This window comes from Micromonospora luteifusca, assembly GCF_016907275.1.
Taxonomy (GTDB): Bacteria; Actinomycetota; Actinomycetes; order Mycobacteriales; family Micromonosporaceae; genus Micromonospora; species Micromonospora luteifusca.
In genome coordinates, this window is sequence record NZ_JAFBBP010000001.1 from 1,496,908 (window position 1) to 1,552,216 (window position 55,309).

The 55,309-nt window shown below is 71.7% G+C and carries 54 protein-coding genes and 1 pseudogene (1 of these 55 cut by a window edge); 27 read left to right on the forward strand and 28 right to left on the reverse strand.

Annotated features, from left to right (window positions below; all coding sequences use genetic code 11):
* The first annotated feature begins 213 nt into the window (after positions 1-213).
* Both JOD64_RS06300 and JOD64_RS06305 read left to right on the forward strand, forming a co-directional pair.
* Entirely contained in the window at positions 214-1,551 is a 1,338-nt protein-coding gene (locus JOD64_RS06300; protein ID WP_204941372.1) for a low temperature requirement protein A, read from the forward strand.
* Positions 1,552-1,642: 91 nt separating this feature from the next.
* On the forward strand, positions 1,643-2,149 hold the full coding sequence (locus JOD64_RS06305; protein WP_307813262.1) for a hemerythrin domain-containing protein: 507 nt from the start codon (positions 1,643-1,645) through the stop codon (positions 2,147-2,149).
* A 57-nt stretch (positions 2,150-2,206) separates the two neighbouring features.
* Here JOD64_RS06305 and JOD64_RS06310 read toward each other — a convergent pair whose 3' ends face one another.
* A complete protein-coding gene (locus tag JOD64_RS06310) occupies positions 2,207-2,617 on the reverse strand; it encodes a MerR family transcriptional regulator (RefSeq protein WP_204941373.1) in 411 nt (136 codons plus the stop codon).
* A gap of 55 nt (positions 2,618-2,672) precedes the next feature.
* Between JOD64_RS06310 and JOD64_RS06315 the strand changes: the two genes are divergently transcribed.
* The 4 genes and pseudogenes from JOD64_RS06315 to JOD64_RS33430 all read left to right on the forward strand — a co-directional run bounded on the left by JOD64_RS06315 (position 2,673) and on the right by JOD64_RS33430 (position 5,510).
* Positions 2,673-3,671: an aldo/keto reductase gene (locus JOD64_RS06315; RefSeq protein ID WP_204941374.1), complete on the forward strand. Its 999-nt coding sequence runs from the start codon at positions 2,673-2,675 to the stop codon at positions 3,669-3,671.
* A 51-nt stretch (positions 3,672-3,722) separates the two neighbouring features.
* Positions 3,723-4,628: a TIGR01777 family oxidoreductase gene (locus JOD64_RS06320; RefSeq protein WP_204941375.1), complete on the forward strand. Its 906-nt coding sequence runs from the start codon at positions 3,723-3,725 to the stop codon at positions 4,626-4,628.
* Positions 4,629-4,780: 152 nt separating this feature from the next.
* Positions 4,781-5,038, forward strand: a pseudogene (locus JOD64_RS33425) (LLM class flavin-dependent oxidoreductase); the annotation flags it as partial.
* Between the two features lie 16 nt (positions 5,039-5,054).
* Entirely contained in the window at positions 5,055-5,510 is a 456-nt protein-coding gene (locus JOD64_RS33430) for an LLM class flavin-dependent oxidoreductase (protein ID WP_307813263.1), read from the forward strand.
* A gap of 110 nt (positions 5,511-5,620) precedes the next feature.
* On the opposite strand, the gene JOD64_RS06330 is transcribed toward JOD64_RS33430, so the two are convergent.
* Positions 5,621-6,844, reverse strand: coding sequence for an extracellular catalytic domain type 1 short-chain-length polyhydroxyalkanoate depolymerase (locus JOD64_RS06330; RefSeq protein ID WP_204941376.1), 1,224 nt, complete (start codon positions 6,842-6,844; stop codon positions 5,621-5,623).
* A gap of 225 nt (positions 6,845-7,069) precedes the next feature.
* Between JOD64_RS06330 and JOD64_RS06335 the strand changes: the two genes are divergently transcribed.
* The 5 genes from JOD64_RS06335 to JOD64_RS06355 all read left to right on the forward strand — a co-directional run bounded on the left by JOD64_RS06335 (position 7,070) and on the right by JOD64_RS06355 (position 12,793).
* On the forward strand, positions 7,070-8,902 hold the full coding sequence (locus tag JOD64_RS06335; protein ID WP_204941377.1) for a DUF6311 domain-containing protein: 1,833 nt from the start codon (positions 7,070-7,072) through the stop codon (positions 8,900-8,902).
* A gap of 57 nt (positions 8,903-8,959) precedes the next feature.
* Positions 8,960-10,234, forward strand: a complete 1,275-nt coding sequence (locus JOD64_RS06340; protein ID WP_204941378.1) for a TolB-like translocation protein — start codon at positions 8,960-8,962, stop codon at positions 10,232-10,234.
* Positions 10,235-10,370: 136 nt separating this feature from the next.
* Positions 10,371-11,012: a lipoyl(octanoyl) transferase LipB gene (gene lipB, locus JOD64_RS06345; protein ID WP_204941379.1), complete on the forward strand. Its 642-nt coding sequence runs from the start codon at positions 10,371-10,373 to the stop codon at positions 11,010-11,012.
* 157 nt (positions 11,013-11,169) lie between these two features.
* Entirely contained in the window at positions 11,170-11,514 is a 345-nt protein-coding gene (locus JOD64_RS06350) for a YciI family protein (protein WP_204941380.1), read from the forward strand.
* A 4-nt stretch (positions 11,515-11,518) separates the two neighbouring features.
* Positions 11,519-12,793 (forward strand): RNA polymerase sigma factor, encoded by a 1,275-nt coding sequence (locus tag JOD64_RS06355; protein WP_204941381.1) that lies wholly within the window; start codon positions 11,519-11,521, stop codon positions 12,791-12,793.
* 39 nt (positions 12,794-12,832) lie between these two features.
* Here JOD64_RS06355 and aspS read toward each other — a convergent pair whose 3' ends face one another.
* Positions 12,833-14,119 (reverse strand): aspartate--tRNA(Asn) ligase, encoded by a 1,287-nt coding sequence (gene aspS / locus JOD64_RS06360; protein WP_204941382.1) that lies wholly within the window; start codon positions 14,117-14,119, stop codon positions 12,833-12,835.
* Positions 14,120-14,570: 451 nt separating this feature from the next.
* Between aspS and lipA the strand changes: the two genes are divergently transcribed.
* Positions 14,571-15,551, forward strand: coding sequence for a lipoyl synthase (lipA, locus tag JOD64_RS06365; protein WP_204941383.1), 981 nt, complete (start codon positions 14,571-14,573; stop codon positions 15,549-15,551).
* A gap of 38 nt (positions 15,552-15,589) precedes the next feature.
* On the forward strand, positions 15,590-17,269 hold the full coding sequence (locus JOD64_RS06370; protein WP_204941384.1) for a hypothetical protein: 1,680 nt from the start codon (positions 15,590-15,592) through the stop codon (positions 17,267-17,269).
* A 55-nt stretch (positions 17,270-17,324) separates the two neighbouring features.
* Here the strand turns inward: JOD64_RS06370 and JOD64_RS06375 are convergent, their stop codons facing one another.
* On the reverse strand, positions 17,325-17,705 hold the full coding sequence (locus JOD64_RS06375) for a hypothetical protein (protein ID WP_204941385.1): 381 nt from the start codon (positions 17,703-17,705) through the stop codon (positions 17,325-17,327).
* Between JOD64_RS06375 and JOD64_RS06380 the strand changes: the two genes are divergently transcribed.
* Positions 17,704-18,390 carry a DUF4191 domain-containing protein gene (locus JOD64_RS06380; RefSeq protein ID WP_204941386.1) on the forward strand — a complete coding sequence of 229 codons (687 nt, stop codon included), beginning with the start codon at positions 17,704-17,706 and terminating at the stop codon, positions 18,388-18,390. The genes JOD64_RS06375 and JOD64_RS06380 overlap by 2 nt on opposite strands.
* A 271-nt stretch (positions 18,391-18,661) precedes the next feature.
* On the opposite strand, the gene JOD64_RS06385 is transcribed toward JOD64_RS06380, so the two are convergent.
* Positions 18,662-19,060 (reverse strand): RDD family protein, encoded by a 399-nt coding sequence (locus JOD64_RS06385; RefSeq protein ID WP_204941387.1) that lies wholly within the window; start codon positions 19,058-19,060, stop codon positions 18,662-18,664.
* A 263-nt stretch (positions 19,061-19,323) separates the two neighbouring features.
* Between JOD64_RS06385 and glnA (JOD64_RS06390) the strand changes: the two genes are divergently transcribed.
* The 3 genes from glnA (JOD64_RS06390) to JOD64_RS06400 all read left to right on the forward strand — a co-directional run bounded on the left by glnA (JOD64_RS06390) (position 19,324) and on the right by JOD64_RS06400 (position 22,196).
* Entirely contained in the window at positions 19,324-20,748 is a 1,425-nt protein-coding gene (gene glnA / locus JOD64_RS06390; RefSeq protein ID WP_112671701.1) for a type I glutamate--ammonia ligase, read from the forward strand.
* 105 nt (positions 20,749-20,853) lie between these two features.
* The gene (locus JOD64_RS06395; protein ID WP_204941388.1) at positions 20,854-21,219 is read left to right on the forward strand and encodes a PadR family transcriptional regulator; all 366 of its coding nucleotides are present in this window, start codon (positions 20,854-20,856) and stop codon (positions 21,217-21,219) included.
* Positions 21,216-22,196, forward strand: coding sequence for a serine/threonine-protein kinase (locus JOD64_RS06400; RefSeq protein WP_204941389.1), 981 nt, complete (start codon positions 21,216-21,218; stop codon positions 22,194-22,196). Before JOD64_RS06395 ends, JOD64_RS06400 begins: the two co-directional genes overlap by 4 nt.
* Before the next feature lie 223 nt (positions 22,197-22,419).
* Here JOD64_RS06400 and mptB (JOD64_RS06405) read toward each other — a convergent pair whose 3' ends face one another.
* From mptB (JOD64_RS06405) to JOD64_RS06425, 5 genes are all read right to left on the reverse strand, one after another.
* Positions 22,420-23,877, reverse strand: coding sequence for a polyprenol phosphomannose-dependent alpha 1,6 mannosyltransferase MptB (gene mptB, locus JOD64_RS06405; protein WP_239559433.1), 1,458 nt, complete (start codon positions 23,875-23,877; stop codon positions 22,420-22,422).
* Positions 23,878-24,011: 134 nt separating this feature from the next.
* Positions 24,012-25,412 carry a polyprenol phosphomannose-dependent alpha 1,6 mannosyltransferase MptB gene (gene mptB, locus JOD64_RS06410; protein WP_204941390.1) on the reverse strand — a complete coding sequence of 467 codons (1,401 nt, stop codon included), beginning with the start codon at positions 25,410-25,412 and terminating at the stop codon, positions 24,012-24,014.
* Between the two features lie 70 nt (positions 25,413-25,482).
* Positions 25,483-27,114, reverse strand: coding sequence for a hypothetical protein (locus tag JOD64_RS06415; protein ID WP_204941391.1), 1,632 nt, complete (start codon positions 27,112-27,114; stop codon positions 25,483-25,485).
* Positions 27,107-30,199: a bifunctional [glutamine synthetase] adenylyltransferase/[glutamine synthetase]-adenylyl-L-tyrosine phosphorylase gene (locus JOD64_RS06420; protein WP_204941392.1), complete on the reverse strand. Its 3,093-nt coding sequence runs from the start codon at positions 30,197-30,199 to the stop codon at positions 27,107-27,109. Before JOD64_RS06420 ends, JOD64_RS06415 begins: the two co-directional genes overlap by 8 nt.
* Positions 30,199-30,966, reverse strand: a complete 768-nt coding sequence (locus tag JOD64_RS06425) for a type 1 glutamine amidotransferase (protein WP_204941393.1) — start codon at positions 30,964-30,966, stop codon at positions 30,199-30,201. Before JOD64_RS06425 ends, JOD64_RS06420 begins: the two co-directional genes overlap by 1 nt.
* Positions 30,967-31,098: 132 nt before the next feature.
* Here JOD64_RS06425 and JOD64_RS06430 point away from each other — a divergent pair, with 132 nt between their 5' ends.
* A complete protein-coding gene (locus JOD64_RS06430; protein WP_204941394.1) occupies positions 31,099-32,034 on the forward strand; it encodes a S66 peptidase family protein in 936 nt (311 codons plus the stop codon).
* Positions 32,035-32,141: 107 nt separating this feature from the next.
* Here JOD64_RS06430 and JOD64_RS06435 read toward each other — a convergent pair whose 3' ends face one another.
* Positions 32,142-33,026 (reverse strand): Vgb family protein, encoded by an 885-nt coding sequence (locus JOD64_RS06435; protein WP_204941395.1) that lies wholly within the window; start codon positions 33,024-33,026, stop codon positions 32,142-32,144.
* Positions 33,027-33,208: 182 nt separating this feature from the next.
* Here JOD64_RS06435 and JOD64_RS06440 point away from each other — a divergent pair, with 182 nt between their 5' ends.
* Positions 33,209-33,721, forward strand: a complete 513-nt coding sequence (locus JOD64_RS06440) for a hypothetical protein (RefSeq protein ID WP_204945934.1) — start codon at positions 33,209-33,211, stop codon at positions 33,719-33,721.
* 313 nt (positions 33,722-34,034) lie between these two features.
* On the opposite strand, the gene JOD64_RS06445 is transcribed toward JOD64_RS06440, so the two are convergent.
* The 3 genes from JOD64_RS06445 to glnA (JOD64_RS06455) all read right to left on the reverse strand — a co-directional run bounded on the left by JOD64_RS06445 (position 34,035) and on the right by glnA (JOD64_RS06455) (position 36,671).
* Positions 34,035-34,412: a VOC family protein gene (locus tag JOD64_RS06445; protein ID WP_204941396.1), complete on the reverse strand. Its 378-nt coding sequence runs from the start codon at positions 34,410-34,412 to the stop codon at positions 34,035-34,037.
* A 151-nt stretch (positions 34,413-34,563) separates the two neighbouring features.
* Positions 34,564-35,256: a helix-turn-helix transcriptional regulator gene (locus tag JOD64_RS06450; RefSeq protein WP_204941397.1), complete on the reverse strand. Its 693-nt coding sequence runs from the start codon at positions 35,254-35,256 to the stop codon at positions 34,564-34,566.
* 65 nt (positions 35,257-35,321) lie between these two features.
* The gene (gene glnA / locus JOD64_RS06455; protein WP_204941398.1) at positions 35,322-36,671 is read right to left on the reverse strand and encodes a type I glutamate--ammonia ligase; all 1,350 of its coding nucleotides are present in this window, start codon (positions 36,669-36,671) and stop codon (positions 35,322-35,324) included.
* Between the two features lie 284 nt (positions 36,672-36,955).
* Between glnA (JOD64_RS06455) and JOD64_RS06460 the strand changes: the two genes are divergently transcribed.
* Positions 36,956-38,713, forward strand: a complete 1,758-nt coding sequence (locus JOD64_RS06460) for an NAD+ synthase (RefSeq protein WP_204941399.1) — start codon at positions 36,956-36,958, stop codon at positions 38,711-38,713.
* Positions 38,714-38,936: 223 nt separating this feature from the next.
* A complete protein-coding gene (panB, locus tag JOD64_RS06465) occupies positions 38,937-39,782 on the forward strand; it encodes a 3-methyl-2-oxobutanoate hydroxymethyltransferase (protein WP_204941400.1) in 846 nt (281 codons plus the stop codon).
* A gap of 115 nt (positions 39,783-39,897) precedes the next feature.
* Here panB and npdG read toward each other — a convergent pair whose 3' ends face one another.
* From npdG to JOD64_RS06485, 4 genes are all read right to left on the reverse strand, one after another.
* Positions 39,898-40,596 carry an NADPH-dependent F420 reductase gene (gene npdG / locus JOD64_RS06470; protein WP_204941401.1) on the reverse strand — a complete coding sequence of 233 codons (699 nt, stop codon included), beginning with the start codon at positions 40,594-40,596 and terminating at the stop codon, positions 39,898-39,900.
* A gap of 158 nt (positions 40,597-40,754) precedes the next feature.
* Positions 40,755-42,185: an RNB domain-containing ribonuclease gene (locus tag JOD64_RS06475; protein WP_204941402.1), complete on the reverse strand. Its 1,431-nt coding sequence runs from the start codon at positions 42,183-42,185 to the stop codon at positions 40,755-40,757.
* A gap of 97 nt (positions 42,186-42,282) precedes the next feature.
* Positions 42,283-43,161 (reverse strand): histone, encoded by an 879-nt coding sequence (locus tag JOD64_RS33435; RefSeq protein WP_204941403.1) that lies wholly within the window; start codon positions 43,159-43,161, stop codon positions 42,283-42,285.
* 82 nt (positions 43,162-43,243) lie between these two features.
* Entirely contained in the window at positions 43,244-43,447 is a 204-nt protein-coding gene (locus JOD64_RS06485; RefSeq protein ID WP_204941404.1) for a hypothetical protein, read from the reverse strand.
* 192 nt (positions 43,448-43,639) lie between these two features.
* On the opposite strand from JOD64_RS06485, the gene JOD64_RS06490 reads away from it, so the two are divergent.
* Positions 43,640-44,137: an NUDIX hydrolase gene (locus tag JOD64_RS06490; RefSeq protein WP_204941405.1), complete on the forward strand. Its 498-nt coding sequence runs from the start codon at positions 43,640-43,642 to the stop codon at positions 44,135-44,137.
* 10 nt (positions 44,138-44,147) lie between these two features.
* Here the strand turns inward: JOD64_RS06490 and JOD64_RS06495 are convergent, their stop codons facing one another.
* Both JOD64_RS06495 and JOD64_RS06500 read right to left on the reverse strand, forming a co-directional pair.
* On the reverse strand, positions 44,148-45,137 hold the full coding sequence (locus JOD64_RS06495; RefSeq protein WP_239559435.1) for a hypothetical protein: 990 nt from the start codon (positions 45,135-45,137) through the stop codon (positions 44,148-44,150).
* Positions 45,131-45,463: a PadR family transcriptional regulator gene (locus JOD64_RS06500; protein WP_204941406.1), complete on the reverse strand. Its 333-nt coding sequence runs from the start codon at positions 45,461-45,463 to the stop codon at positions 45,131-45,133. Before JOD64_RS06500 ends, JOD64_RS06495 begins: the two co-directional genes overlap by 7 nt.
* Before the next feature lie 89 nt (positions 45,464-45,552).
* On the opposite strand from JOD64_RS06500, the gene JOD64_RS06505 reads away from it, so the two are divergent.
* Together JOD64_RS06505 and JOD64_RS06510 are read left to right on the forward strand one after the other, a co-directional pair.
* On the forward strand, positions 45,553-46,200 hold the full coding sequence (locus JOD64_RS06505) for a GrpB family protein (RefSeq protein ID WP_204941407.1): 648 nt from the start codon (positions 45,553-45,555) through the stop codon (positions 46,198-46,200).
* Between the two features lie 34 nt (positions 46,201-46,234).
* Positions 46,235-46,765, forward strand: a complete 531-nt coding sequence (locus tag JOD64_RS06510) for a hypothetical protein (protein ID WP_204941408.1) — start codon at positions 46,235-46,237, stop codon at positions 46,763-46,765.
* Positions 46,766-46,832: 67 nt separating this feature from the next.
* Here JOD64_RS06510 and JOD64_RS06515 read toward each other — a convergent pair whose 3' ends face one another.
* From JOD64_RS06515 to JOD64_RS06530, 4 genes are all read right to left on the reverse strand, one after another.
* Positions 46,833-47,420 carry a GNAT family N-acetyltransferase gene (locus JOD64_RS06515; protein WP_204941409.1) on the reverse strand — a complete coding sequence of 196 codons (588 nt, stop codon included), beginning with the start codon at positions 47,418-47,420 and terminating at the stop codon, positions 46,833-46,835.
* A gap of 36 nt (positions 47,421-47,456) precedes the next feature.
* Positions 47,457-48,398, reverse strand: coding sequence for a redoxin family protein (locus JOD64_RS06520; protein ID WP_204941410.1), 942 nt, complete (start codon positions 48,396-48,398; stop codon positions 47,457-47,459).
* A complete protein-coding gene (locus tag JOD64_RS06525) occupies positions 48,399-49,622 on the reverse strand; it encodes an epoxide hydrolase family protein (protein WP_204941411.1) in 1,224 nt (407 codons plus the stop codon).
* Positions 49,623-49,779: 157 nt separating this feature from the next.
* Positions 49,780-50,643 (reverse strand): SDR family oxidoreductase, encoded by an 864-nt coding sequence (locus JOD64_RS06530; RefSeq protein WP_204941412.1) that lies wholly within the window; start codon positions 50,641-50,643, stop codon positions 49,780-49,782.
* 127 nt (positions 50,644-50,770) lie between these two features.
* Here JOD64_RS06530 and JOD64_RS06535 point away from each other — a divergent pair, with 127 nt between their 5' ends.
* Positions 50,771-51,361: a TetR/AcrR family transcriptional regulator gene (locus JOD64_RS06535; RefSeq protein WP_204941413.1), complete on the forward strand. Its 591-nt coding sequence runs from the start codon at positions 50,771-50,773 to the stop codon at positions 51,359-51,361.
* 18 nt (positions 51,362-51,379) lie between these two features.
* Here JOD64_RS06535 and JOD64_RS06540 read toward each other — a convergent pair whose 3' ends face one another.
* The 3 genes from JOD64_RS06540 to JOD64_RS32880 form a co-directional block, all read right to left on the reverse strand.
* Complete coding sequence (locus tag JOD64_RS06540; protein ID WP_204941414.1) at positions 51,380-51,928, reverse strand: DUF6461 domain-containing protein; 549 nt, start codon at positions 51,926-51,928, stop codon at positions 51,380-51,382.
* Positions 51,929-52,140: 212 nt separating this feature from the next.
* The gene (locus JOD64_RS06545) at positions 52,141-52,335 is read right to left on the reverse strand and encodes a hypothetical protein (protein ID WP_204941415.1); all 195 of its coding nucleotides are present in this window, start codon (positions 52,333-52,335) and stop codon (positions 52,141-52,143) included.
* 10 nt (positions 52,336-52,345) lie between these two features.
* Complete coding sequence (locus JOD64_RS32880; protein ID WP_239559437.1) at positions 52,346-52,936, reverse strand: HNH endonuclease; 591 nt, start codon at positions 52,934-52,936, stop codon at positions 52,346-52,348.
* Between the two features lie 233 nt (positions 52,937-53,169).
* On the opposite strand from JOD64_RS32880, the gene JOD64_RS06555 reads away from it, so the two are divergent.
* Positions 53,170-53,556: a hypothetical protein gene (locus JOD64_RS06555; protein WP_204941416.1), complete on the forward strand. Its 387-nt coding sequence runs from the start codon at positions 53,170-53,172 to the stop codon at positions 53,554-53,556.
* Between the two features lie 10 nt (positions 53,557-53,566).
* Here the strand turns inward: JOD64_RS06555 and JOD64_RS06560 are convergent, their stop codons facing one another.
* Positions 53,567-54,523, reverse strand: coding sequence for a TetR/AcrR family transcriptional regulator C-terminal domain-containing protein (locus JOD64_RS06560; RefSeq protein ID WP_204941417.1), 957 nt, complete (start codon positions 54,521-54,523; stop codon positions 53,567-53,569).
* Between the two features lie 229 nt (positions 54,524-54,752).
* Here JOD64_RS06560 and JOD64_RS06565 point away from each other — a divergent pair, with 229 nt between their 5' ends.
* A protein-coding gene (locus JOD64_RS06565; protein WP_204941418.1) for an FAD-dependent monooxygenase crosses the window boundary here: on the forward strand, positions 54,753-55,309 show its 5' end (the start). Its footprint extends 682 nt past the window's final position; 557 of the gene's 1,239 nt are visible here — the first part of the coding sequence; it begins with the start codon at positions 54,753-54,755; its stop codon lies off the right edge, out of view.

Genomic DNA, 55,309 nt, shown 5'->3' on the forward strand with positions numbered 1-55,309 from the left:
GATCCATCCTTGTCCAGGGTGGGTCGGACCGACCGGCCCTGCTGCCGGAGGCCGCTGGCGGCCATGATTCGGCCTTCGCGCCGACAGACGGCGCTCCGGACCGAATGAAGGCCGGTCCAGGTGTTTTCCCGCCCCGGGCCAGAGGTAACGCCCGACACCGCCGCCATCGCCGTTCGGGCCACCGACCAGACCGGACGCTGCCAGAGTGGGACCGTGGGCGGCTACCGGCGGGGTGGGCAGCTGGGGCCTGCCGTCCCGATCGCCCCCGGTGCCCGGGTGGACAGGTTCGAGGTCTTCTTCGACCTGGTCTTCGTCTTCTCGTTCTTCATCATCACCCGGGCGACCGCCGCGAACATCTCCGGCAAACAGGTGCTGCATGCCGGTCTGGTGCTCGCCGTGCTCTGGTGGTGCTGGGTGGTGCACAGCCTGGTCGCCACCCGGGTCCGGCTCGGCGAGGGCTACGTCCCGGTGCTCATGGTGATCGCGATGGCCGCCCTGTTCGCGTTCGCGCTCGGGCTGCCGCAGGCGTTCAGCGACCCGAAGGGCAGTGCGGCCGGCCCGATGCTGGTGGCCATCAGCTACGTCGTGGTCCGCGGCATCCACTGGATCCTGTATCAGCACGTGGTGCGGGACAGCCCGCAGGAGCGCCGGCAACTGCGGCGGTTCGCGCCGGAGCTGGCGGTGAGCATCGTGCTGCTGCTGGCCGCCGCGCTGATCCCGCCGCAGATCGGCGACCCCGACCAGGCCGCGACGGTCCGCGACAGCCTGTGGATCGCCGTGGTGGTGGTGCAGTACGCCACCGGTTTCATCGTCGGCACCTGGGGTTGGGGGGTGACCAGCGCTGAACACTGGACGGAGCGCTACGACCTCATCCTGATCATCGCGCTGGGTGAGTCCGTGATCTCCACGGGTGTGGGCGGCAACCTGCTCGGCAAGGCGGTCACCTGGCCGGCAGTGGCGGCCGCCGCGCTCGGCATCGTGATCACGGCTGCGCTCTGGTGGGCGCACTTCGACTTCATCGGGCCCGCCGCCCGGATCGCCCTGCACGCGGCGGAGGGTGGCCCGCGGGTGGCGATGGCTCGTGACGCGTACGCGTACATCTACCTGCCGATGATCGCCGGGGTGATCCTTTTCTCCATCGGCAACGAGGAGATCCTCCACAAGATCACCGACCCGGCCGGCGGGGTCGCCGAGAAGATCGAGGGACCGGCCGTACCGATGTTCTTCGGCGGGTTGATCTGCTATTTCGCCGTCAACATGTTGTTTCAACTGCGTACCCTGCACACCATCAGCTGGACCCGTGTCGGCGTCATCCTGGTGCTCACGGTGGCCCTGCCGATCGCCCAGCACCTGCCGGCACTCGGCGCGCTCATCCTCGCGACCGTGATCTGTGTGGGGCTGGTGGCCGTGGAGGTGCTGGTGATGTCGAGTTCCCGGCAGGCGCTGCGGGCCGCCGTCTTCCAGGAGCGCACCAGCCACGAGGCCCATGAGGCTGCCTGGCGTGCACGCTGGCACGACGTCGAGGAGACCGACGAGCCGACCAGGCCATGACCCACTGGGATCAGCTCCGGTGCAGCGTCGCGGTGCACCCGGCACGAAGGCCGTCGTGGGCATGGAGGCGCGGGGACAGCATGGGACAAACGTGCACCCAACCGATTCACCGACCGGCCGGCTCGCTGCCGTCGGCAACCAGATGATCGAGATCCACCTCTGGCTCAGCGCGGAACTGGCCCGTCTCAGCGCAAGCCTCGACACCGCGGGTGATGCCCGCCCGTCCCGGGACCTGCGGGCGCACTGCCTGACGTTCTGCACCGCACTTGGGCGACACCACACCGGTGAGGACGCGGGCGCGTTTCGCCTGCTGGCCGAGCAGGTCCCTGAGCTGCGCCCGGTCATCGCGAACCTGATCACCGATCACGAGGTGGTGGCGGGGGTCCTGGAGCGGGTCGAGGCGTTGCTGGCCGGCGACACGGCGGTGCCGTTCGCCCAGGTGGGCGCCGAGCTGGACGGGTTGGCCGCGCTGCTGGAGTCGCACTTCCGCTACGAGGAGAAGCGGCTCGTCAGCGCGTTGAACTTCCTCACCGGCCGACCCGGTACCGCCGAGGAACTCCTCGGCCTGACCGCGCCGCCGAGGCACTCCTCAGCCTGACCGCGCCGCCGAGGCACTCCTCGGCCTGACCGCGCCGCCGGCTGACGGGTGTCCCGTCTAGACGCGGGAACGGGTGGCTGCCCCGGCCTGCTCGACCTCCGGCACCGGGCCGGGCAGCCGCTCGTAGAAGCGGATCTTCTCCCGAAGGTGGTCGTACTGAAGCTGGAGCAGACGCATCTGCTCCTCGACCTGGGTCGCGTGCCGTTGCAACAGCTCGCGCCGTTCGTCGGCGGTGTGCTCGCCCTCGCGGGCGAGTTGCGCGTAACGGCACATCTGGGCGATCGGCATCCCGGTGTCGCGCAGGCAGCGGAACAGCACCAGCCAGCCGAGGTCGTCATCGGTGAAGACCCGCTGTCCGCCCGCCGTCCGCTCCACGTCGGCGAGCAGGCCGATCTTCTCGTAGTACCGCAGGGTGTCGAGGCTGAAGCCGCTGCGGCGGGCGGCCTCCGAGGGGGCGTAACCGCTCATGGCCCGAGATGCTAGTACTTGACCTGGAGCGCGCTCCAGGTTGGAGGCTGATCACATGACGACGACACGGACGCTGGGACGCAGCGGCATCACGGTGAGCGCGATCGGGATGGGGTGCTGGGCCATCGGTGGCCCGCTCTGGGGTAACGACGGGCAGCCGTTCGGTTGGGGCGAGGTGGACGACGACGAGTCGATCCGCACCATCCACCGCGCGCTCGACCTCGGAGTGACCCTGTTCGACACGGCGAGCAACTATGGCGCCGGGCACAGCGAGCGGATCCTGGGCCAGGCCCTGGCCGGTCGGCGGGACCGCGCGGTGATCGCCACCAAGTTCGGCAACGTCAGCGAGGAGAGCACCCGGCGGGCGCTCGGCACTGACGCCAGCCCGGCGTTCGCGGTCCGCAGCCTGGAAGACTCGCTGCGCCGGCTCGGCACCGATCACGTCGACCTCTACCAACTGCACATCAACGAACTGCCGGTGCCCGCCGCGCTCGACCTGATCGGCACCCTGGAGGCCCTGGTCGACCAGGGCAAGATCCGCGCGTACGGCTGGAGCACCGACGACCCGGCCTCGGCGGAGGCGTTCGCGGCGGCCGGCCCGCACTGCGCCGCCATCCAGCACGACGAGTCGGTGCTGCGCGACAACGCCGCGGTGCTGGCGGTCTGCGACAGTCACGACCTGGCCAGCCTCAACCGTGGGCCGCTGGCGATGGGGCTGCTCACCGGGTCGACCCGGGCTGTCGGGGCGGACGACGTGCGCGGTCGGGCGCCGGAGTGGCTGGAGTGGTTCACCGACGGCCGGCCGACGCCCCGCTGGGCGGCCCGGGTGGAGCAGGTCCGCGCGGCGCTCACCGCCGACGGGCGGACCCTCGCACAGGGCGCGCTGGGCTGGCTGCTCGCACGCAGTCCGCGTACCGTGCCGATCCCCGGCCTGCGCACGGTCGCACAGGCGGACGAGAACCTGGCCACCCTGACGCAAGGCCCCCTGAGCCCCGAGTCCTACGCCGAAGTGGAGCGTCTCCTGGCGGACCTACGCCCAGCCCTCAAGGCCTGACCCATCCGCGGGGGCGCATCCGTGGGCGGTGTTCTGGGCGAAGATGGGGGTATGCGGATCCTTCTGGCCGGCGCGTCCGGCTTTCTCGGCACTCGACTGGCCGACCGGCTCGTCGCCGACGGGCACCAGATCACCCGGTTGGTCCGTCGTGCGCCGCGCGTGCCGCAGGAGCTGCGGTGGGACCCGGCCGCCGGGCAGCTCGACCCGGCCGCCGTCGCCGGGTCGGACGTCGTGGTCAACCTTGCCGGCGCGGGCGTCGGTGACAAGCGCTGGAACGACGACTACCGGCGGTTGATCCGCACCAGCCGAGTGGACAGCACCACCACGCTGGCGACCACGATCGCCGGCCTGCCGGCGGCCGATCGGCCGAAGACGCTGCTCAACTCCTCGGCCGTCGGTTGGTACGGTAACACCGGCGACCGGGTGGTCGAGGAGGACTCGCCGGCTGGCGAGGGCTTTCTGGCCGACGTCTGCCGGGTGTGGGAGGCCGCGACCCGGCCGGCCGAGGACGCCGGGGTACGCGTGGTACGACTGCGGACCGGACTGCCACTGCATCGCGACGGTGGGCTCCTCAAGCCGCAACTGCTGCCGTTCAGGCTGGGCATCGCCGGCCGGCTGGGCAGTGGCCGGCAGTGGTTGCCGTGGATCTCGATGGCCGACTGGTTGGACGCGACCCTCTTCCTGCTCGACCACGATGACATCGCCGGCCCGGTCAACGTGGTGGGCCCGAACCCGGTCACCAACGCCGAATTCACCCGGGAGTTCGCCCGGCAACTGCACCGGCCGGCGATCATCCCGATCCCCGCGTTGGCGCTCAAGGTGGCCCTCGGCGGCTTCGCCCACGAGGCCCTGACCAGCACGAGAGTCGTGCCAACGGTCCTGACCCGAGCCGGGTACCCGTTCCGCCACCCCACCCTTCCCGAAGCCCTGCACGCGGCTCTGAACCCGACGCGGTGAGCTGAGCCGCCGGGCCGAGGCCGGCGGCGTCGCAGAAGGCGGCGTCGGGGGCTCTTCAACGGCTGGGCACGACAACGCCCTGCCTACCCCCGATGGTTCGGCCCTGGGCAGAATCGGCGCTCACCGGCTGGCCGATGGGCCGGCGTGGGCCGATGGCGACCTTCTCCCTGCAAGCCACTCCCACCGACGCGGCGAGCTGGGTCGAGCTGGCCCGCCGGGCCGAGGCCGCCGGCTTCGACGCCCTGCTCGCCGCCGACCACCCCGGCGACGTGACGTCACCGTTCGTGGCGCTGGCCGCCGCCGCGTCAGTGACCTCGACGATCGGGCTCGGCTCGGACGTGTCGAACCTCGGCGTACGGGAGCCGATGCTGCTCGCGACCGACGTGGCCACCCTCGACCTGGTCTCCGGCGGCCGGGCCCGGCTCGGTGTCGGCGCCGGTCACACCCCCGGGCGAGTGGCGCGCGGTGGGCCGGGAACGCCCCGACGTGGCCGGCCGGGTCCGCCGCTGCGTGGCCGTCGCCGAGGCGGTCCGTGCCCTGCTCGTCGGCACCTCGGTCACCGTCGACGCGGCCGAGCTGACGGTGCACGACGCGGTGCTGCGCGCACCTCGGCCGGTGCAGGACCGAATCCCGTTGACGATGGGTACGGCGAACTCGACGCTGCTGCGCTGGGCCGGCGGGCACGCCGACGTGGTCGGGCTGACCGGGTTCGGGCGTACCCTCGCTGACGGCCACCAGCACGAGGCGCGGTGGCGGGCCGACCAGATCGAGGCGCAGCTGGCCTGCGTGGCCGCCGGCGCGGCCGGTCGGACCGACCCGCCGGCTCTGGAGGCGCTGGTGCAGACGGTGGTGGCCACCCCGGACGCGGCTCCCACCGCCTGACGCCCCGTCGATCATGAGGTTGTTGCCATCCGCCTCGGCGTGTCCTGGCAATAACCTCATGATCAACGGGGTCAGTGGGGGGTGGGGGGTGGGGGCGGGGGTGGGGTGGGTTAGCAGCCGATTACCCAGTGGTTGGGGGCGGTTTGCTTTAGGACGCTGGTGTAGAAGGTGTTGTAGAGGCCCATTCGCTGGTTGGAGCCGTTCGCGTAGGCGTAGCCGCCCGACTGGTACGCCCGGCCGGCCGCCACGTGGGCGTAGTTGCTCGCTGTCACGCAGGTCGGCGGCGTGGTCGGGGTGGGGGTCGGGGTTGGGGTGGGGGTCGGCGTGGCCGTGGGGGTCGGGGTCGGGGTACTGCCGCCGCCGTTCAGGCCGAAGAAGAGCGCGTCACGGTACGTCGAGCAGATGGTGTCCAGGAAGTAGGCGCCGGCGGTGCCGCACTGCTCAGCCGCGGAACCCGGGTCGACCGGGGTGCCGTGCCCCATCCCGGAGACCCGGTAGAGCCGTACATCGTCGTTGCCGTACACCTCAAGGCTCGTGTTGCCGGGCAGCGACGAGGTGCTGGTCGGCGTCTGCGAGACGCCGCGCACGTTGGTCCACTGGTCGCGGGACTCGGTGCCGTTGAGCGGGGTGACCGTCGTGTCCGAGGTGCCGTGCCAGATGGCCACCCGGGGCCGCGGGCCGGTGTAGCCGGAGTACGCCCCGCGGACCAGGTCGCCCCAGGCCGCCGGGGTCTTGTCCGCGCCGGGGTTCATGCAGCTGAACGCGTTGACCATGCTGGTGGCGCAGCGGTACGGGATGCCGGCGATGATCGATCCGGCGGCGAAGACGTCCGGGTAGGTGGCGAGCATGACCGCGCTCATCGCCCCGCCCGCGGAGAGCCCGCTGACGAAGATCCGGGATCCGTTCACCCCGAAGTTCGTCTTGGCGTGGTCGACCATCTGCTTGATCGACAGCGCCTCACCCTGACCCCGGGTGGTGTCCCCCGACTCGAAGAAGTTGAAGCAGGAGTTGGCGTTGTTGCCGGCGGGCTGCTGGGCGACGATCAGGGCGAACTTCCACTGGTCGGCGTACTTCTGCCAGCCCGAGTTCGCGAAGTATCCGGAGGCGTTCTGGGTGCAGCCGTGCAGCAGGACGACGGCCGGGGAGTTGGCGGGCAGGTTGTCCGGCCGGTAGGCGTACATGGCGAGGTTGCCCGGGTTGGAGCCGAACCCGGTGACCTGGGTGAGGGTGGCGGCCTGGGCGGGTGCGGCGATGGCGACCGCGCCGGCCACGGCGAGGACGAGCCCGGCGCCGGCACCGATCAGGCGGGTGAGGATGGACGAGGAGCGGCGCACGGCGGCCTCCTGGAAGGGCGGACTGTGAACTGGGTCACGGTCGAATTGCCGTGACGTTACGACGATGTGTCGCCGCCATGACATGGGGCACGCTCACACATTCACGACCGTCGAGGTGTACGCCGAACCGTCGACGCGAGTCCTCCCCAACCCCACGCGACAACAACGGTCCCCTCCTCGCAGGTCTGACCGGCCTGCCCAGGTCCGGTTGGTAACGTCCGCTGCGTGCCGTCCTCCCCGTCGCTGGCCACCGGGCCCGCACCCGCGTCACCGCCGCGCGCCGTCCGGGACCGCCGGGCCGACCTGATCGTCGTGCTGGTGGCGCTCGTCCTCGCCGTCTGGGTGACCAGTGGGCTGTGGCGGGACCCGAACGTCCGCACCATCACCGTCAACTCCAGCGACCAGGCGCTCTTCGAGTGGCTGCTGGCCTTCGGCGGTCACGCGGTCACCCACGGGGACAACCCACTCTTCACGTACCTGATCAACGTCCCGGACGGCGTGAACCTCGCGGTCAACACCTCGATCACGGTGTACGCGGTGGTCTTCGCCCCGCTCACGTACCTGATCGGGCCGCCGGCCACGTTCCTGGTGATCCTCACCCTGAACCTGCTCGCCACCGCGCTGACCTGGTACTGGTTGCTCTCCCGGCACCTGGTCCGCAGCCGGCTGGCCGCCGGGGTCGGTGGCCTGTTCATCGCCTACTCCCCCGGCATGGTCTCGCACGCCAACGCGCACCTGAACTGGACCGCCGGCTGGCTGGTGCCGCTGCTGATCTGGCGGCTGTTCGCGCTGCGCCGCCCCGGGCACTGGCTCCGCGACGGGCTGATCCTCGGCGTGCTGGTGGCGGTGGCATTCTCGATCGCCGCCGAAGGGCTCTTCTTCGCGGCGTTGGCGCTCGGGGTGTTCGTCGCCATCTGGGCGCTGCACCCGGCCAACCGGGCCGAGGCCCGCGCCGCGCTGCCCACCTTCCTGCGCGGGCTCGGGGTGACCGCCGTGGCCGCCGGCGTGCTGCTGTCGTACCCGCTGTGGCTGCACTTCGCCGGGCCGCAACGGTTCCACGGCACCGGCTTCAATCCGGTGATCCACTCCGAGGACATCGCCGCGTTCGCCGCCTTCCCACGCCGTTCACTGGCCGGCGAGGTCGGGCTGGGCACCTCGCTGGCACCGAACCCGACCGAGGAAAACTCGTTCTTCGGCATCCCGCTGCTGGTGCTCACCGTGGTCTGCTTCGTCGCGCTGTGGCGGCGGGCCGACGCCAGTCGCCGCGCCACACTCTGGGCGCTGGGCGCACTTGCGCTGATCTTCACCCTTCTCTCCTTCGGGCCGGTCGCCAAGGTCGACGGGCAACGCACCGACCTGCCCATGCCGTTCGACCTGCTCGGACAACTGCCGGTGGTGAACGCCGCGCTGCCAGCCCGGCTGGCCCTGGTGGTCGCGCCGGTGATCGGGCTACTGCTGGCGTACGCCGTCGACCAACTGCGCGCCGCACCACCCCGGTACCGCCCCACGGAGCTGGCCTGGGTGCTCGGGTTCGCGGTGGCCCTGCTGCCGCTGCTGCCCACCCCGTTGCTGACCAAGGAGCGGGAGCCCATTCCCCGGTTCATCACCTCCGGCACGTGGCGGGACTACGTCTCACCGGACGGGGTGCTCACGCCAGTGCCGCTGACCGTCGACATCTACCCGGACGGCCAGCGCTGGCAGGCGTACGCGTTGTCGCACCGGCAGGGCGAGTTCGCCATTCCGGGCGGGTTCTTCCTCGGCCCCGGCGGGCCGGACGGGCGCGGCCGGATCGGCCCGGTGCCGCGCACCCTGAGCGCGCTGATGGATCAGGCGGGCCGTACCGGGTTGGTGCCGATCGTCACCGACGGCACGATCCAGGAGGTCAACTCCGACCTGCGGCACTGGCGGATCGAGACGGTGGTGCTCGCCGACCAGGTGCACGGCGCGAAGTTCGAGGTCGACGAGGAGGCGCTCCGACGTACCGCCACCGCCCTCTTCGGCGAGCCGCAGCGGGTCGACGACGTCTGGCTCTGGCGCATCCCGCCGGCCGACCGGTAGACCGCGCCACGACCGAGCGGGGCATCGCTTCCGGCTTGCGTCGCGTCTAATGGGCTGATGAGAGAGACCGGCAGGCGACTGCGGCGCTCCGCTGTGGTCGGGGTAGCGCTGGGGCTGGTGGCGATCAGCGCGCCGGCCGCCACGGCTGCGAACAGCCCTGCCAGCGGCAGCACCACGGCTTCCGGCAGCACGGTTGGCGCGGTGCCGAGCCGGGTGCACAATCCGTGGCTGTGGCAGGCCACCGTGGGGCAACGCCCGGCCGGCCCGGCCGCGCTGGTGTTCTTCACCGACCGCACCCGCTACTTCGAGTCGACGGGTGTGCTTGTCGGCCGGGACGGCGCGTACCGGCTGATCCCGATCCCCATCGGCGAGGGGCACGGGTTGCTCTCCCCGGATGGACGGCACTACCTCCGGCCATACTCCAGCGAGCTGCTGGACCTCACCACCGGCCGGCAGCGTCGCACGGTGAGCACGGGCGTTTACCCGATGGCCTGGTCGCCGGACGGGCAGCAGGTGCTGGGCACCCGCAGCAACGACGACGACGTGATCACCTACGGACCGGACAATCAGCAGCTCAACGACCCGGAGAAGCCCGACGACCTGCTCGTCGTCGACCCGTTCCGGGGCACCGAGCGGGTGGTCGACGTCGGCACCTTCGCCGCGCACAGCGCAGGGGCCTGGTCACCCGGTGGCGACCTGGTGGCGGTCACCGGCTCGCCGGACGTGCCAGCCCAGCTCGCCGAGCGTCAGCGTCTGGTGGTCGTCGACCCGGCTGGCGGCGGCCCTCGTTGGCAGGTCGATCTGGGCGACAGGCGAATCCTGGCCGGCCCGGCCGCCTGGCATCCCGACGGCCGGCGACTCGCGTTGCTCGCCTTCGACGGCTGTGCCGGGCCCCGGTGCACGTCCGAGGAGGCGGCGGCGCGCGCCTGGCGGATCGAGTTCCTGGACACGGCCACCGGCCACGCTGTCGGCCAGGCCCTGCCGGCCGGCACCTCGGTCAGCGGGATCATCGGCTGGCGCGGCGACGACCCCATCCTGCAGTATGTCAGCGCAACAGAGCAGGACACGGACCGGCAGGCCGTTCTCGCCGCGCTGTCGCCCGACGGCGGTCGCGAGGTGCTGGTGACCACGCCGATCGGGTCGACCGACCTGATGGTGCCGGGCGACCTGCTGACCGGGGCCGCGTTCGGTGGGTGGGAGCCCCGGCCGTCACCGTTCGCCGCCCCGCTCTGGGTCTACCTCACGCTGGCCGTGCCGATGCTGCTCGCCGTCGCCCTCGTCATTCGGCGTGTTCGTCGCCGCCGCACCGCGACCGGTGCGGCGGCGACGTGACACCGAGCGGCGCGGCCGGGCCGGGCGAACGCGGTCACCGGGCGGGCCGCGGACCAGCGTCGGCAGCAGTCGTGATCTTCGCTGGTGAGGCGGCTCACCAGGGAAGATCGCCGGTAACGGGACTAGGCTGGACGCCGTGACAACGACGACCTCCGGCCTGACGGCCGTCCGTGCCGGCCTGCTCGACTACCAGGCCGCCTGGGACGAGCAGCGGCGCCTGCACGAGTCGGTGGTGGCCGGTGAGCGCGGCGACACCGTGCTCCTGCTGGAGCACCCGAGCGTCTACACCGCGGGCAAGCGCACCGAACCGTGGGACCGGCCCGAGGACGGCACCCCGGTCGTCGACGTGGACCGCGGCGGCAAGATCACCTGGCATGGGCCGGGGCAGCTCGTCGGTTACCCGATCCTGCGGCTGCCCGACCCGGTGGACGTGGTCGCCTACGTACGCCGGACCGAAGAGCTGCTGATCGACGTGTGCGCCGAGTTCGGGCTGGCCGCCGGCCGGGTCGAGGGACGCAGCGGGGTCTGGGTGCCCGAGGACGACCGCGGGCCGGCCCGCAAGGTCGCCGCGATCGGCATCCGGGTGGCCCGGGGCGTCACCCTGCACGGCTTCTCGATCAACTGCGACTGCGACCTGACGTTCTTCGACCGGATCGTGCCGTGCGGCATCCGCGACGCGGGCGTCACCTCGCTCACCGCCGAGCTGGGCCGCCCGATCACCGTCGCCGACGTGCTGCCGGTGGTCGAGCGCCGACTGTCCACCCTCGTCGCGGTCTGAGCGTCACGTCGTCGGCGAGGCGTGGCCGGCAGGAAATTTTCGCACCGAGTGTCCCGTGGGACGTCCGGTCGATCGTCCCTATGGTGGAGTCGGCGACCGGCGTCGGCTCGACACCTGAGGCCGGCGTTCACCGCCGGCCCGGACGCGAGGAGCGGACATGCCCACCTACATCGCGCTGACCTACACCGCGGACGTCGACTGGAGCAGCCCCGAGCAGGCTGACGAGATGGCGGAGTACCGGGAGTTCGGCGCCGCCGCCCGCGCGGTGATCCGGGGCGGCAGCGCGCTCTACCCGACCGCCACGGCTACCACCGTTCGGGTCTCCGGCGGCAAGGGCGGTGACGTGCTCGCCACCGACGGGCCGTACGCCGAGACCAAGGAAGCCCTGACCGGCTTCTACCTGCTGGAATGCGCGGACCTGGACGAGGCCGTGGCGACGGTCGCGAAGATGCCCGCGGCCTGGAACGGCGCTGTCGAGGTACGCCCCGTCATCCCGCTGTGACCCGATGCTGACCGGTGACGCGGCTAGCCAGCAGGGCCCGGCCGCCGACGCGGCGAGGCCGCACGGCCCGGCCGCCGACGCGGCGGCACAGGTGATCCGGGCCGAACGGTCCCGGATTCTCGCCACGCTGATCCGCGTCACCGGCAACGTCGACCTGGCCGAGGACGCCACGCAGGACGCGGTCGTCCGTGCTCTGCAGACCTGGCCGCGCGACGGCATACCTGACAACCCGCGCGGGTGGCTGTTGGTCGTGGCACAGCGACGGGCGGTCGACGTGATCCGCCGAGAAGCCCGCCGCGCCGGGAAGGAGGCCGAGGCGTTGGCGCTGCTCGATCCCGCACCGGACTCGCCCGAGGCCGTTCGGGACGACCTGCTCCGGCTGGTCTTCACCTGCTGCCATCCGGCGTTGTCACTCGACACGCAGGTGGCCCTGGCGCTGCGTACCCTCGGCGGGCTGGCCACCGCCGAGGTGGCCCGCGCCCTGGTGGTGCCCGAGGCGACGATGACCAAGCGGCTCACCCGAGCAAAACTGAAGATCAAGCGTGCGGGCATCCCGTACCGGATACCACCGGCCGAGGAGCTGCCTGGCCGGCTGGCGGGGGTCGCCGCCACCGTCTATCTGATCTTCAACGAGGGTTACGCGGCCGGCACCGGCGACGACCTGATCCGGGTCGGACTGGCGGACGAGGGCCTCCGGCTGGCGCGGCTGCTGGTCGACCTGATGCCGGACGAACCGACCGCGCTGGGCCTGCTGGCCCTGGTCCTGCTGCAGGACTCCCGGCGGCTGGCCCGGGTCGACGACGACGGCCGGCCGCTGCTCCTGGCCGAGCAGGACCGCTTGCTCTGGGATCGGGCGGCGATCACCAGCGGGGTTGCGCTGGTCGGCCAGGCGCTGAGCCGCACCCCGGACAATCCCGACCGGTACGTCGTCCAGGCCGCCATCGCCGCCTGCCACGCCCTCGCCCCGTCGTACGACCGGACACCTTGGGATGCGGTCATCTCCTGGTACGACGTGCTGCTCACCGTGCACGACACCCCGGTGGTGCGGCTGAACCGGGCGGCGGCGGTCGCCGAGCGGGACGGCCCCGCCGCCGGGCTGGCCTTGGTGGGAGCGATCGGCGGGCTGGCCGGCTACCCGTGGTTCCACGCCACCCGCGGCGAGTTGCTGTACCGCCTCGGCCGAGCCGACGAGGCCGCCACGGCGTACCGGGCGGCGCTCGCGCTCGACCTCAACGGGCCGCAGGCGGCCCGGCTGCGCGACCGGCTCGCCGACTGTTGACAGGGGTCGACACGGTCCAGCGCGCAGCCGGCGCGCGTCCTACGGGGTGAGCCGGTGCAGGTCGCGCGGGAACGCGGTGACCTCCCGGATGTTGGCCGCACCGACCAGCCGGGCCACGAAGCGTTCCAGCCCGATGGCGAAGCCACCGTGTGGTGGCATGCCGTGCCGGAACGCGTCCAGGTACCCGGCGTACGGCTCGACCGGCTCGCCCCGGGCCGCCAACGCCGCCAGGTAGTCGGCGTGCCGGTGCAGCCGCTGCCCGCCGGTGACCAGCTCCAGACCACGGAAGAGCAGGTCAAAACCGTTCGAGTACGCTGGTTGTGCCGGGTCCGGGTGGGTGTAGAACGGGCGCTTCGCCATCGGGTAGCCGGTGACGAAGAGGAAGTCGGAGCCGTGTTCGCGGCGGGCCCACTCGCCCAGTGCCCGTTCGTGCGCGGGCGCGAGGTCCGGCTCGTCGGCGGGCGCGCCGGCGATCGTCAACGCCTCGGTGAAGTGCACCGCCGGAATCTCCGCCGGCACCTGCGGCGGTTCGACGCCGAGCGTCGCCAGGGCCGCGCCGGCCCGCTCGCCCACCGTGCCCAGCATCCCGGCCAGGGTGTCGCGCAGCACGCGCATCACGTCGCGGTGGTCGGCGACGAAGCCCAACTCCGCGTCGAGCGACGTGTACTGCGCGAGGTGCCGGACGGTGTCGTGCGGCTCGGCCCGGAAGACCGGACCCACCTCGTAGACGCGTTCGAACACGCCGACCATCAGCTGCTTGTAGAACTGCGGCGACTGGGCCAGGTACGCGGGCCCACCGAACCAGTCCAGTGCGAACACGTTCGCCCCGCTCTCGGTGCTGGAGCTGACCACCTTCGGGGTGTGGATCTCCACGAAGTCGCGGGCGTCGAGGGTGGCCCGGAACCCGGCCACCGCAGCCGCCGAGATCCGCAGCGCGGCCGACCGGGTGGGGTGCCGCAGCGCAGTCGGTGCGTTGTCGAGTTGCGTGGGCAGGCTCGCGGTGAGCGCCGGCCGGTACAGGTCGAACGGTGGCGGCACGGCGGGCGGCCCGAGCGGACGTACCGTCGGGTCGGTCAGCTCGACCCCGGCGGGCGCCGTGTCGTTCGCGGTGACCGTCGCGGTGACCTCGACGACCGTCTCCTCGGTGAGTTTCTCCAGCTCGGCGCGGACGGTCTGGTCGGTCACGACCACCTGGGCCAGGCCAGCGGCGTCCCGCACGATCAGGAACGCCACCGATTTGAGCAGTCGGCGGCGGTGCACCCAACCGGCGATCCGCACGGTCGCGCCGACCTGGGTGGGTAGTTGGTGGGACAGGGTTCGTTGCATGGCGGGCTGCTCCTCGGTCGATCGCCACGCCTGCGCCGCCCTGGGGAAGCGAAGCGTCGCGTCAGCCCCAGGGAGGTGTGGGCGAGCGGGAACCTCGCGGTGCCACCACACCTTCACCCCCGCCGAAACGGGGGCCTCGTTCGTCACCTGATGACCGGGGCCAACCGGGCGGGCTCTACTGGGCGCGGGTGACCGCACCGTTCTTCCCGCAGCTCAGGAGGGTCTTCGCGCACCGGCACCAGACCGCCTCTCAGCACCGGCGGCTCTCTGCACTGGCGGGTCGGGGCGCTACTCGGCTCCGTCGTCGCTGTTGGCGGAGACCGTAGCACCGGATCCCAACGTGTGTGACGCCCTTTTTCGGCTATCCGGTGTCCGGCGTCACAACGTCTGGGGCGTGACGCCGGTCGCCCGACGCACATAGACGCCTGCCGTCCGGCGTAGGCTCATTTTCGTGACGATCGAGCACTCCGCGCCGACGACCGGCCAGGCAGCGCGAACCGCAACGGCCGCCCCTGAGGGGCGGCGTCTGCTGCGGATCGAGGCACGCAACGCCGAGACGCCGATCGAGCGCAAACCGCCGTGGATCAAGGTCAAGGCCAAGATGGGCCCGGAGTACACCCAACTGCGCGGGCTCGTCTCGCGGGAAGGGCTGCACACCGTCTGCCAGGAGGCCGGCTGCCCCAACATCTACGAGTGTTGGGAGGACCGGGAGGCCACCTTCCTCATCGGTGGTGACCAGTGCACCCGGCGCTGCGACTTCTGCCAGATCGACACCGGCAAGCCGGCCGAGTTCGACGCCGACGAGCCGCGCCGCGTCGCCGAGTCGGTGGTCTCGATGGGGCTGCGCTACGCCACCATCACCGGTGTCGCGCGTGACGACCTGCCCGACGGCGGCGCGTGGCTGTACGCCGAGACCGTCCGACAGATCCACGCCCTCCAGCCCGGCTGCGGCGTCGAACTGCTGATCCCGGACTTCAACGCCGTCCCCGAGCAACTGGCCGAGGTCTTCGGCTCCCGCCCCGAGGTGCTGGCCCACAACGTGGAGACCGTGCCGCGCATCTTCAAGCGCATCCGGCCGGCGTTCCGCTACGACCGCTCGCTGGACGTGATCCGGCAGGCCCGCGCCGATGGCCTGGTCACCAAGAGCAACCTCATCCTGGGCATGGGCGAGGAACGCGCCGAGGTCTCGCAGGCGCTGCGCGACCTGCACGAGGCCGGCTGCGAGCTGATCACCATCACGCAGTACCTGCGGCCGACCCCCCGGCACCACCCGGTGACGCGCTGGGTCAAGCCGGAGGAGTTCGTGGAGCTGCGCGAGGAGGCCGAGGAGATCGGCTTCGCCGGCGTCATGAGCGGGCCGCTGGTGCGTTCGTCGTACCGGGCCGGTCGGCTCTACAAGCAGGCCCTCGACGCCCGCGCCACCACCGCCTGATCCACACCGGCCCGGCGGCCGAATGTCATGATCGTGCGATGACCGCCGGGGTACGCCAACAGCCGCGCGGGCGGGGTCGTCCCCGCTCACGGCCTGGGGCACGCCCCGGCCTGGTCGGCTGGCTCACCGGGCTGGCCGTGCTCATCGGGGTGGGTTACCGGCTCTGGCTGCTGGGTCACGCCGCACCACCCACGAACAGCGACGAGGCCACCATGGGGTTGGCCGCGCTGCACATCGCCCGGGGTGAGGGCTTCCCGGTCTGGTTCTACGGCCAGCAGTACATGGGCACCCTGGAGGCGTACCTGGCCGCGCCGGTGTTCGCCCTGGCCGGTGGGCCGTCGCTGCTCGGTCTGCGGCTGCCCACGCTCGCGCTGTACGTGCTGTTCCTGCTGCTGGCCTGGCGGTTGACGCTGCGACTGACCGGGGACCGGTGGTTCGGGCTGCTGATGGTGGCGCTGCTGGCCCTCGGCTCCGACCGGATCATCAAGAACCAGCTGATCGCCGGCGGCGGCTACCCCGAGATGAACGCGGCCGGGGTGGCGCTGGCCGTGCTCGCCGTGGACCTGGCCCGCGGACGGCCGGGGTGGCGGCTGGCGCGCTGGGCGGTGTGGGGGTTCCTGGCCGGCCTGATGCTCTGGGTCGACCCGCTGGTGCTGCCGTACGTCGTGGCGATCGGCGCGGTGCTCGTCGGGTTCTGCCGTCGGGAGCTGCGCGGGGCGGCCGGGGCGCTGCTCGGGGCCGCCGCCGTGCTGGGTGCCGCCCCGCTGCTGCTGCACAGCCTGCTGACCGGCCGGAACCCACTGAACGCGGTGCTCGCCGCCAGCGGTGCGAACGCCAGCGCGGGATGGGTGGACCGGCTGCACGGCGGCCTGCTGCTCGGCCCTGCGCTGGGCATGGGGTTCTGCGCTCCCGGGCGGTGCGCCACCTGGCAACTGTGGTGGTCGCTCGCCCTGCCGCTGCTGCTGGCCCTCGCCGCCGTCACCGCCTGGCACACCCTGCGTCGAGCGCCCGTCATCCCGACCGACCCCGCAGTTCCTGCCACTGGCGGTCCTGGGGACGCTGCTGAGGTTCCGGCTCGGGTGGCGGCGGCGGTCTGGCTGGCGCTCGTACTGGCCGCGGTCGGCACCCTCGGCGCGTACACCGCGAGCAGCTCCGCCGGGCTCACCCCGGTGGAGAGCTCCCGCTATCTGTCCTGTCTGCTCATCTCCCTGCCGGCACTGCTGTGGCCGGTCTGGGCAACGGCCCGTGGTGGTCTGCGACAGCCGGTGAGCGACCGTCGCGCCGTCGGGTCGGCGCTGGCCCGCCCGATCGCGCTGGCGTTGCTCGTGGCCACCCTGGGCACCGCCGGCCACGCCACCTGGCAGGCAGCACGGACCGCACCCGCGACCCGGGCCGCCGAGGCCCGGCACACCGAGTTGGTGACCACCCTGCGTCAGCTCGGCGTACGACACGTCCGCGCCGGCTACTGGACCTGCAACCGGCTCACCTTCGCCAGTGCCGAGCAGGTGGTCTGCGCGGTCGTCGACGACACGCTGCGCCCCGGCTTCGACCGCTACCCGGCGTACCGGCGGGAGGTCGACGGCGCGAGGGCGACCGCCTGGGTCGCACCGACCGGCTCGCCCTTGGCGCACACGCTCGACGAACGGCTGGGCGCCGCCCCGGGCACCCTTGACCTGGTCACGATCGACGGCTGGCGGATCTACCTGCCGTCGGCCTGACCGCCCCGCCCTCGGTCCGGTGCGCCCGGCCCGACGATGACCGCCGGCGCGCCGGTCAGCGGGGTGTCGCGGGCTCGGCGAGCAGGCCGAGTCGGTGCGCCAGGGCGGCAGCCTCCACCCGGTTGGTCACGGCGGCGGCGGCCGACTCGGCCAGGCCCAGCAACGTCCGGCCGAGCGGGTACGGCTGCCCGTCGGCCCGCCACGCGTCCACCGCCGTGCGACACGCCGGCAGCACCTGGTCACCGACCGCGAGCAGGGCGGTGACCTGGGCGGCGTGCCCCCGTGCCGCCGGATGCCGGGCCGGCAAATCCGCGGCGAGCGCGGTGACGGCGGCGGCCAGCGTTCCGGACGCGTACGGCGACGTAAGGTACTCAGCTGCCCGGGCACCCGGACGCGGATCAACGGGGCGGGCGGCGACCACTAGACTCTGCGACATGGCAAAGCCCCAGGAGAAGGTCTCGTTCGGCCAGCGGCTGAAGCAGATCGGGATGGTGTTCCAGTTCACCGCCAAGCAGGACCGGTGGTTCGCGCCGTTGGTCGCCGCCGCGGTGCTCATCCCGCTCGCCCTCACCGTGGTCGCGGTCATCCTCTGGAGCTGGATCTGGCTGCCGATCGGCATCCTGTTCATCCTGCTCGCGGTGCTGATCGTGCTCAACTTGCGGTCCAACAAGGCGATGATGAACGCCGCCGAGGGGCAGCCCGGCGCGGCGGCGCAGATCATGGAGAACATGCGCGGCGACTGGCGGGTGACCCCGGCCGTCAGCTCGACCACCCAGATGGACATGATCCACCTGGTGATCGGCCGCCCGGGCGTGATCCTGCTGGCCGAGGGCAACCCGCAGCGGGTGCGCAGCCTGCTCGGGCAGGAGAAGCGGCGGCTGTCGAAGGTGATCGGCTCCGCTCCCCTGCACGACTACGTGATCGGGCAGGACGAGGGCGAGCTGCCGATCCGTAAGCTGCGGACCACTCTGCTGCGCCTGCCCCGCGCGCTCTCCGGCAAGGACGTCAACTCGCTGGACAAGCGACTCAAGGCACTCACCGCCCGGCCGCAGATGCCCAAGGGCGCGATCCCCAAGAACATGCGACCGCCGGGTGCCTTCCGCCAGTCGCGGGGCCGCTGACCCCTTCGCCGTACGCCGAAAAGAGCCGGACCCACGCGGGTCCGGCTCTTTCGCGTCTCCCACCCCGCGCCCCGCGCCCCGCGCCCCGCGCCCCGCGCCCCGCGCCCCGCGCCCCGCGTCAAGATCCTCACAACATCCCCGATCTTGCTGCCTCAGACACGTCGGAGGCAGCAACATCCCCGAAGTTGCGCAGATCTTGACCGCTTGACGACACGCAGGCCGCCGGAACGCCGGCCTCGGGCGCCGTCGCCGGGCGGGGCGGGGGGCGGGGTCAGCCTCGGGGGGCGTCGACGATGACCGAGTCGGCGATTCGGTCGTGCAGGCCTCGGCGGCGCTCGTCCATGATCAGCGCAGGGACGACGAGGGCCAGTAGCAGGCCCCGGATCAGCCCCCGGAGCACGCCGATGCGACCACCGTCGTGCCAGTTCACGCAGCGGACCTTCGTGATGTACATGCCCGGTGTCTGGGCGAACAGGCCGAGGAAGATGCCGTACACCAGGACCAGCACCAGTACCGGTGCCCAGCCGTCGCGTACCGGGTCGGCGAAGAAGTTGGACACCAGCAGGCAGAGCACCCAGTCGATGATCAGCGCCCCGAACCGCTTTCCGAGGCTCGGCGGGGTGAATGTCGGGTCGGTGGCCGGCGCTGCCGGAGCGTGCGGATTGGTCACAGCGGTCAAGGGTATCCGCGCCGGGATGAGGGCTTGCCGGGTGCCGCCGCCACTGTGTGCCGATTCAGGCCAAAGGCATCAGATGTCATTACACTGGCACAGTCGGTACCGCTTCTGCGGCACGTCAAAGGCGTGGACAGGGGCGTCGCCGACGCTCCGCGAGGGACGTAACACGGCAGAAACAACGGAGACATGGCCGGGCAACCGCATGGACATAGCGTCGCCAGAAGCCTAGCCACCCCGTGGACGTGCCAGGAGGATGTGTGTTCGCCAATCCCGAGGAACTGCTGCGATACCTCAAGAACGAGGACGTGAAGTTCGTCGACGTTCGTTTCTGTGACCTGCCCGGCGTGATGCAGCACTTCAACCTGCCGGTCGAGTCCGTCAACGACGACCTCTTCACCGACGGCCTCGCGTTCGACGGTTCGTCGATCCGCGGTTTCCAGGCGATCCACGAGTCGGACATGCTCCTGCTCCCGGACGTCGCCACCGCGTTCATCGACCCGTTCCGCGCGCAGAAGACACTCGCGCTGAACTTCTTCATCCACGACCCGTTCACCCGCGAGGCCTACAGCCGCGACCCGCGTAACGTCGCGAAGAAGGCCGAGGCGTACCTCGCCGCCAGTGGCATCGCCGACACCGCCTACTTCGGCGCCGAGGCGGAGTTCTACATCTTCGACTCGATCCGCCACGAAACCTCCGCCCACCAGTCGTTCTACTACATCGACTCGATCGAGGGCGCGTGGAACACCGGCCGTGAAGAGCCGGGCGGCAACCGCGGCTACAAGACCGCCTACAAGGGCGGCTACTTCCCCGTCCCGCCGGTCGACCACTACGCCGACCTGCGTGACTCGATCGTCCGGCGCCTCGTCGACACCGGCTTCAACGTGGAACGCTCACACCACGAGGTGGGCACCGCCGGCCAGTCCGAGATCAACTACCGGTTCTCGACCCTGCTGCACGCCGGCGACCAGCTTCAGCTCTTCAAGTACATCGTGAAGAACGAAGCCTGGGCCAACGGCAAGACCGCGACGTTCATGCCCAAGCCGCTGTTCGGCGACAACGGTTCCGGCATGCACACCCACCAGAGCCTCTGGCTCAACGGTGAACCGCTCTTCTACGACGAGACCGGCTACGCGGGCCTGTCCGACATGGCCCGCTGGTACATCGGCGGCCTGCTGCACCACGCGCCGTCGCTGTTGGCCTTCACCAACCCGACGATCAACTCGTACCGCCGCCTCGTGCCCGGCTTCGAAGCACCGGTCAACCTGGTCTACTCCCAGCGCAACCGGTCCGCCTGCACCCGCATCCCGGTCACCGGTGCGAACCCGAAGGCCAAGCGCGTCGAGTTCCGCGTCCCGGACCCGTCGGCCAACGTCTACCTGGCCTTCTCCGCCATGATGATGGCCGGCCTCGACGGCATCAAGAGCAAGATCGAACCGCCGACGCCGATCGACAAGGACCTCTACGACCTCCCGCCGGAGGAGTGGGGCGACGTCAAGCAGGTGCCGGGTTCGCTGTCGGCTGTGCTCGACTCGCTCGAGGCCGACCACGACTACCTGCTCGACGGTGGCGTCTTCACCCCGGACCTGATCTCCACCTGGGTGGACTGGAAGCGGGCCAACGAGGTCGACCCGGTGCGCCTGCGCCCGACCCCGCACGAGTTCGCCATGTACTACGACTGCTGAGCAGTCGCTTCACCACCGGCCGGGCCGGCTCCGCATCACGCGGAGCCGGCCCGGCCCGCTTTGCAACGCCCCCCGGCATACCTTCGCCTCCGATATATTGCTGTGGTGGACACACCGCTGCGCGAACCCACCTTCCTGATCCTCACCGCGCTCGCCGTCGGGCCGATGCACGGCTACGGACTGATCGGCGAGGTCGCCGCCCTCTCCGACAACCGCGTGTCGCTGCGCCCCGGGACGCTCTACGGGGCGCTCGACCGGCTGGTCGACGCCGGCCTCGTCGAGGTCGACGGAGAGGAGGTGGTGGACGGCCGGTTGCGCCGCTACTACCGCCTCTCCCCCGGCGGCGAGGCCACCCTGAGCGCCGAGACCGAGCGGCTGCGACGCAACGTCGAAGCCGCCACCAGCCGGTTGTCCGCGCGGACTCGCGCCGCTCGCCCGATCACCCCGCGCACGGCCGGAGGGCTGGCATGAACGACCTGGAACGCCGTTACCTGCGACTACTGCACGCGTACCCCGCTGACTACCGGCGCGCCCGCGGCGCCGAGATCGTCGGGACGTACCTCGATCTCGCCGACCCGGGCCGGCGCTGGCCCTCGCCGGCGGACGCCGCGGACCTGCTGCGCGGCGGCCTCCGCCAGCGCCTGCGGGCCGCGGGTGTCACCGACCTGATTCCCGGGGTACGCCTCGCGGCGCTGCTGGCCATGGTCACCGCGAGCGTTCTCGCCGGTGTCTGGGGCGTGGCAGAGCTGCATCCGCCACCCGTGGAGTGGGGCGTCCCCCACCTCGGCCCGTTCGTCTCGCTGGGTGTCGTCGCGTGGGCGGCGTGGCTGCTGACGGCTGTGGTGACGGCCGTCGCGCCGAGCCGGATCGCCCGGCTGACCATCGTCCTCGCGCTCCTGCTCACGCTGGCGCTGCCGCCGATGGCCGCGGCGCTCGACGCACCCCGACCGCCGCTGTACGTGCTGCTGCCGCAGGTGGTCCTGGGCCTGCTGGGGCTCGCCCTGCCCGACCGACCCACCAGGGCGATCCGCCTCGCGCCGTTGCTGTCCGCGCTGCTGGCGCTGGCGGGGGCGGAATTCCTGGTGGGGTTGGACGAGATCGACGGCTACTACGTTCCCGCATCCACCTTCCTGCCCGCCGCCAGCGGACTGCTGCTGACCGTCGGGGCCCTGCTGGCCACCGGTCTGGCAATAGGCGGGGACGGCCGCGGCGGCTGGGCGCTCGTCACACTGCTCACCCCTGCCGGCTTCCTGGCGGTGCCCGCCCTGGCTGGCGGCATCGGCCCGATGCAGGGCGCCATCACCTTCGCGCAGCTGACCGGAAGCGCCGCCGCTGTCGCCGTCGCCGGTCCCGCCGTGCTGCTCCTGACCATCCTCGTGCGCACCCGCCGGACCCCTTCCACCCAACACCCAGGCCAGCCCTGCCCCACCTGCGGCGCGCGGGCCTGACCACAGCCTCTGATCAACGGAGCCGCCCCACCCCCCGCGCCGCGCCGCGCGGGGCGGCGCTGCGTTGCGCCCCGCTGCCCCAAGATCGTGCTCCACCCTGGATGTAGTGGTGTCGAGTGCGCGGGATGCCACTACATCCATGTTCGAGCACGATCTTGACCGCACAAGCCTGACGATCATGAGATTTGCCGAGGCGTTTCGCCCGATTTATCGCCCACCTACCTCATGATCGGCGAGTTGGACCCGGAGGCGTGCGGCGGCGCAGCACGAACGCGAGCAGGAGCAGGAGCAGGGCGGTCATCGCCACGGCGCCGGGGGCCTTCGTGAAACGGGCCAGGTTGGTGCCGTCGGGCAGGGCGAGGAAGGCCGCCGCCGCTGCCGGCAGCGCGAACCACGTCGTCCTCGTGGCGGCGAGCGCGAGCAGCGCCAGGGGCCAGGTCGCGTACCAGGGGTGGAAGACCGGGGACAAAACGACGGTGGCGACCAGCGCCAACGCCGCACCGTGCAACGCCACCCAAGGCTGCGTCAAGCGCACCGCCCGCGCCACCCGCCGCTGGTCGTCGTTCAACCCGCGCAGTGTCTGCCAGGCCCGCCACCAGAGCACCACCAGGACCCCGGCGAGCAACAGCAGAGCGATCGTCCGGACCACCGGCACCGCCTGCGGGTCCCGGCCGACCAGCGCGCCGGCGTAGTCCACGACCAGGCCGACGGCGGTGGGCGGCGACGTCCACTGCTCCGAGTCACCGCTGTGGGTCAGCCCGCCCACCCAACCGAACCCGAGGCCGGACAGCGCTGAGGTGACCAACAGCGCGGCGAGCAGCCCACCGGCCAACCAGCCGCCGGTGCGCAGCAACGCCCGTACGGTGTGGCGGCCGTGCACGGCGGCCAGCGCGGCGAACGGCACCACCACCACGGCGCTGGCCTTCACCGTCGCCGCCAGCCCGAGCAGCACCCCGGCGAACAGCAACGCCGACGGCCGACCCGGTCGGCGGATCACGATCAACAGCCCGGACAGCAGCAGGCCCAGCATCACCGCGTCGTTGTGCGCCCCGGCCACCAGGTGTACCCCGACCAGTGGGCAGGCCAGCGCCAGCCAGGCCGCCCGCCGGGTCGGCACCCCGGCCGCCCGCGCCAACCCGGGCACGCAGAACGCGGCCAGCAGCAGGCCCGCCACGGCGATCACGCGCAGCAGCACGACCGCCCCGGTGAGCCCGCCGCCGAGACTGACCGCGAGGGCCGCGAGCAGCACGAACACCGGGCCGTACGGTGCCGGGGTGTCCCGCCAGATCGGTGCCACCGCGTCCACCCACGGGCAGCCCGCCGCCGCCACCGGAACGGCGTACGGGTCGACGCCGTGCGCGTACGTCCAGCCCTGGCAGGCGTACGAGTAGACGTCCCGGCTGCCCAGCGGCGGCGCGACCAGCAGTGGCAACGTCCACAGTCCGGCGGTGGCGTACGCCCAGCGGGTCGACGGGGCACCGGCGCGCAACGACCACCACGCCCCGACCAGCAGAGCGGTGCCGGCCAGCCAGCAGGTCAGTGCCGCCGGGCCGTTCGGGGCTTGCCAGATCGACACCGGTGTCGCGCCCAGCGGGGCGTCGGGCCGGGCCCCACCGAGGTATCCGGCGACGGCGAGCAGGATCGCCCCGGCCAGTCCCGCGTACCGGGCGAAGCGAGCCAACCGCGAGCCAGCCGACGGCAACCCAGCCGGCGGACCAGCCGGCCGCAACCCAGGCTGCGGCAACCCAGACGACGGCAACCCAGACGACGGATCGGACGGCGGCGCACCGGGAGCGGTCACCGGCGCACCTTCCCTCAGTCGGCGGCGACCGGCTGACGGGCCGCCCGAGCCGACCGTACCAACCGGATGACCAGCACGATCACCAACAGCGTCATCAGCGGCGCCCCGACCGTCTTGGTGTATCGGGGCAGACCGGTGCCGTCGGGCAGTATCAGGAACGACGCGACCAGGGCGACCACGGTGAACCAGCGGGTCTGCCGGGCGGTGGCCGCCAACACGAACAACGGCCAGGTCCAGTACCAGGGGTGCACCACGGGAGAGAGCGCGACGGTGAGGGCGAGCGCGAGACCGGCGTGGTACAGCGGGTCGCGGGTGCGGGCCCGCCACCAGAGCCAGACGAGCAGCACGGCCAGGAGCACCACGGCGATCCCGCGTGTCACCGGCAACGCGTCGAGGTGACCGCCGAACGGCGCCGCGACGTACCCGATGGTCTGTCCGACGGCGGTCGGCGGGGAGGTCCAGGCGATGGCGGCACCGCCCTGGGAAAGCCCGCCTACCCAGCCGAAGTCCAGCCCACCGGCGACGGTCACGCCCACGACGGCCGCGACGGCGCCGCCGACCACCCAGCCGCCGTCGCGGATCAGGGTTCGGATCCGGTACGGCCCGGCGGTGGCCGCCAGCGCGGCGAACGGGACCACCACCACGGCGGTGACCTTGATCGCGACCGCGACTCCGAGCAGCACCCCGCCGACCAGCAACATTCCGCGCCGGCCGCGGTGCGACGCCACCACGGCCAACCCACCGACCAGCGCGGCGAGCATCAGCACGTCGTTGTGGGGACCGCCGATCAGGTGCGCCGCGACCAGCGGGCAGCCGAGCGCCAGCCACACTGCCCGCTTGGCCGGCACACCGGCCCGACGCGCCAGCACCGGCAGCGCCCACGCGGTCAACACGACCCCGAGCAGCGACAGCGCCCGAAACAGCACGATGCTGGCGTTCAGTGAGCCGGCGACCTTGACCACGGCGCCCGCGACCAGCACGAAGAGCGGTCCGTACGGCGCCGGGGTGTCCCGCCAGATCACGGAGACCGTGTCCAGCCAGGGACAGGGCAGCGCGGAGACGCCGTGCTCGTAGGGGCTGATGCCACCGGCGAAGCTGGCGCCCTGGCAGGCGTACGCGTAGACGTCCCGGCTGCCGAAGGGCGGTGCGACGAGCAGTGGCAGCAGCCAGAGCCCCACGGTGACCAGGGCCCAGCGCGTCGATGGCCCGCCGTCACGCAGGGCCCACCAGGCGTACGCCAGCAGACCGGTGCCGACCGCCCAGGCGGTCAGGATCAGTGGGCCGTTGGTGCCCTGCCAGATGCTGACCGGGGTGCTGCGCAGGGGGCCGCTCGGAAACGCGCCCCCGAGGAAGGCGGACAGCGCGAGCAGCGTCGAGCCGGCCAGGCCGGTCCAGCGTGCGAGGTGGGGAGGCACGCCCGACATGCTGCCAGCCGGTTGGTCGGCGGCCGACGGCAGGCACCGGGTCGGGTGCGTCCCCGGCCGGTCAGCAGTGGTTCGCGGGTACGAGGCCGCTTGAGATCGAGTAGTCACCGGCGGCGCGAACTCGAACCTCGGTCCACCCGTCCGCGCCGGGTCGCACGCAGCCGTCCGGGCCACTCAGCGACAGCCAGCGCGACCACCGCACCCGGATCGGTACGTCACCGGGCGTCGCGGTCAGCCGGATCGAGGCGCGGTCGGCGGTGACGAACTGGCCCGGGGCTCCGACCAGCGGCGTCGGGTCGACCACCGCGTACATGCGCCAGGTCGGATCACGCCAGACCTCCCGCAGGTACGGCAGGCCGCCGCGGATCAGCGCGGCCTCGTCGCGGCCCCACCGGTCGGCGGGGGCATCCGGGGCGAGCGCCACGTAGGTGACCGCCTCGTCGCGGAGCCACTGCTCGTAGGTCTGGGCGTTCAGGGTGCCGTCGTAGAACAGCGAGTTGCGGTCGGTGTCGACCTGGCGTTCCCAGCCGCGGGCGAGCGGCACCGTCGGTGGCAGGTACGCGGACTCCCAGTGGTCCCGCAGCGGCACCACCTCGATCCGCCCGACCGGCTGCCGCCGCTCAAGTTCCGCGACGAGCGGTTGGTGGAACTCCGGGGCGCTCTCCGCGGCGCCGGCCCGGGTGACGTCGCTCGTCATCACCGGGGACTGCCACCACACGGTCGCGGCGAGCAGCCCGGCCAGCCACGGCCCGGGCAGCGGGGCGTACCCGGCCAGCACGGGCAGCGCGAAGAGCAGCGGCAGGCGCAGCGCGTTGGAACCGATCGGGCTGGGCACGTAGTAGGCCCCGACCAGGAGCAGCACGGTGAGCACCGCGCCGACGCGCAGCACCCGGCGGCGACGCGGCAGCACGACCGCCACCAGCACGGCGAGCGCGACGTTGATCCGCATCGACTCGGCGGAGTACGGCTGGGTGCCTCCGTTGCCGAAGAGCACCGCGATCGGAGCCAGCGTGACAGCGGGTGCCACGGCCAGGACGATGCCCTCGGCCAGTGGTCGCTCCACCCGCCATCCACCCGGTAGACGACGGCCCGGCCCGTCACCGCGCCGCAGGGCGACCAGCAGCAACGTCGCGCCGGCCAGCCCGGTGAACAGGCCGGCGACCGGGCTCGCCGCCGTTGCCAGGGCGGCACAGCCGGCGGCGAGCGCCAGCCGGAGCGGACGCGGCGGACGTTCGGCGCTGACCGCGCAGAGCGCCAGCAGCCCGAACGCCAGCCCGACGGCGAAGGTGATCCGGCCGCTCGCCAGGTTGCCGACCAGCACCACGGCGCCGAGGACACCGGCCAGCAGCGGCCGGCGCGCCCGGTTGCGGGTGAACAGCCAACCCAGCGCCGCCGCGCCGAGCACAGCGGCGACGGCCCCCAGCGGACGGACCCCGATCAGTGCGCCCAAGCTGGCGGTGAAGAGGCTGTAGCCGTACTGGTTGACGCCGCCGTACCAGCCGAGGTCGACCGGAGTGGCACCGTAGCGGTCGGCGAACTCGGCGCGGGCCACCTGGGCGGCGAGGTCGGTGCCCATCCGTGGTGCGAGCAGGAACGCGACGGCGAGCACCACCGCGACCCCGGTGGCCACCGCCCAGCCGGTGCGCACACCTGCGGTGCGCTGCCCGAGGGGGCGCGGCGACGCGTCAGTCATTGAGGACGCGTTCCGCCGCGGCGCGGGAGCGGCGGCCGGTGCGCAGGTACTCGTCGAGGAACTCCCCCGGGTCGTCGCGGCCGAGCAGCCGGACCACGCCCGCCAGCTCCACTCCGTGCCGGGGCAGCTGGTCACCGGCCCGGCCGCGCACCAGCATCAACGCGTTGCGGACCTGCGCGGCCAGGGACCAGCCGGCGGCCATCTCCGCGGCGTCCGTCGGGTCGATCAGGCCGGCCCGCTCGGCGGCCGCGAGGGCATCGAGGGTACGCGTGCCGCGCAGCGCCGGATTCGCGCCAGCGTGCCGGAGTTGGACGAGTTGCACGGCCCATTCCACGTCGGCGAGCGCGCCGCGACCCAGCTTGGTGTGGGTGGCCGGGTCGGCCCCGCGCGGCAGCCGCTCGGTCTCCACCCGGGCCTTGATCCGGCGGATCTCGACGACCTGCTCGCGGGTCAGCCCCTCGGCCGGGTACCGCACCGGGTCGATCATCGCCTCGAACTCGGCGCCAAGGTCGGCGTCGCCGCAGACGAACCGAGCCCGCAGCAGTGCCTGCGCCTCCCACACCCGCGACCAGCGGGCGTAGTACGCGGCGTACGCGGCGAGGCTGCGTACCAGTGGACCCTGCCGGCCCTCCGGGCGCAGGTCGGCGTCGACGCCCAACGGCGGGTCGGGGGCGGGCACGCCGAGCAGTCGGCGCAGCTCCTCGGCGATCGCGTGCGCGGCGGCGCTGGCGGCACTCTCGCTGACCCCGGCGGGCGGGTCGTAGACGAAGAGCACGTCGGCGTCGGAGAGGTAGTTCGACTCGTACCCGCCGAGCCGGCCCATCCCGATCACCGCGAACCGCAGCCCTTCGGGAGCCGGCTGACTGGCCTGGGCGGCCCGCAGCGCGGCGGCCAGGGTGGCGTCGGTGACGTCGGCGAGCGCCGTACCGACGTCGGTGATGTCGGCCAGTCCGGGGGCGGGCCGGTTCGCACCGTCCGTCCGGGTCGGGCTGGGTGCCAGCGCGCCCGCCCGGCAGAGCAGGTCGGCGCAGGCCACCCGGACCAGCTCCCGACGTCGCAGCGCGCGCACCGCCCGAGTGGCCTCGATGGGGTCGGTGTGCCGGGCCGCCGCCGCGAGGAACCCCTCCCGGAGCACCTCGCTGGAGCGCGGCGCCAGCTCGTTCTCCTCGGCCAGCAGCCGCAGCGCCTCCGGGTCGCGGGCGAGCAGATCGGCGACGTACCGGGACAGGGCGAGCACCCGGGCCAGCCGACGGGCGACCGGCCCGCCGTCGCGCAGCAGCCGCAGATACCAGGGGGTGCTGCCCAGCTTGTCGGAGACCTTCCGGTAGTTGAGCAGCCCCCGGTCCGGCTCCGGCGCGTCGGCGAACTCGCTGAGCAGCACCGGCAGCAGCGTCCGCTGGATGGCCGCCGTGCGACTCACCCCGCCGGTGAGCGCCTGCAGGTGGCGCAGCGCCCCGGCCGGGTCGGCGAAACCGAGGATCTCCAGCCGGTGCCGGGCCGCCTCCGGAGTGAGCCGCAGCCCGTCGGCCGGCACCCGGGCCACCGACTCCAGCAGCGGCCGGTAGAGCAGTTTGGCGTGCAGCCGGCGTACCTCGGTGGCGTGGGTGACCCACTCGGCCCGGAAGCTCTCCACGGCGCTGCGCCCCGGCGCGGCCGTGAAACCCAGCGCGGCGGCGAGCCAGCGCAGCGCGCCTGGCTCGGCGGGCACGGTGTGCGTACGGCGCAGGCCCTGCAGTTGGAGCCGGTGCTCGACGCTGCGCAGGAACCGGTAGCCGCGCAGCAGCGCCTCGCCGTCGGCCCGACCGACGTAGCCGCCGGCGACGAGCGCGCGCAGTGCCGGAATGGTGCCGGGTGCTCGCAGCATCTCGTCGCCACGCCCGTGCACGAGTTGCAGCAGTTGGACGGCGAACTCGATGTCGCGCAACCCGCCGGGGCCACGCTTGATCTCCCGGTCCAGTTCCTTCGGCGGGATGTTGTCGATGATCCGACGCCGCATGGCGCGGACGTCCTCGACCGCCTCGGGTCGTTCGGCCGCCCGCCACACCAGCGGCGCGAGCTGGTCGATCCACTCCTGGGCCAGTGGCAGGTCACCGGCGGCCGGGCGGGCCTTGAGCAGCGCCTGGAACTCCCAGGTACGCGCCCACCGGCGGTAGTAGGCCACGTGACTGGCGAGGGTCCGCACCAAGGGGCCCCGGTTGCCCTCGGGGCGCAGCGCGGCGTCCACCGGCCAGGCGACCAGCCCACAGATGTGGATCAGCCGGGTCGCCACCAGGGTCGCGGCGGACAGGTCGGTGTCCTCGGCAGCCACGAAGATGACGTCCACGTCGGAGACGTAGTTCAGCTCGTCGCCGCCGCACTTGCCCATCGCCACCACCGCGAGCCGGGGCCGCTCGGTGCCCTCCGCCAGCTCCGCGACGGCGATCTCGTACGCCGCGGCCAACGTCGCGTCGGCCAGCGCGGACAGCGCGGCCATGGTCTGCTCCAGGCCGCGTCCGCCGGTCAGGTCGGCCGCCGCGATCCGCAGCAACGCCAACCGGTACGCGGTCCGCAGCGCCGCCACCGGGTTGCCACCGTCGGTCGGCTCCAGCCGCCCCTCGGCGGTCGGGGCGAGCCCGTCCGACGCGGTCCGCAGCGCAGCGCTGTGCTCGGGATGGGCCACCAGGTGATCGCCGAGCGCCGACGACGCACCGAGCACCGCGATCAGCCGCCGCCGCAGCCCGGGGTCGGAGTGCAGCTCCGTCAACAGCCGCGACTCCGCGGTAACGCCGTCGGCGCGGCGGTCTGCGCTGCCGTCGGCGCGGCGTTCCGCGCTACCGTCGACGCGGCGTTCGGCGTTGGCTTCGGCGCGGCGTTCGGCCTCGACGATGCGGTGCAGCTGACGCAGCGCCAGGTCCGGGTCGGCGGCCCGGGACAGCGCGGCGAGCAGCTCTCCGGCCACCTCGTCGACCGGCTCCTGCTCGACCGGCTGCCACAGGCGCAGCCCGTCCGGGCCGAGCAGGTCCGCGGCGCGCGCGCCGCCGTCGCCTTCGGCGGTGCCGAAGCCGTACCGGGCGAGCCGGCCCGGTGCCCTGGTCGGCCGACTCATCAGTGCCCGAGCAGCGGCAGGCCGCGTCGCATCGTGCTGTCGTCCAGCTCGCCGAGGGCCAGCGCGGCGAACCGGGCGGCGAACGGCTGCCAGACCTCCTCGACGTCGGCCAGCACCGACGCGCAGGCCGCGACCACCATCTCCGGGTCGTAGCCCAGCTCGGCGAGTTGGGTCGAGTCGGTGGCCCAGTCGGCGATCATCGCGGTGTCGCACTCGATGTGGAACTGCAACCCCCACGCCCGATCACCGAGCCGGAACGCCTGATGCGGGTAACGGGTGGACGCGGCCAGCAGGGTGGCGCCCCGGGGCAGCTCGGTGATCTCGTCGGAGTGCCACTGGAGGACGTCCGGGATCAACGGCACGTACCGGAACAACGCGTCGCCCTCGGCGGCGTCGCGCCGGCCGACCACACCCGGGCCGATCTCCGGCCCGGACGGGCTCCGCTCGACCAGCCCGGCGTGCGCGGTGGCGAGCAGTTGCGCGCCCAGGCAGACCGCCAGGGTGGGAACCCGGTACCGGACCGCCTTGCGCAGCAGGCCCTCCACGGCGGGAAACCAGGGTGCGCCGGGCGAGCCGTCCGGCAGCGGGTACGCCTGTTGCTCACCGCCGAGCACCACCAGCGCCGCGTACCCCTCCAGGTCGGCGGGGAGCTCGTCGCCGGCGTGCGGGCGAACCACCCACAGCTCCAGCCCAGCCTCGGTCAGCCACTCACCCAACCGACGCGCGTCGTTCGTCGGGTCGTTCTCGATCACCAGCGCGGTTGCCACCCGTCGAGGCTAGCCGGTAGGCCACGCCACGCCACGCCCCGGCACGGGCCGCGCAGCCTCCCACCGCCCGCGCGGCCTCCCACCGCCCCGGCGTGGGTCTCGACGACGGCGGGGTCGTTAGGCTCTGCGGTTGTGATCAGCGAGGACACCGACGCCGTCCGCCCACCCGTACTGCGACCAGGTGACACGGTCCTACTGGTGTCTCCGTCCGGGCCGACCTCCCCGGAGCGGGTGGCCCGGGGCATGGAGTTGCTCATCGGTTGGGGCCTGCGGCCGGTGCCGGCGCCGAACGCGTACGCCCGCCACGGCTACCTCGCCGGCACCGACGACCTGCGCGCCGCCGACCTGAACGCGGCTTTCGCCGACCCGGAGATTCGTGGGGTGATCTGCACCCGGGGCGGGTACGGCGCCCAGCGGATCGTGGATGCCATCGACATGGCCGCCGTCCGCCGCGACCCGAAGGTGGTGGCCGGCTTCTCGGACATCACCGCGCTGCAGTTCGCGCTGTGGCGGGGTGCCCGGTTGGCCGGTGTGCACGGCCCGGGAGCGGCCTGGCGGGACGAGCGGACCCCGCTGCGCTCCGCCGAGTCCCTGCACGCCGCGCTCATGACGACCGAGCCGGTGTCGATCGCCGCGGTGCCCACCGAGGAAACCTTCGGTGTACGCGTCCCGGGTCGCGCCACCGGCACCCTGCTCGGCGGCAACCTGTGCCTGATCGCCGCGTCGATCGGCACACCGGACCTGCCCGACCTGACCGGTGCGGTGCTGTTGATCGAGGATGTGCAGGAGCCCCCGTACAAGGTCGACCGGATGCTCACTCACCTGCGCCGGGCCGGCGCGCTGGACGGGCTGGCCGGGGTGGCGGTCGGGCAGTTCACCGATTGCGGGGACGGCTGGGACACCACGATCGTCGACGTGCTCACCGAACGGCTCGGCGACCTGGGCGTACCGGTGCTCGGCGGTCTCCCCATCGGTCACGGCCCCGGCCAGTTGACCGTTCCCCTCGGCACCAGAGCGACCCTCGACGTCAACGCCGGCACCCTGACAGCCGCCCCCGCAGTCCAATAACCCCACCCCACCCCACACCCCCACCCTGGTGATCAAGAGGTTTGCGTCATTTCTGGGCGCGATCCTGACGCAAACCTCTTGATCACCAGGCGGGGTGGGGGTGGAGGTTAGGCGGCTGTCAGGTGGGCTACGGCGCCGATCTCCAGGGCGGCCCAGACGCCTTCGGGGGTGAGTGTGATGCCGTGCGGTTCGGCGTGCGGGGTGGGCAGGTCGTAGCTGTCTATCCGGCCGGCGGGATCGATGTGACCGATCCGGTTCGCACCCCACTCGGTGAACCAGGCGCCGCCGGCCGGGTCCGCCACGATCGCGTGCGGACGGGCCGACCGGTCCGGCAGCGGATACTCGGCGATCGCGCCATCCGGGTCGACCCGACCGAGCTGACCGGCTGCGATTTCCACGAACCAGATGGCACCGTCGCCGCCGAGGGTGATGCCGACCGGGCCGGCGTTCTCGGTGGGCAACGGGTGCAGGGTCGCCCTGCCGTCGAGGTCGATCCGGCCGATCGCGTTCGCCTGGTTGAGGGTGAACCAGAGGGCATCGTCCGCGCCGGCAGCGATCATCGAGGCGAACCCGCCGGTCACCGGCAGCGGGAATGCGGTGACCGTGCCGTCGGTGTCCACCCGACCGATCGTGTCGGAGGTCATCCCGGCGTACCAGAGTGCGCCATCGGGGCCGGCGGCGATGCCGCCCGGTCCGGTGCCGGCCGGCAGGGCGATCGTGCGCTGCTCGCCGTCGACGGTGATCCGACCGATCCGGTCGTCCCCGGAGCGAGTGAACCAGAGGGCGTCGTCCGGCCCCGTGGTGATGATCAGCGGGCGGCCACCGGCCGGATCCAGCGGGTAGGTGCGGACCACTCCGTCAGCCCCCAAACGGGCGACCCCACCGGCGTGGACCAGCGTCAGCCACAACGCGCCGTCGGGGCCGGCCGTGATGCCGTACGGGCCAGCGGCCGGCGCGGCCAGCGGAATCTCCCGAATCTCAACGGTCGTCACGAGCTGCGTCCTTTCGCCGGTGGATCGCCAACCCTGAACGCCCGTCCAGCAACGACGCAACCGATTTCACCGCCCGCGCATCAATTGTCAGCCCGCTGACAGGTTCGCCACGGGTCGCACCCAGACTCCCTCGTCACTGTCGGTAGGGACATTGCACGATGACCGAGCATCTGGAGGACAGCATGTCCCGCACCATCCGTAGGAAGCACCTGCTGGCCGGCCTGGCCACCGCCGGCGTCCTCGGCGTCGGGATCGCGGCCCCGACGATCGCGTTCGCCGCGGAAACCCCCACACCGGCACCGAGCGCCAGCACGGCCCCGGCTCCCGGAGCGAAGGCCGACCGGCAGGGTGAGTTCGCCGACGCACTCGCCAAGGAGTTGGGCGTCCCCGCCGACAAGGTGACCGCCGCGCTGAAGAAGATCCGCGAGCAGCACCGAGCCGACCGTCCGCAGCACCCGCAGCGGCCGTCCGGCGAGGACCGGCAGGCCGCGCTCAAGGAGCGGCTGGCCCAGGCGGTCAAGGACGGCAAGCTCACCCAGGAGCAGGCCGACGCGATCACCAAGGCCGTCGAGGCCGGCGTCTTCCCCGGCCCGGGCGGCCACCGCGGTCCGGGCGGTCACGGTGGCCCGGGCGGTCACGGCGGCTCGGGCAGTCAGGGTGGTCCGGGCAGTCCCGCGGGTACGCCCAGCAAGTGACCCCGTAGGGCAGAGCCTGGCCGACCTCGCCCAGGCCCGGCCCGACGCCGCTCGGCGGGTCCGCCGCTCGGCCGTCGTGTCGGCACGGGGCGGGCCGTCCGGCTTGATCCACTCAATGTCGGCGATGTGGCGGTATCCCAGGCACTCGGACACCGCCACATCGCCGATCTGGAGTCGATCACCGCCCGAGGCCCACCGGCCGACCCTGGCTCATGCCGCCAACCCGACTCCAGGCCGTCAGCCCGACTCAAGCCCGTCAGCCCAACTCAGGCCCGCCGTCAGCCCCGGCTGGGGCCAACCCGGCGCGGGAGCGTCAGTCCTGCTTGGGCGGGGGCGCGAACACGCCCAGGTGGTTGCCGGCCGGGTCGAGCAGGTGGGCCAGGCTGAGCCCGCTCGGTGCCGTACGCGCCGGCACCAGCACCTGGCCGCCGGCCGCCTCGGCCTGCCGGCAGGTTTCCGCCACGTCGGCGACCTCGGCGTAGAACACCGCGTAGTTGGGCGACGTCCCGTCGGTCGCCCGGATCGCCCCGCCGATCCCGGTGTCGCCACCGGCCCCGGTCACGCGGTAGGACCCGCCGTTGGCCGAGCCCTGCTCCTCGAAGGTCCAGCCGAACAGCTCTCCGTAGAAGCGCTCCGCCTCCTCCGGCCGGTCGGTGCCGATCTCGAACCACGTGATGGGTGTCGTGGACATCTACTGCCTCCAGAGTTTCCCGTGCTGGCCGTACGGCCGTCTTCTGGAGCAGTCTCGGGGGCGTCCGCGACAGCGTCCTGTCGGTGTTTCCGGATCACCCGGCGGAGTTTCTCCCGGCCGGGTGATCCGCAGAACCGCGCGTCGACGCGTTTCAGACCAGGCTCAACGGGCGGACCCGTTCGTGCGGGATGTCGAGATCCGTCGGGCGGAACTCCCGGACCACCACGTCCGGCAGCGCCTGGACGCTCCGGATCCGGTCGGTGCGGAAGCACCGCAGTTCGTCGCGCATCCGGCACCAGGCGAGCAGGTACCAGTGTCGGGAGTTGCCGAGGTAGCCGAGCGGCTCGACGGCACGGATCGAGTCGGTGCCGGCGCAGTCCGCGTACCGGATGCGCAGCACCCGCCGCGCGGCGACCGCGTCGGCGACGGTGGCCGGGACGGGCGTGGCCGGCCCGTCGCCGATCAGGTGTACGCGGCCGGCGAGACGGTGCGCCTCGGCGGCGTCGGCCGCTGGCAGCACCGCCACCAGCTTGCGTAGCGCGGTGGCGCCCGGCCCGGCGAACGGCGTGCCGGCGAGCCGGTGCAGCGCCACGGCCATCGCCACCGCCTCGGCGGCGGTCAGGTTGACCGGAGGCAGCGTGCGGGCGCGGTCCAGGACGTAACCGCCGGTGCGCCCGGGCTCGGCCCAGATCGGCACCCCGGCTTCCTGCAGCGCGCCGAGGTCCCGTTCGATGGTCCGGCTGCTCACCTCGAAGCGCGCGGCCAGCCAGCGGGCGCTGCGCGGCCGTGGCGACACCGCCCGCAGCTCCTCGACCAGGGCGTAGAGGCGGTCCGTGCGGTTCATGCCCGGCACGCTACGACCGGGGTACGACGACGACCAAGCTCGTGCGGATGCTCCAGCGCCTGCGGCTACAGCGCCAGGTAGCGCTGCCGCTCGTACGGGGTGACCTCACGGCGGTACTGCTCCCACTCGGCCCGCTTGTTGCGCAGGAAGAAGTCGAAGACGTGCTCGCCGAGCACCTCGGCGACCAGCTCGGAGCCTTCCATCACGTCGATCGCCTCGGCGAGGTTCTCCGGCAGCGCCTCGTAGCCCATGGCACGCCGCTCCGCGCTGGTCAGTGACCAGACGTCGTCCTCGGCGCCCGGCGGCAGCTCGTACCCCTCCTCGATGCCCTTCATGCCGGCACCGAGCAGCACCGCGAAGGCCAGGTACGGGTTGGCCGCCGAGTCCAGCGAGCGGACCTCGACCCGGGCCGAGTTGGGCTTGCCGTACGCGGGGACCCGGACCAGCGCGGACCGGTTGAGGTGACCCCAGCAGACGTACGCGGGGCTTTCGGTGATGCGGTCCGGCAGGTGCTGCGGGAAGAGCCGCTTGTACGAGTTGACCCACTGGTTGGTGACCGCGGTGTATTCCCGGGCGTGCACCAGGAGGCCGGCGATGAACGACTTCGCCACCTTGGACAGCTTCATCGGGTCGCCGCTGTCGTGGAAGGCGTTGCGCTCCCCCTCGAACAGTGACAGGTGGGTGTGCATCCCACTGCCCGGCTGGTCGGTGAACGGCTTCGGCATGAAGCTGGCCTGCACTCCGGTGGAGAGCGCCACCTCCTTGACCACGTGCCGGAAGGTCATGATGTTGTCGGCGGTGGTGAGGGCGTCGGCGTAGCGCAGGTCGATCTCCTGCTGGCCGGGCGCGACCTCGTGGTGGCTGAACTCCACCGAGATGCCGATCCGCTCCAGCGCCAGTACGCCCTGTCGGCGGAAGTCCCGAGCCACGGCGTGGGTGGTGTGCTCGAAGTAGCCGCCGGTGTCGACCGGGATGGGCACCGAGCCGTCCTGAGGGCCGTTCTCCAGCAGGAAGAACTCGATCTCGGGGTGGGTGTAGAAGGTGAAGCCCTTCTCGGCGGCCTTGGACAGCGCGCGGCGCAGCACGTGCCGGGGGTCGGCCCAGGAGGGCCCACCGTCGGGCAGCAGGATGTCGCAGAACATCCGGGCGCTCTCGCCGCTGACCCCGCCCTCGAAGGGGAACACCTGGAAGGTGGTCGGGTCGGGCATGGCCACCATGTCCGATTCGAAGACCCGGGCGAAGCCCTCGATCGCCGAGCCGTCGAAGCCGATGCCCTCTTCGAAGGCCGCCTCCAGTTCGGCGGGCGCCACCGAGACGCTCTTGAGCGTGCCCAGCACGTCGGTGAACCACAGCCGGACGAACCGGATGTCCCGCTCTTCCAGCGTCCGGAGGACGAACTCCTGCTGACGGTCCACTTCCCCAACCCCTCGCGACACTCTTCTGTCCGCCTCGGCCGGGCTGCACCCGACCTGATCGCCCAGTCTTACCGGGCCTGGTTACGCAGACGTTACGCGAACTGTCGCCGGCCGTCCCCTCGTGTCCCGCCCGGCGAGCGCGGACCCCAGCCGTGCCGGCACGTCCGCCGCCACGACGGCCGGGCTTCTGCCGCTGCGGCCCGGGGAGCGCCCGTCGCGGCAGGTGGCGGCAATCTCGTCGGAGGGTACGGATTGTCGCGTGGAGGCTGGGGCAAGATGAGGACATGCCCACCCTGCGTCTCGCCCTGTCCCAGGTCAACCCGAGCGTCGGCGACCTCGCCGGAAATGCCGACCTGGTCCGCAGCTGGACTCGCCAGGCTGCCGATGCCGGTGCCCAGCTGGTGCTCTTCCCGGAAATGATGCTCACCGGTTACCCGGTCGAGGATCTGGTCTTCCGGCGCTCCTTCGTGGCCGCGTCCCGGGCCGCCCTGGAACGGCTCGCGGCCGACCTCGCCGCCGACGGCCTCGGCGAGCTGCCGGTGGTGGTCGGTTACCTGGACGCCGACGGCCCGCCGCAGGTCAGCGGGGACGCGGAGCCCGGCCGGGGCGCCCGCAACGCCGCCGCGCTGCTGCACCGGGGTGTGGTGGCCGCCCGCTACTTCAAGCACCACCTGCCCAACTACGGCGTCTTCGACGAGGACCGGTACTTCATCTCCGGTGACGCGCTGACGGTGGTGCGGATCGGCGGCGTGGACGTCGCGCTGACCATCTGCGAGGACCTGTGGCAGGCCGGCGGTCCGTTCGCCGCCGCCCGGAGGGCCGGCGTCGGCCTGGTGGTCAACATCAACGGCTCGCCGTACGAGCTGAACAAGGACGACATCCGGCTGCCGCTGGTCCGCCGCCGGGCCGCCGAGGCGGGTGCCGCCATCGCGTACGTCAACATGACCGGCGGCCAGGACGAGCTGGTCTTCGAGGGCGACTCGATGATCGTGAGCGCCGACGGTGAGCTGCTCACCCGGGCCCCGCAGTTCGTCGAGCACCTGCTCGTGCACGACATCGAACTGCCGGCCGCCGCCACCCCGCCGACCACCGAGACGCTGGCGGACGACATGCGGATCGTGCACAGCACCTTGGACGGCATTCCGCCGACGCCGTCCGGCCCGGCCGTCACCGGCGGGCTGATCGAGCCGGTGGCCGACGAGGCCGAGGTGTGGCAGGCGCTGGTGCTGGGCCTGCGCGACTACGTCAACAAGAACCGTTTCCCCTCGGTGGTGCTCGGTCTCTCCGGCGGCATCGACTCGGCGGTGGTGGCCGCGCTCGCCGTCGACGCGCTGGGACCGGACCGGGTGGTCGGGGTGTCGCTGCCCAGCCAGCACTCCTCCGAGCATTCCCGGGAGGACGCGGCCGATCTGGCCAAGCGCACCGGCCTGGACTACCGCGTCGAGCCCATCCAGCCGATGGTGGACGGCTTCCTGGCCAACCTGTCGCTGTCCGGGCTCGCCGTGGAGAACCTCCAGGCCCGGGTTCGCGGCGTGATCCTGATGGCGCTGTCGAACCAGGAGGGCCACCTGGTGTTGACCACCGGCAACAAGAGCGAACTGGCGGTCGGCTACTCCACCCTGTACGGCGACTCGGTGGGTGGCTTCAACCCGGTCAAGGACGTCTGGAAGACGCTGATCTGGCGGCTCGCGAAGTGGCGCAACAAGGACGCGATCCGGCGCGGTGAGACCGCCCCGATCCCGGAGAACTCGATCGGCAAGCCGCCGAGCGCCGAGCTGAGCCCGGGCCAACTCGACAGCGACAGCCTGCCCGAGTACGACGTCCTGGACCCGATCCTGATCGGCTACGTCGACGGCGACCTCGGCCGCGACGGGCTGGTCGAGTCGGGTCACGACCCGGCGGTGGTGGACAAGGTGCTGCGGCTGGTGGATACCGCCGAGTACAAGCGACGGCAGTCGGCGCCGGGCACGAAGATCTCCATGAAGGCGTTCGGCCGGGACCGCCGTCTGCCCATCACCAACCGGTGGCGCGAGCACGGCTGAGCCGTACCCGTGGGCGTCGGGTCGGTTGGACGGCCCGACGCCGTCACGCGGACCGCTCGCGACGGCCTCGCCGGGCTCGTGCGGCGGCCTCGCCGGGCTGTCGCGGTGGCCTCGCCGTGGAGTGACATCTTGCACTGGGCTCTGCCGTCACCCCGCCCCGCGGTGCGACGATCGCGACAGAACCCGGGGACCGCGCAGGCGGCCTCGAGGAAGGGAGACAGAGATGGTGGAGTCCACTCCGAACGAGGTGACCGCGCTGTACGGCGGACCGGCCACCCGTCGGGTCCGCACCCGCGACCTGCTCGCCGCCAAGGAGCGCGGCGAACGGTGGCCGATGCTCACCTCGTACGACCAGTACACGGCGTCGATCTTCGACCAGGCCGGTGTCCCGGTGCTGCTGGTCGGCGACTCGGCCGCGAACAACGTCTTCGGCTACGAGACGACCCTGCCGGTCACCGCCGACGAACTGCTTCCGCTGGTGCGGGCCGTGGTGCGGGCGACCCGGCAGGCACTGGTCGTCGGTGACCTGCCGTTCGGCTCGTACGAGGAGGGCCCGGCCCAGGCGCTGCGCACCGCCGTCCGGTTCATGAAGGAAGGTGGCTGCCACGCGGTGAAACTGGAGGGTGGTCGCCGCTGTGCCGCGCAGATCGCCGCGATCGTCGGTGCTGGCATTCCGGTGATGGCGCACATCGGCTTCACCCCGCAGAGCGAGCACACCCTGGGCGGCTACCGCGTGCAGGGCCGGGGCGACACCGCCGACGAGGTGCTCGCCGACGCACGGGCGGTGACGGAGGCGGGTGCGTTCGCGGTGGTGCTGGAAATGGTGCCCGGCGAGGTCGCCAAGCGGATCACCCACGAACTGCCGATCCCCACGGTCGGCATCGGCGCCGGCCCGGACACCGATGCGCAGGTGCTGGTCTGGCAGGACATGGCCGGACTGCGCACCGGCAAGGCACCGCGCTTCGTCAAGCGGTACGCGGACCTGGCTGGCGCTCTCACCGACGCCACCCGCCGTTTCGCCGACGAGGTTCGCGGCGGCGAGTTCCCCACCGCCGAGCACACCTTCTAGAGCCGCAGCGGCGGGGCCGACCACGGAGTTCCCGCGCCACCGGCCGGTCCCGCCGCCCAAGCTGGGACCGGCGTTCGATCCAGACGTGGTCCGTGGGCAGCGCTCGTGAGCGTGATCAGATGTCGGTGACGCGGATGCCGGCGTGTGCCTTGTAGCGCTTGTTGATGGCGATCAGGTTGGCGGTGAACGCCTCGATCTGGTGGGCGTTGCGCAGCCGGCCGGCGTAGATGCCGCGCATCCCGGGGATCCGGGCGGCGAGCGCGCCGACGATGTCGACCAACTCGCGGTCCTCGGTGCAGATCAGCACGTCCAGGTCGATCCGGTCGATCTCCGGGTCGGCCAGCAGCGGGGCACTGACGTGGTTGAACGCCGCGCAGACCCGGGAGTCGGGCAGCAACGCGGCGGCCTGCTGCACGGCGCTGCCTTCGGCGACGGTCAACGCGTACGGGCCCTGCTTGTCGAAGCCGAGCGGGTTGACGCAGTCGATGACGATGCGGCCGGCGAGCGGCTCGGCGAGGGCGGCGACGGTGGCGGCGTGCCCGTCCCACGGCACCGCGATGATCACCACGTCGCTACGGCGCGCCACCTCGTCGTTGGCCGCACCGGTGACGCTGCCGCCGGTCGGGATCCCGGGCAGGGCGGCGATCTCAGCTGCGGACTCGGCGGCCCGCTCGGCGGACCGGGAGCCGATCAGCACCGTCTGCCCGGCCCGCGCGAACCGGTAGGCGAGACCACGCCCCTGGTCGCCGGTACCACCGATGATGCCGACCGTCAGCCCGGACACGTCGGGCAGCGTGCTCGCGTCGTATGCCATGGGTTCATCCTCGCAAACCGCCAGCTCGGCAGCAGCGCCGAGGCTGTGACAAGCCCGCTGCCCGGGCGGGCGGCCGGAAGCCGGGAGCGAGCCCACCCGCCGGGCAGAGGACCACGGTCTGCGCCAGGCCCGAGCCCGGCGGCGGGAAGGTGGCCGGGTCAGGCCAGCTCGAACAGGACTGTGCGGGCCGCCGGGTCGGCGGTGACGAGTCGGACCCGGACCCGTTCGCCGAGCGGCAGTTGGCCGAGGCATCGGCCGCGTACCGGTGGGGCGTCCAACGCCACCGTGCCGCCGGGGGGTCGGGGCCGGGACCGGCCGTTGGGCGGGGCGTCGACGTCCAGCACGGCCGCGTCGAAGGTCTCGCCCACCCGGTCCGCCAGCAGCACCGCCTCGGCCAGCTCGACGGCACCCCGGGCGGCCGCTGAGGCGGTCCGGTCGGTGCTCGCCATCACCTCGGGCAGCCGGGGCAGCGCGGCGTGGGCCCAGTCGGGCACCGGCCGGCCCGCGTGCAGGGCCAGGCAGACCTCTGTGGCGTACCGGTCGGCCAGGCGCCGCAGCGGCGCCGTGACGTGGGCGTACGCGGCTGCCACACCGCCGTGCTCCGGGTGCTCCGGCGGTGTCCCGTCGAATGCGGTGTACGCGGCTCCGCGCATCAGCTCGGCTGCCTGGTCGATGAACGCGGCGGCGCGGGGCTGGGCTGCGTCCAGGTTGGCGATCACCTGACCCGCGTGGGCGCCGTCCGGCCAGTGCACGCCCAGCGGCGCGGCGGCGGCCCGTAGCCGCTGCACCGCCTCCGGTTTCGGCGCTGGCATGGTACGCAGCACGCCGACCCGGCCGGCCAGCATGATGTCGGCGGCGGCCATCCCGGTCAGCAGGGAGATCTGGGCGTTGTGCTCCTCCATCGGCGCTGGCGCGCGCAGGACCAGCCGCCAGCCCTCACCGTCGGGCTCCAGATCCTGCTCGGGCAGCGGAAGGTTGATGGCGCCGCGTCGCAGCCCTCGGGCCGTGAGTCGGTCGCCGATCTCGGGCAGCAGCGCGATCGGGTCGGGTAGTCGACCGGCGTCGGCTGCGGCCTGCACCCCGGTGTAGTCGAGTTTGGCCCGGCTGCGGACCATCGCGCGTTCCAGCTCCACGGCCACTGTGCCGCCGTCGGCGTCCAGGTCGATGGTCCAGATCACCGCGGCCCGGTCGTCGTCGGGCAGCAGGCTGGCGGCGCCCTCGCTGAGGGATCGGGGATGCAGCGGCACGTTCCCATCGGGCAGGTAGATGGTCTGCCCTCGCCGCCAGGTCTCCGCCTCCAAGGCGCCGCCCGGGGTGACGTGCGCGGCGACGTCGGCGATCGCGTACCGCACCCGGTAGCCGCCACCGGGGCGGCGGGCGAGGTGCATCGCCTGGTCCAGGTCGCGGGAGGTGGCCGGATCGACCGTGACGAACGGTACGTCGGTGCGGTCGACGGGCGGCCGGGGCGGTGCGGCGGCGGCCTCGTCGGCCTCACGCTGAGCGTCGGTTGGAAACTCCTCGGGCAGGCCGAGTTCGCGGCGCAGCGCGCCGAAGTCGATGCGGGGCGCGAGTACGCGTCGGATGACCACGGGTCAATCCTGACAGCGCCGCGGGTGATCCGCTTCCGGTGACCGGCCGAGAAATCCGACCGGCCCACAACCGGGTGGGTGGACGGGACCCGCTCGCTCAGCCAGTGGCCTTCCGGACGGTGCTGCGCGTACCCCGGGGGGTGGTGGCCCGTGCGGCCACCGGGCGGGCCGGCGACTTACGGACGGTCACCTTGCGGGCCGGCGCTTTGGCCGCGACGGTCTTCTTCGCCGGTGCCTTCTTCGCCGCCGCCTTGCGCGCGGTGGTCGAGGAGGTGCCCGTCACCTTCGCGGCCGGGGCCGTCTTCGCCGGTGCCTTGCGGGCGCCACCGCTGGGGCGGGTGGACGCGGTCTTCGTCGCGGGCGCCTTCTTGGCGGCCGTCTTCGCAGCGACCGTCTTCTTCACCGCTGTCTTCCTGACGGCGGAGGACTTGGTCGCGGTCTTACGCGCTGTCGCCTTCGCCGCGGTCGCGGTCTTACGCGCCGGTGCCTTCGCCGCGGTCGTGGTCTTGCGCGCTGGTGCCTTCGCCGCTGCGGTGGTCTTCTTCGCCGCCGAGGTCGCGGTCTTCTTGGCCGCGCTCACCGTCTTCTTCGCCGTACCGGTGGTCTTCTTCGCGGCGGCGGTGGTCTTCCTCGCCGCCGACGCCGGGGTCCGCTTGGCGGTGGCGGTCGTCTTGCGGGCGGCGGTCGAGGTCTTCGCCGGTGCCTTCTTGGCCGCGGTGGACGCCTTCGTGGTGGCCTTGGTGGTGGCCTTCTTCGCGGGGGCCTTCTTGGCCGCCGTGGTGGTCTTCGTCGCCGGGGCGCGTCCCGCGCCGCCGGCAGCCTTCCGGGCCGGGGCCTTCGCCGCCGTCGCGCCCGCCGTGGACTTGCGGACGGGGGTGGTCCGGCTCGCCGCCGTGTTCCGCTCCGCGGCGGCGGTCTTCTTCGCGGTGGTGCGTCGGGCGGCCGGGCGGGTGGTGGCCTGCTGTGCTTCGGCCATCGTGGTTCCCTCCTTGGGGACGTGCTCTCGCGTGCGTCCTCGCGGAGCACGAAATATCTCGGCACGGGCCGTTCCGCGCCGCCTACTTCTCCTCCCCGGCCCACCGAGCGTCCTCGGCATCCCACGCCTCGTTCCGCTCCTGCACTCGTTGCAGGGCGTTCTCCGCGTCGGCCGCCGAGTCGTACGGGCCGAGGACGTGCTTTGCCGGGCACACGTCGGCGTCCGTCTCGACCCGGTGGTGCCGGGTGCACCAGTAGAACTGCCCACCACGTCCGCTGTCGCTCATGGGAATCACTGTGCACTGGGAACCGACCGGCCGCCACCGGATCGCGCAAGTCGCCGACCTTCTCCACAGTAGATATGCATGCCGCCGCTCGGACTGAAACACCGGAAATAAGGCCAAAACGATCAGCGGTTCCGCCACGCACCGGCGGCGCGGGTCGGCGCTGGCCGTGGGGGCGCGGCCTATGATCGCCGGATGGCCGTACCGGAATACATCGTGGGAATGCGCAAGCACGTCGGCCACGATCTGCTCTGGCTGCCCAGCGTCAGCGCGGTGGTCCGCAACGACGCCGGGGAGCTGCTGCTCGGTCAGCGTGCCGACGACGGGCGCTGGTCGGTGATCAGCGGCTTCGTCGAGCCGGGCGAGCAGCCGGCCACCGCGCTGGTCCGCGAGGTGCGGGAGGAGACGGGTCTGGACGTGGCGCCGGTGCGGATGTCCAGCGCCGTCTCGCACCCGCACACGTACCCCAACGGGGACCAGTGCGAATACCTGAACCTGGGTTTCCTGTGCCGACTGGTGTCCGGCACCGCCCGGGTCAACGACGACGAGTCGTTGGCCGTGCGGTGGTTCTCGTTGGACCGGCTGCCCCAGTTGGACAAGCACGCTCTGCTGGTCCTCGCGTACGCGTTGCGCGAGAACCAGTTGGCCGGTTACCTGGAGCCGGGCACGACGTGGGACGACGTGCCCGACTGAGGTGCGCGGTTCAGACCGACGAGGGGGTCGGCGTTGGCGTCGGAGTTGGTGCGTGAGCGACCGGCGCGGCGGGCGCCGACCGGCCCGCCCGGATGGCATATGCGACCGCGTAGGGCATGAACGCCAGGTAGAGCATGGGTTCCAGCGCCACATGGTTGGTGATGATCTCGAAGATCCCCCAGGAGATGGTGGGCCGGGGTAGGCCGATGTTCCAGTCCGTCCAGGCGACGAAGAGCCACAGCGGCGCGGAGATGCGGTCGACGCTGTCCATTGCTGTCGCACCGACGACCGGGCCAGCGCCGACGCCTGCCGAAGCAGCGTCGAAGACGGCGAGAATCACCGCGAGGTCGGCGGCGGCGAGCGCGCCGAGGACGCCCACCCACCAGGCCGCGCGGAGTCGATTGCGGGCGGCGAGGCTCGCCGCGGCCCAGAGCGCCAGCGTCAGGCCGGCCAACCAGAGCAGCAGACCGGGTACGGCGCGGGGCAGGTCTTCCGGGTAGATGACGTACAGGAGCGGAACGGCGACCGCACCGATGGGGAGCACCACGCCGAGCGCGATGCGCAGCGGACCGTCGAGTGCGGTGTGCCGGGCCCAGCGGGCGGCAAGCACCGCCAGCGGCACCGCCAACGCGACGGTGAGCGCCGTCCAGAACAGCGTGAGCGTCTGGTCCGACCAGTTCGCTCCCGTCTGCCAGACCTGAATTCGGAACAGGGCGGCCGCGCCGCCGACCACGATTCCGAGGCAGGCGATCGGAGACAGCAGCAGCGCAGCCGCGGTGCGGCGAGCCCGCTGATGCATCAGCCTGCGATCGACGAGCGGGGCGCCGGCCCGGCTGACGGCGAGGCTCACCGCGAAGCCGACCATCTTCGTCCGGCTCCCGGTCTCGGCGAGAACGTGCAACTCGGCGGCCCACTCGCGACGCAGGTCGTCTCGGACGTCGGCCGGCCAGCGGCGCGCGGCCATCGCCAGCAACAGCTCGGCAACGCGGCGGGTCACCATGCCGGCGCTCCGGTCGGCTCGGTGCCGCCCCACGAGGGACGACTGTCGGGGATCGCGGCACGCAGGTCGGCGAGCACCCGCCGGGCCTGCGCCACCCCTTCGGCCGTCAGACGGTAGTAGCGACGGGCCGGCCGGCCGACCGCGACGGGGTCGATCGCCTCCCAGTCGGCGGCCAGCCAGCCGGCCCCCTGCAACCGGTGCAGCACCGGATAGAGGGTGCCGCTGGGCAGGCCGGTCAATCGCATCAGGTCCAGCCCGTAGCGCTGCTCGTCGGGCTCGGCGAGCAGCGCCGCGAGCACCTTCGCGACCGGAATGGTGATCCTCATCCGGCCACTGTATCGGAACTCTACATAGGGGTGGGGACCTCGCCGATGTCGTAACCTGGCGGACTTTGCTTCTCTTCCTGGAGGTCGTCATGGCCGAGTATCCGCAGGACGTCGTGCAGCGCTTCCACGGCACCCCCGAGCAGGTGGACGCCGGCCTGGTGGGTGAGCCGCCACGGACCTGGGGATCCGTCGTCATCGAGGACTACGACCCGACCTGGGCGCAGCGCTTCACCGCCCTCCGCTCGTCACTCACCGAGACGTTGGGTGGCCTGATCATCGGCGTGGAACACGTCGGGTCGACCGCGGTGCCGGGGCTGGCGGCCAAACCCGTCATCGACATCGACCTCATCATCGAGGACACCGCCGAGGAGACCACCTATCTCCCGGCCCTGGAACGGCTCGGATACCGGCTCGTCCTGCGGGAGCCATGGTGGCACGGGCACCGGATGCTCCTCAGCACCACCGAGGACGTCAACCTGCACGTCTGGCCGCGGGCTGCGCCCGAACCCGTCCGGCATCGGCTCTTCCGCGACTGGCTGCGCTCGCATCCGCAGGACCGGAAGCTGTACGCCGCGACCAAGCGACGCCTCGCGCGGGACACCGCGCACCGCCCTCGCGACTACAGCCTGGCGAAGAACGACGTCATCGACGAGATCTACGCGCGCATCTTCGCCGCCTCAGCAGCGGCTGATGCCGTCGAGAAGGGGGGCGAGACAAACGACGCCGACGGTCGATAATCCTGGTGATAGATGGCGGCGAGGGTGGTCTGCGATGGCGCGACGGCACTGGACGGTCGGGGTTGCGGCGGCGGCTGCGGCTGCGGCGGTGCTCGCTGGGTGCGACACCGACGGGAGTGCCGAGGTCGACGCCGCGCTGCCCCGCGGGGAGAGCCTCGGTGAGCTGCGTCAGCAGGCGCGCGAAGCCTTGGCCCGGTACGACCAGGCGGTCACCGACGCAGGTGACGCGGGAACCGTCACGCCGTCACCGCCACCGTGGAACTCCCCGCCGGGCATCGCCATCGAATCAGTGACCGGCGCCCGGTCCGCTACACAGTTGACCGTCACCTTCACCGGCACTCGGGGACCCGCCACCGAAAGGTGCGGCGCCGACTACCACGCGGAGTCTGTCGAGTCGGTCAACGCCGTCGTGGTCATCGTCATCGCGCAGTACCACGACACCATCGAGGTGTGTCCCATGGCGGGCTACTCCCGCACGGCCACCCTCAATCTGGCCCAACCGCTAGGCGAACGGGTGGTCCTCGACGTACGTCAAGGGCAGTCGGTCCCGCTGACCAGCGGGTGAGCGCGCCACGTCAGGGGCAGTCGAAGCGTTGGTCGAACGGCCTGGTGGGGCAGGTGGTTCGCGGTGCTCAGCGCGGCGACTGCTGCATGATCCAGGTGGGCACGGGCTCCGACATGGAGCCGACCACCTCCCAACCAGCACGGCGGTACAGCTCGACGTTGCCCGGGTTACTGGTCTCCAGGATCGCCGGCAGGCCTTCTTCGGCGACGCGATCCAGCCCGGCCCTCATGACGGCCCGGCCCCAGCCGCGTCCGGCGCTGTCGGGGTGGGTGCCCAGGACGCCGAGATACCAGAACGGGTAGGTCGGCAGCGCGGCGTGCACGGTCTCGTCGTAGGCCTGGACCCGGGCCAGCACGTCGGCGGGGTAGGAAGCTTCCTCCGGCGACCCGTGGCTGGCGGCCGGCGGCTCAGCGGGTTGCCCGGCCGGTGGCTCCCAGATGGCCACGGACGCGCCGCCGCCGATCGTCCAGATCGATGACCGGTGCACCCGCTTGTCGAAGAGGCGCCCGAAGAAGGTGGCGGCGTACCGCGGGTAGGTTTCCTCGTCGGGGAACAGGTGCCGCAGGATGGGATCCTTGACGAACGCGGCGACCAGCGAACCTACTACCGCATCGCGGTCCGCTGGGGTGGCGATGGTGATCTCAGGCGTTGTCACAGCAGTCGACACTATCCCGACCCCGGTCGCCAAGCCCTACCCGAAGGTGAAGGCGTACGCGGCGGCGCCAGGCTCGCCGAACGTGATTTCCAGGGTCCGCTCGGCGACCGCGCCGTCCTGGCGGACGAGCTGGTAGAGACGGCCGTCCGCCAGCACGCCGTTGCCGTCTTCGTCGACGTCGACGCCGTGGGACGGGCCGGGAGCTGCCCCGTCGAGAAGCACCCGGAACGGGATCGGCTGTCCTGCCCTGGGAGCGAGCACGAGATGCGCGTCGCGTGCGTGGAACCGGACGGCGATGCCGCCGCCGGCCCCGTCGAGCACGACGCTCTCCGACCCGATCGTCCACGCGCCCGTCAGGGCCCACTGGTTGAGGCCCAGGCTCGCCGGCAGCTCGTAATCGCGGCGTTCGTCGAGCGCCGGGCCGTTCGGCGACGCGAAGTGTTCGCCGCGGCTGAGACCGAGGTACGTCTCGGGCGTACGCAGGTTGCCCCAGTCGGCCTCTGCCTCCGGCCCGAAACCCTCGACGGGTACGAGTTCGCGCTCGATGCCGAGCAACTGCTGGAGAACCTGCTCGGACTGCTCGTAGCGGCCCTCGCCGAAGTGTTCGTCGCGGATGACCCCGTCGGTGTCGACGGAGTAGAGCGCCGGCCAGTAGTAGTTGTCGAAGGCCCTCCAGATCGCGTAGTCGTTGTCGACCGCGACCGGATAGTCGATCGATCGCGCCGCCACCGCCCGTCGCACCCAGTCGACCTCGTGCTCGAACGAGAACTCCGGCGTGTGCACGCCGATGACGACCAGCCCGTCCCCGCGGTAGGCCTGCGACCAGGCACGGACGTACGGCTCCTGGCGCAGCCAGTTGATGCACGTCAACGTCCAGAAGTTCACGAGCACGACGCGGCCTCGCAGGTCGGCGGGGCCGAGTGGCTCGGAGTTGAGCCACTCGGCCGCCCCGTTCAGCGGGGGCAGGTGCACGGCCATCTAGCGAAGCGACCGGAAGGCGGCGCGAAGCTCCTCGGAGAAGATCTTCGGCTGCTCCCAGGCCGCGAAGTGCCCGCCCTTGTCGAGCTTGTTGTAGTAGATGAGGTTCGAGTACGCCTGCTCGGCCCAACTCTGCGGCGCCTCGTAGAGCTCGTCGGGAAACACGCTCACGGCCACCGGGATGGTGATGCCCTTGGCCGCGAAGAAGGAGAGCGCGTTCTCGGCGTAGAGGCGAGCCGAGGAAACCCCCGTGTTCGTCAACCAGTAGAGCGTGATGTTGTCGAGGACATCCTCTGGTGTGATGCCTCTGGGCTGTCCGGCAATGGACTCGGAGAGCATTTTCAGGCTGGCCGCGTCATGGTCGAGCATGTAGGTCGCCAAGGCGATGGGCGAATCGGCCAACCCGGTCAACGTCTGCGCGCGCCCCATCTCGAGGGCGTAGCTGGAGTGCTTCCAGAAGAAGTCCGCCTGCTCACAGGCGCGCTTCTCGTCGTTCGAGAGATTACCTGGGAGCGAATCCAGCGGGTTGTTGGCTCCGGTGATACCGGACTGGAGCAACGCATCGATCTCCGGCGGATACACGCCGGGCATGTTGACGTGGATGCCGAGCAGTTCCGGAGGCGCCTGCACCGCCATCATCTCCGAGATGAGCGCCCCCCAGTCGCCGCCCTGCGCCACGAACCGCGTGTAGCCGAGGCGCTTCATCAGCTCCGTCCACGCAGTGGCGATGTGTTCCGGATCCCAGCCGGGCTTGCTCGGCTTGCCCGAGAAGCCGTAGCCGGGCATCGAGGGGATCACCAGGTGGAAGGCGTCCGATGCGCTGCCGCCGTGTGCCGTGGGGTTGGTGAGCGGGTCGATAATCTTCATCTGCTCGATCACGGAGCCGGGCCACCCGTGGGTGATGATGAGCGGCAACGCGTCATCGTGCTTCGAGCGAATGTGGAGGAAGTGGATGTCGAGGCCGTCGATCTGGGTCATGAACTGCGGCAGGGCGTTCAGCCTCGCCTCGACCTTGCGCCAGTCGTATTCCTTCTCCCAATAGCGGGCGAGCGTCTGCATGGTCGCGAGTTGCACACCCTGCGACTGGTCGGGCACCGTTTCCTTTTCCGGCCAGCGAGTGGCCGCGATGCGCCTCTTCAGGTCATCAAGGTCGGCCTGGGGAATGTCGACCGTGAACGGCCGAATCTCCGTGGTGCCCGGACGAGTCTTCGTTGTGACAGCCATGCGTGTTCCTCTCCGTCTAGGTTTGCGCCTCGCGAGGAGAAATCATGGGGTGAAGGCACTGCCCGGACTTATGTGCCGATTCGAGATGGGCACGCCGCCGCCATATCTCGGAGCCTAGAACGCCGCACCCGGGGCCCGTGGCGATACGAGTAGTCCCTCACTGGTCATGTCCGGGGGCCGCGACGGCGTGCTCGGCCGCTCGACTGACCTGCTCCCAAGCCGCCCAGGTGTCCATCCGCCGACGGGAGACGTCGAACGCCAGGTCGTACACCATGCTCCCGAGCAGGAGCCGCAGCGGCGGGTCGTCGCTGTCGACCAGTCGCAGCAGCGCCTCGGCGGCCAGCCGGGGCTGGCTGTCGATCGAGCCGTCCGCCCACTGTCGCTCCAGCTCGGCGCGGAGCGGCGCATAGGCCTCCAACGGAGTGGTGGCGCTCAGACTGCTGTAGAGGTCGGTCCAGTAGCCGCCCGGCTGCACGATGCTGAGCTTGACGCCGAAGGCTGCCGCCTCCATCGCCAGGGCTTCACTCATGCCTTCCAGTGCGAACTTGCTTGCGCTGTACATGCCGGTGCTCGGAAAGCCACCGAGCGCGGCGATGCTGGAGACCTGCACGATGTGACCGGACCGTTGGGCGCGCAGGTGCGGCAGCACGGCCTGACTGACCCAGAGCGCGCCGAAGAGGTTGACCTCGAACTGGGCTCGCGCCTCAGCCTCGGTGAACTCTTCGATCATGCCCATGGACAGGGTGCCGGCGTTGTTGACGACGATGTCGAGCCGTCCGAAGTGCTCGACGGCGGTGGCCACGGCGGCGGCGACCGCCGTCCGGTCGGTCACGTCGAGGGTCAGGGCCAGCAACCGGTCCGCGTGCCGCTCGTCGAAGTCGTCCCGGGCGATGGTCCGGGCGGCGGCGACCACCCGGTCACCGCGTTCCAGAGCGGCGTCGGCGAAGGCGCGGCCGAGGCCGCGGCTGGCGCCGGTGATGAACCAGGTCCGCGGGGCGGCGGCGTGGGATGAGGTGCGCATGTCGGTGTCTCCACTCCCCTTGATGCGAGACGAGACGGTCCGTCTCGTCACTGGGACGAGACTAGGTCAACCCATCGCCACCGTCAAGACGAGACGGTCCGTCTCGTCACTGGTAAGGTGATCCCCCATGACGCCCAACACGGCCCGCCGGAACGAGACGTCGCGGCGCGCCATCCTGACCGCGGCCTTCGACCTGCTCCAGGAGGTCGGCTACGCAAAGGTCAGCATCGAGGGCATCGCCGCGCGTGCCGGCGTCGGCAAACAGACCATCTACCGCTGGTGGCCGTCGAAGGGCGCGGTCATCTTCGACGCCTTCCTCATGCTCAGCGAGGGCACCGAGGGTGAGCCGCCGATGTTGCCGGACACCGGTGACCTGGCGGCAGACCTGACCCTGGTGCTTCGCGCCACGGTCGCGGAGATGAACGATCCCCGGTACGAGCAACCGATGCGCGCGCTGGCCACCGAGATCGCGCTCGACCCCGAGTTGGCAGCGGCCTACGCCGAACGGTTGGACGGGCCGCTGAAGGAGGCCAAACGCCAGCGCCTGCGCAGCGCCCAGCGGGCGGGGCAACTCGCCGAGGGCGTCGACCTCGACGTGGCGGTGGACATGATCTGGGGGCCGGTGCTCAACCGATGGCTGCAACGCAGTGGGCCGCTCACCGCCGAGTACGCCGACCTCGTCGTCGCCACCGCCCTCAACGGGCTGCGCCCCCGGTAGTGCCCGCCACCCTCCTCCTCACCGGCTGGCCGGCTCGTTGAGCATGCTCAGGGCCGTGGCGAGCGGACCATCCAGGGTTGCGCGATCCAGGTCGGCACCAACTTCGTCGCCGACCACGGCGAGCGCCGCGACGATCCTGGACTGCTCCGGCAGGAGGGCCGCGACCCGCGGCCGTAGCGGCCCGTCGACGTAGACGGCCCCGCCAGGCTCGAACATCTCGATGTTCCGCCCGTCGACCACATCCCGCACGATGACCATCCCGTCACCGCTCTTGGTGACCTGCACCAGTCGCGTACCCTGCGCCAGGCGCGTGATCGCCGGCGCCCGGTTCGCGATCGGTGCCCGGTCCTCGAAGCAGAAAACCCATCGGCCGTACGCCCCGAGGCGGAGCAACGCCCCGGGCCTGCTGATCGGATGAGCCTGCTCGGCCTCGATGAGCGTCAGCACAGTCAGGCAGTCAGCGCCGAGCGCTGCCGCGACCGTGGCCGGATCACGATCCTGGACGAAGGTGAAGCAGAAGCCCGGAAAGCGCTCCTGCCCCGCCCAGGTCCACTGTTCGACGTCCACTGTGCAACAACTCCTCAGGACATGGTCAGGCGGCCGGGTGGGTGACCGCCGAGACGCCTCAACCTCTGGCCGCTACCCGCGGTCACCCTTCCCGGGCCAGACGGCCACCGCCCGCCAGAAGAGCGCACGGAACCAGACAACCCAGCAGACCGCAGAGCGACATGGCAACTGCCCAGAACAATCCCTCCACCACAAGGCTGGATGGTAGGTGACTACTCGTCGTCTCCTTCGTCGTCCCGCATCAGGCGGTCGAGATCCTCTGGGCGCAACCGCTTGACCTGGGTTTCCAGCTTGCGGCTGTACTGGCGATCGTTGGGATCCATCCCGTTACGGGACTGAGAGCTGCGGCCGTACTGCTTGAGGAAACCGCCAAGCTCTCGACGTATTCGTTCCTGCCGGCCCGACATGAATCGCACTCTAGACTGGGTGGGATCCCCGCAGATCATCGATGGTTACCGGGAAATGTCGTCCCTCGCGCTCGGCCGTACGCCTAGCCCACTCCAGAAGCTTCTCCAGCCGCTTGACAGCCTGCGGATTGCCGCGCTTCGCGGCTTCGATCATGCGCATCTGCTCGACCCACCGGGTGTACACGTCCCGCATGATCTTCGTCTTGTGGGGCACGTCGAGGTTCGCCTCAGAGTTGAAGATGGCGTCGGTGTGCATCTGCCACCAGCTATCGACGGGAACACCGTCATTTACGTAGGCAATCGCCTCTGCCCTGCTGTCGCAGGGATCCATGATGTCGTGGCACTGTCGACACAGCGGAACGAGGTTCTCCGACCCGTTGGATCCGCCAAGGGCCAGGTCCTGCAAATGCGCTCGATCAAGCCAGCCACGGGCCGAGTTCCAGATTTGGGCAAGCGTCGCCTGAGTGTCGTCCACCGGAGCCAGCCAACCGCACCTGAAGCAGAACGGCTCACCCCAGCCGATATAGGCCGCTTTCAGGTTCGGGAAGACCTCGTCGTACCTGCCTCTCCAGTACTGCACGATGCCGTAGAGCGTTGGCATGTCGCGACGGCTACCGCCCATCAGCTCCGCCCTCTCCTCCCCGAGGAACCGAACAGCAGTCCGTACCGTAGAGCCCACCCCTGACAGACCGCTCTCCCGAGAGTTCCTCCGGGGCTAAGCGGTCACCTGTCACGCAGACACCGACCGATCGTGCGATCCCTGGCCGTGGGTCACACTGAGGCGTGCGGAGATCTCTGGGCGCCGGCTGGTGGATCGAGCTGTCGCCTGCCTGGGTGCGGGAGGGCGTCACGGACGGCGTCACCACGTGGCGCGCACCCGGTCGCACGTTGCGGGTGGTGTCCGGAAGCCCGTGGCGTTGCGCCGATGGAGCCGACATCATCGCCTCGCTCGATGCCGACCTGCCGCCAAACCCGACGGCCAAGATTGGTGAGAGCGGCCGAGACGGGATCGGTCACCGTGCCGCGTGGCTCTACCGCCATGACGGCGATGTCAGGTTCAGCCTCTACGGCTACACCTTCGTCGACACGACATACCTGGAAACGGTCTTTAGCAGCGCCGACACGGCGGACCTCGGTTGGGCCCTCGACGCGTGGCGCTCGGTGACGGTCCGCCGTCAGCGATCAGGCCAGGTGGCCGCCGGGTCGCGAGCGCCGCGCTGACGATCAGGCCTCACGGCCGGCCGCCGTCGTCCGGCAGGTGCACCGCCAGCCCGTCCAGCAGACGATCCAGCCCGAACTCGAAGAGCCGGTCCAGGTCGAAGTCGAAGTCGTTGCGCAGAGCCATCCGCAGCAACGGCGAACCGGCGGCGGCCAGTTCCGCCAGCCGCGACTCCTGAAACTCCATCCACTCGTCGTTGGTCAGGCCGGTCTCGCGCTGCGCCTCGATCTCCGGCTCGATCGCCGTCGCCAACCCCCGCCCGAAGCTGAAGAGCGTGAGGTGCACGTAGAGCTGGGTCTCCGAGTCGAGGCCGAGTCCGTCGAGAGCGTGCAGCACCCCGTCGGTGATCGCCACGGCGTTCGGGGTGAGCTGGGGGCGGGTGATCGACATGGCCGGGGCCAGCCAGGGGTGGCGGCGAAAGAAGCGCCACTCCAACCGGGCGATCCTCGCCAGGTCGGCCCGCCAGCCCTCCGTGCTCCGCGGCGGCACCTTCTCCTCCCCCAACACCGCGTCGATCATGTGCAGCAGCAGCTCGTCCTTGCCCGCCACGTACCGGTACAGCGACATCGTGGCGACGCCGAGTTCAGTGGCGACGCGGCGCATGGAGAGCTCGGCCATGCCGTCCGCGTCGGCGACGGCGATCGCGACGGCGACGATGCGTTCCCGGCTCAGCTCGCCCTCGCCTCCCGGCCGCGCCGCGCCACGGGGCCGTCGGGCGCGTTCCGTCGCCGGGACACCCGCGGGCTCCGGGGCGCTGGCGACGACGGTACCGACGCCGGAGCGCGCCTCGGTCAGTCCCTGCTGGCGCAGCGCGGCGTGCACCTTCGTGGCGGTGGCGATGGCGACGCCCCTCTCCTGGCTGATCCGGCGGGCGGAGGGCACCTGGTCGCCGGGGCGCAGCTCACCGGCGACGATGCGGCGCCGGATCTCCTCGACGATGCGCAGGTACGGAGCCTCTGGCCGGCTCACCGCGTCACCTCCGCCCGCGCACCGACCTCGCGTACTAGTACGCCGATGTCGGGTATTTCACCTCGGTGGCCCGGCAGTCGACCGACGCGCAGGTGGACCGTACTAGCAGTAGTACTAGTACGGCACTGTCCACCAAATGCCTGGCCAGCAGGGGTATTGCCTCGCGTCGAACAGCCCGCATAGCGTGTACGCCACATGATGTACACCGTACACGAACGGGGAATTATCGATGATCAACGGAACGGTTCTCATCTCCGGCGCCAGCATCGCCGGGCCGGCACTGGCGTACTGGCTACGCCGGCACGGCTTCACTCCGACCGTCGTGGAGGTCGCCCCGGCCCTGCGCCCCGGCGGTCAGGCCGTCGACCTGCGCGGCGCCGGTCGCGAGGTGGTCGAGCGGATGGGGCTGATACCCCGGGTACGCGAGGACCGGGTCGACGAGCGCGGAGTCGCCAACGTCGACGCGAAGGGCCGCTGGGTGGCCCGGATGCCCGCTGACCTCTTCGGCGGCGAGGGCATCGTGGCCGAGATCGAGATCATGCGGGGCGATCTGACCCGGATCCTCCACGACGCCACCGCGGGTGAGGTCGAGTACCTCTTCGCCGACCGGATCACCGAACTCGACCAGGGCGACACGGGGGTTCGGGTTCGCTTCGCCAGCGGCATGGTGCGCACGTTCGACCTGGTGGTCGGCGCGGACGGGGTGCACTCGGGCGTACGTCGGCTCGCCTTCGGGGCCGAGCACGAGTACGTGAAGCCGCTCGGCGGGTACACCGCGTACTTCAC

What these genes read in the sequence shown, in the direction of transcription:
- JOD64_RS06380 (WP_204941386.1), top strand. Translation starts at nt 17,704, where the DNA reads ATGGCAAAGCCCCAGGAGAAGGTCTCGTTCGGCCAGCGGCTGAAGCAG.
- JOD64_RS06485 (WP_204941404.1), bottom strand. Translation starts at nt 43,447, where the DNA reads ATGAGCGACAGCGGACGTGGTGGGCAGTTCTACTGGTGCACCCGGCAC.
- npdG (WP_204941401.1), bottom strand. Translation starts at nt 40,596, where the DNA reads ATGGCATACGACGCGAGCACGCTGCCCGACGTGTCCGGGCTGACGGTC.
- JOD64_RS33435 (WP_204941403.1), bottom strand. Translation starts at nt 43,161, where the DNA reads ATGGCCGAAGCACAGCAGGCCACCACCCGCCCGGCCGCCCGACGCACC.
- JOD64_RS06320 (WP_204941375.1), top strand. Translation starts at nt 3,723, where the DNA reads ATGCGGATCCTTCTGGCCGGCGCGTCCGGCTTTCTCGGCACTCGACTG.
- JOD64_RS06370 (WP_204941384.1), top strand. Translation starts at nt 15,590, where the DNA reads ATGACCGCCGGGGTACGCCAACAGCCGCGCGGGCGGGGTCGTCCCCGC.
- JOD64_RS06460 (WP_204941399.1), top strand. Translation starts at nt 36,956, where the DNA reads ATGCCCACCCTGCGTCTCGCCCTGTCCCAGGTCAACCCGAGCGTCGGC.
- JOD64_RS06350 (WP_204941380.1), top strand. Translation starts at nt 11,170, where the DNA reads ATGCCCACCTACATCGCGCTGACCTACACCGCGGACGTCGACTGGAGC.
- JOD64_RS06525 (WP_204941411.1), bottom strand. Translation starts at nt 49,622, where the DNA reads ATGGCTGTCACAACGAAGACTCGTCCGGGCACCACGGAGATTCGGCCG.
- JOD64_RS06490 (WP_204941405.1), top strand. Translation starts at nt 43,640, where the DNA reads ATGGCCGTACCGGAATACATCGTGGGAATGCGCAAGCACGTCGGCCAC.
- JOD64_RS06510 (WP_204941408.1), top strand. Translation starts at nt 46,235, where the DNA reads ATGGCGCGACGGCACTGGACGGTCGGGGTTGCGGCGGCGGCTGCGGCT.
- JOD64_RS06450 (WP_204941397.1), bottom strand. Translation starts at nt 35,256, where the DNA reads ATGAACCGCACGGACCGCCTCTACGCCCTGGTCGAGGAGCTGCGGGCG.
- JOD64_RS06505 (WP_204941407.1), top strand. Translation starts at nt 45,553, where the DNA reads ATGGCCGAGTATCCGCAGGACGTCGTGCAGCGCTTCCACGGCACCCCC.
- JOD64_RS32880 (WP_239559437.1), bottom strand. Translation starts at nt 52,936, where the DNA reads ATGCCAACGCTCTACGGCATCGTGCAGTACTGGAGAGGCAGGTACGAC.
- JOD64_RS06535 (WP_204941413.1), top strand. Translation starts at nt 50,771, where the DNA reads ATGACGCCCAACACGGCCCGCCGGAACGAGACGTCGCGGCGCGCCATC.
- panB (WP_204941400.1), top strand. Translation starts at nt 38,937, where the DNA reads ATGGTGGAGTCCACTCCGAACGAGGTGACCGCGCTGTACGGCGGACCG.
- JOD64_RS06415 (WP_204941391.1), bottom strand. Translation starts at nt 27,114, where the DNA reads ATGACTGACGCGTCGCCGCGCCCCCTCGGGCAGCGCACCGCAGGTGTG.
- JOD64_RS06315 (WP_204941374.1), top strand. Translation starts at nt 2,673, where the DNA reads ATGACGACGACACGGACGCTGGGACGCAGCGGCATCACGGTGAGCGCG.
- JOD64_RS06440 (WP_204945934.1), top strand. Translation starts at nt 33,209, where the DNA reads ATGTCCCGCACCATCCGTAGGAAGCACCTGCTGGCCGGCCTGGCCACC.
- JOD64_RS06375 (WP_204941385.1), bottom strand. Translation starts at nt 17,705, where the DNA reads ATGTCGCAGAGTCTAGTGGTCGCCGCCCGCCCCGTTGATCCGCGTCCG.
- JOD64_RS06310 (WP_204941373.1), bottom strand. Translation starts at nt 2,617, where the DNA reads ATGAGCGGTTACGCCCCCTCGGAGGCCGCCCGCCGCAGCGGCTTCAGC.
- JOD64_RS06530 (WP_204941412.1), bottom strand. Translation starts at nt 50,643, where the DNA reads ATGCGCACCTCATCCCACGCCGCCGCCCCGCGGACCTGGTTCATCACC.
- JOD64_RS06495 (WP_239559435.1), bottom strand. Translation starts at nt 45,137, where the DNA reads ATGGTGACCCGCCGCGTTGCCGAGCTGTTGCTGGCGATGGCCGCGCGC.
- JOD64_RS06520 (WP_204941410.1), bottom strand. Translation starts at nt 48,398, where the DNA reads ATGGCCGTGCACCTGCCCCCGCTGAACGGGGCGGCCGAGTGGCTCAAC.
- JOD64_RS06355 (WP_204941381.1), top strand. Translation starts at nt 11,519, where the DNA reads ATGCTGACCGGTGACGCGGCTAGCCAGCAGGGCCCGGCCGCCGACGCG.
- aspS (WP_204941382.1), bottom strand. Translation starts at nt 14,119, where the DNA reads ATGCAACGAACCCTGTCCCACCAACTACCCACCCAGGTCGGCGCGACC.
- JOD64_RS06500 (WP_204941406.1), bottom strand. Translation starts at nt 45,463, where the DNA reads ATGAGGATCACCATTCCGGTCGCGAAGGTGCTCGCGGCGCTGCTCGCC.
- JOD64_RS06400 (WP_204941389.1), top strand. Translation starts at nt 21,216, where the DNA reads ATGAACGACCTGGAACGCCGTTACCTGCGACTACTGCACGCGTACCCC.
- JOD64_RS06420 (WP_204941392.1), bottom strand. Translation starts at nt 30,199, where the DNA reads ATGAGTCGGCCGACCAGGGCACCGGGCCGGCTCGCCCGGTACGGCTTC.
- JOD64_RS06340 (WP_204941378.1), top strand. Translation starts at nt 8,960, where the DNA reads ATGAGAGAGACCGGCAGGCGACTGCGGCGCTCCGCTGTGGTCGGGGTA.
- JOD64_RS06445 (WP_204941396.1), bottom strand. Translation starts at nt 34,412, where the DNA reads ATGTCCACGACACCCATCACGTGGTTCGAGATCGGCACCGACCGGCCG.
- JOD64_RS06545 (WP_204941415.1), bottom strand. Translation starts at nt 52,335, where the DNA reads ATGTCGGGCCGGCAGGAACGAATACGTCGAGAGCTTGGCGGTTTCCTC.